The sequence below is a fragment of the Companilactobacillus miaonis genome (genome assembly GCF_036913615.1).
Classification (GTDB): Bacteria; Bacillota; Bacilli; order Lactobacillales; family Lactobacillaceae; genus Companilactobacillus.
In genome coordinates, this window is record NZ_JAYKTX010000006.1 from 1 (window position 1) to 57671 (window position 57671).

At 36.9% G+C, this 57671-nt stretch carries 62 protein-coding genes and 2 tRNA genes; 2 read left to right on the forward strand and 62 right to left on the reverse strand.

Going from position 1 to position 57671, the window contains the following annotated elements:
- Nucleotides 1-477: 477 nt before the first annotated feature.
- The 6 genes from U8521_RS05950 to U8521_RS05975 form a co-directional block, all read right to left on the reverse strand.
- Entirely contained in the window at nucleotides 478-2544 is a 2067-nt protein-coding gene (locus tag U8521_RS05950) for an LTA synthase family protein (protein WP_334333692.1), read from the reverse strand.
- Nucleotides 2544-3587: a lysylphosphatidylglycerol synthase transmembrane domain-containing protein gene (locus U8521_RS05955; RefSeq protein ID WP_334352166.1), complete on the reverse strand. Its 1044-nt coding sequence runs from the start codon at nucleotides 3585-3587 to the stop codon at nucleotides 2544-2546. The genes U8521_RS05950 and U8521_RS05955 overlap by 1 nt, the downstream gene beginning before the upstream one ends.
- Nucleotides 3587-4618: a glycosyltransferase family 4 protein gene (locus tag U8521_RS05960; protein ID WP_334333694.1), complete on the reverse strand. Its 1032-nt coding sequence runs from the start codon at nucleotides 4616-4618 to the stop codon at nucleotides 3587-3589. Before U8521_RS05960 ends, U8521_RS05955 begins: the two co-directional genes overlap by 1 nt.
- On the reverse strand, nucleotides 4611-5810 hold the full coding sequence (locus tag U8521_RS05965; RefSeq protein ID WP_334333695.1) for a glycosyltransferase family 4 protein: 1200 nt from the start codon (nucleotides 5808-5810) through the stop codon (nucleotides 4611-4613). The genes U8521_RS05960 and U8521_RS05965 overlap by 8 nt, the downstream gene beginning before the upstream one ends.
- Before the next feature lie 77 nt (nucleotides 5811-5887).
- The gene (locus U8521_RS05970) at nucleotides 5888-6382 is read right to left on the reverse strand and encodes a QueT transporter family protein (RefSeq protein WP_334352167.1); all 495 of its coding nucleotides are present in this window, start codon (nucleotides 6380-6382) and stop codon (nucleotides 5888-5890) included.
- Between the two features lie 131 nt (nucleotides 6383-6513).
- On the reverse strand, nucleotides 6514-7158 hold the full coding sequence (locus U8521_RS05975; protein ID WP_334333712.1) for a deoxynucleoside kinase: 645 nt from the start codon (nucleotides 7156-7158) through the stop codon (nucleotides 6514-6516).
- A gap of 256 nt (nucleotides 7159-7414) precedes the next feature.
- On the opposite strand from U8521_RS05975, the gene U8521_RS05980 reads away from it, so the two are divergent.
- Nucleotides 7415-9712, forward strand: coding sequence for a SpaA isopeptide-forming pilin-related protein (locus tag U8521_RS05980; protein ID WP_334352169.1), 2298 nt, complete (start codon nucleotides 7415-7417; stop codon nucleotides 9710-9712).
- Between the two features lie 96 nt (nucleotides 9713-9808).
- On the opposite strand, the gene U8521_RS05985 is transcribed toward U8521_RS05980, so the two are convergent.
- From U8521_RS05985 to U8521_RS06040, 12 genes are all read right to left on the reverse strand, one after another.
- Nucleotides 9809-11599, reverse strand: a complete 1791-nt coding sequence (locus U8521_RS05985) for a DUF2207 domain-containing protein (protein ID WP_334352170.1) — start codon at nucleotides 11597-11599, stop codon at nucleotides 9809-9811.
- Between the two features lie 268 nt (nucleotides 11600-11867).
- Nucleotides 11868-12338, reverse strand: coding sequence for an SsrA-binding protein SmpB (gene smpB / locus U8521_RS05990; protein WP_057736937.1), 471 nt, complete (start codon nucleotides 12336-12338; stop codon nucleotides 11868-11870).
- Nucleotides 12339-12344: 6 nt separating this feature from the next.
- A complete protein-coding gene (gene rnr, locus U8521_RS05995; protein WP_334333699.1) occupies nucleotides 12345-14687 on the reverse strand; it encodes a ribonuclease R in 2343 nt (780 codons plus the stop codon).
- An 8-nt stretch (nucleotides 14688-14695) separates the two neighbouring features.
- Nucleotides 14696-15433, reverse strand: coding sequence for an alpha/beta hydrolase (locus U8521_RS06000; protein WP_334333700.1), 738 nt, complete (start codon nucleotides 15431-15433; stop codon nucleotides 14696-14698).
- A 58-nt stretch (nucleotides 15434-15491) separates the two neighbouring features.
- A complete protein-coding gene (gene secG, locus U8521_RS06005) occupies nucleotides 15492-15728 on the reverse strand; it encodes a preprotein translocase subunit SecG (protein ID WP_025085070.1) in 237 nt (78 codons plus the stop codon).
- Nucleotides 15729-15801: 73 nt separating this feature from the next.
- A complete protein-coding gene (locus tag U8521_RS06010; RefSeq protein WP_334352171.1) occupies nucleotides 15802-17343 on the reverse strand; it encodes a ClC family H(+)/Cl(-) exchange transporter in 1542 nt (513 codons plus the stop codon).
- A gap of 14 nt (nucleotides 17344-17357) precedes the next feature.
- On the reverse strand, nucleotides 17358-18416 hold the full coding sequence (locus U8521_RS06015) for an oxidoreductase (protein ID WP_334352172.1): 1059 nt from the start codon (nucleotides 18414-18416) through the stop codon (nucleotides 17358-17360).
- A gap of 81 nt (nucleotides 18417-18497) precedes the next feature.
- Entirely contained in the window at nucleotides 18498-19799 is a 1302-nt protein-coding gene (gene eno / locus U8521_RS06020) for a phosphopyruvate hydratase (protein ID WP_334333703.1), read from the reverse strand.
- Nucleotides 19800-19883: 84 nt separating this feature from the next.
- Entirely contained in the window at nucleotides 19884-20636 is a 753-nt protein-coding gene (tpiA, locus tag U8521_RS06025) for a triose-phosphate isomerase (protein WP_334333704.1), read from the reverse strand.
- Between the two features lie 26 nt (nucleotides 20637-20662).
- Nucleotides 20663-21877 (reverse strand): phosphoglycerate kinase, encoded by a 1215-nt coding sequence (locus tag U8521_RS06030; RefSeq protein WP_334352173.1) that lies wholly within the window; start codon nucleotides 21875-21877, stop codon nucleotides 20663-20665.
- 107 nt (nucleotides 21878-21984) lie between these two features.
- Nucleotides 21985-23013: a type I glyceraldehyde-3-phosphate dehydrogenase gene (gap, locus tag U8521_RS06035; RefSeq protein WP_334333706.1), complete on the reverse strand. Its 1029-nt coding sequence runs from the start codon at nucleotides 23011-23013 to the stop codon at nucleotides 21985-21987.
- A gap of 34 nt (nucleotides 23014-23047) precedes the next feature.
- Nucleotides 23048-24094, reverse strand: a complete 1047-nt coding sequence (locus U8521_RS06040; RefSeq protein WP_334333707.1) for a sugar-binding transcriptional regulator — start codon at nucleotides 24092-24094, stop codon at nucleotides 23048-23050.
- Nucleotides 24095-24318: 224 nt separating this feature from the next.
- Here U8521_RS06040 and U8521_RS06045 point away from each other — a divergent pair.
- Nucleotides 24319-24390 (forward strand) — tRNA-Arg (locus tag U8521_RS06045).
- A gap of 394 nt (nucleotides 24391-24784) precedes the next feature.
- Here the strand turns inward: U8521_RS06045 and U8521_RS06050 are convergent.
- The 44 genes from U8521_RS06050 to U8521_RS06265 form a co-directional block, all read right to left on the reverse strand.
- Nucleotides 24785-25969, reverse strand: coding sequence for a restriction endonuclease subunit S (locus tag U8521_RS06050; protein ID WP_334352174.1), 1185 nt, complete (start codon nucleotides 25967-25969; stop codon nucleotides 24785-24787).
- A complete protein-coding gene (locus U8521_RS06055; RefSeq protein ID WP_085013068.1) occupies nucleotides 25962-26141 on the reverse strand; it encodes a PDDEXK family nuclease in 180 nt (59 codons plus the stop codon). The genes U8521_RS06050 and U8521_RS06055 overlap by 8 nt, the downstream gene beginning before the upstream one ends.
- 763 nt (nucleotides 26142-26904) lie before the next feature.
- Entirely contained in the window at nucleotides 26905-27087 is a 183-nt protein-coding gene (locus U8521_RS06060) for a hypothetical protein (RefSeq protein WP_334352175.1), read from the reverse strand.
- Between the two features lie 524 nt (nucleotides 27088-27611).
- Nucleotides 27612-28562, reverse strand: coding sequence for an N-acetylmuramoyl-L-alanine amidase (locus U8521_RS06065; RefSeq protein ID WP_334352176.1), 951 nt, complete (start codon nucleotides 28560-28562; stop codon nucleotides 27612-27614).
- On the reverse strand, nucleotides 28563-28856 hold the full coding sequence (locus tag U8521_RS06070) for a holin (RefSeq protein WP_334352177.1): 294 nt from the start codon (nucleotides 28854-28856) through the stop codon (nucleotides 28563-28565). It lies immediately after the preceding gene.
- Nucleotides 28857-29150 carry a hypothetical protein gene (locus U8521_RS06075; protein WP_334352178.1) on the reverse strand — a complete coding sequence of 98 codons (294 nt, stop codon included), beginning with the start codon at nucleotides 29148-29150 and terminating at the stop codon, nucleotides 28857-28859.
- Between the two features lie 33 nt (nucleotides 29151-29183).
- On the reverse strand, nucleotides 29184-29567 hold the full coding sequence (locus U8521_RS06080; RefSeq protein ID WP_334352179.1) for a hypothetical protein: 384 nt from the start codon (nucleotides 29565-29567) through the stop codon (nucleotides 29184-29186).
- 12 nt (nucleotides 29568-29579) lie between these two features.
- Nucleotides 29580-31265: a phage head spike fiber domain-containing protein gene (locus tag U8521_RS06085; RefSeq protein WP_334352180.1), complete on the reverse strand. Its 1686-nt coding sequence runs from the start codon at nucleotides 31263-31265 to the stop codon at nucleotides 29580-29582.
- Nucleotides 31266-31541 carry a hypothetical protein gene (locus U8521_RS06090; RefSeq protein WP_334352181.1) on the reverse strand — a complete coding sequence of 92 codons (276 nt, stop codon included), beginning with the start codon at nucleotides 31539-31541 and terminating at the stop codon, nucleotides 31266-31268.
- The gene (locus U8521_RS06095) at nucleotides 31513-31680 is read right to left on the reverse strand and encodes a hypothetical protein (protein WP_334352182.1); all 168 of its coding nucleotides are present in this window, start codon (nucleotides 31678-31680) and stop codon (nucleotides 31513-31515) included. The genes U8521_RS06090 and U8521_RS06095 overlap by 29 nt, the downstream gene beginning before the upstream one ends.
- Nucleotides 31681-31682: 2 nt before the next feature.
- Entirely contained in the window at nucleotides 31683-33425 is a 1743-nt protein-coding gene (locus U8521_RS06100) for a phage tail spike protein (RefSeq protein WP_334352183.1), read from the reverse strand.
- Nucleotides 33422-34111 carry a distal tail protein Dit gene (locus tag U8521_RS06105; protein WP_334352184.1) on the reverse strand — a complete coding sequence of 230 codons (690 nt, stop codon included), beginning with the start codon at nucleotides 34109-34111 and terminating at the stop codon, nucleotides 33422-33424. Before U8521_RS06105 ends, U8521_RS06100 begins: the two co-directional genes overlap by 4 nt.
- Entirely contained in the window at nucleotides 34112-37435 is a 3324-nt protein-coding gene (locus U8521_RS06110; protein WP_334352185.1) for a phage tail tape measure protein, read from the reverse strand. It lies immediately after the preceding gene.
- 244 nt (nucleotides 37436-37679) lie between these two features.
- The gene (locus U8521_RS06115; protein WP_010019292.1) at nucleotides 37680-38066 is read right to left on the reverse strand and encodes a hypothetical protein; all 387 of its coding nucleotides are present in this window, start codon (nucleotides 38064-38066) and stop codon (nucleotides 37680-37682) included.
- Between the two features lie 15 nt (nucleotides 38067-38081).
- A complete protein-coding gene (locus U8521_RS06120) occupies nucleotides 38082-38681 on the reverse strand; it encodes a hypothetical protein (protein WP_334352186.1) in 600 nt (199 codons plus the stop codon).
- 13 nt (nucleotides 38682-38694) lie between these two features.
- Complete coding sequence (locus U8521_RS06125) at nucleotides 38695-39102, reverse strand: hypothetical protein (RefSeq protein WP_010019290.1); 408 nt, start codon at nucleotides 39100-39102, stop codon at nucleotides 38695-38697.
- Entirely contained in the window at nucleotides 39102-39473 is a 372-nt protein-coding gene (locus U8521_RS06130; protein ID WP_334352187.1) for a hypothetical protein, read from the reverse strand. Before U8521_RS06130 ends, U8521_RS06125 begins: the two co-directional genes overlap by 1 nt.
- Nucleotides 39463-39810: a hypothetical protein gene (locus U8521_RS06135; protein ID WP_334352188.1), complete on the reverse strand. Its 348-nt coding sequence runs from the start codon at nucleotides 39808-39810 to the stop codon at nucleotides 39463-39465. The genes U8521_RS06130 and U8521_RS06135 overlap by 11 nt, the downstream gene beginning before the upstream one ends.
- On the reverse strand, nucleotides 39791-40108 hold the full coding sequence (locus U8521_RS06140) for a hypothetical protein (RefSeq protein ID WP_334352189.1): 318 nt from the start codon (nucleotides 40106-40108) through the stop codon (nucleotides 39791-39793). The genes U8521_RS06135 and U8521_RS06140 overlap by 20 nt, the downstream gene beginning before the upstream one ends.
- Nucleotides 40109-40282: 174 nt before the next feature.
- Entirely contained in the window at nucleotides 40283-41491 is a 1209-nt protein-coding gene (locus tag U8521_RS06145; protein WP_334341181.1) for a phage major capsid protein, read from the reverse strand.
- A 3-nt stretch (nucleotides 41492-41494) separates the two neighbouring features.
- Entirely contained in the window at nucleotides 41495-42238 is a 744-nt protein-coding gene (locus U8521_RS06150; RefSeq protein ID WP_334352190.1) for a head maturation protease, ClpP-related, read from the reverse strand.
- Nucleotides 42213-43541 (reverse strand): phage portal protein, encoded by a 1329-nt coding sequence (locus U8521_RS06155; protein WP_334352191.1) that lies wholly within the window; start codon nucleotides 43539-43541, stop codon nucleotides 42213-42215. Before U8521_RS06155 ends, U8521_RS06150 begins: the two co-directional genes overlap by 26 nt.
- Before the next feature lie 15 nt (nucleotides 43542-43556).
- The gene (locus U8521_RS06160) at nucleotides 43557-45203 is read right to left on the reverse strand and encodes a terminase TerL endonuclease subunit (protein WP_334352192.1); all 1647 of its coding nucleotides are present in this window, start codon (nucleotides 45201-45203) and stop codon (nucleotides 43557-43559) included.
- A complete protein-coding gene (locus U8521_RS06165) occupies nucleotides 45190-45513 on the reverse strand; it encodes a P27 family phage terminase small subunit (protein WP_334352193.1) in 324 nt (107 codons plus the stop codon). Before U8521_RS06165 ends, U8521_RS06160 begins: the two co-directional genes overlap by 14 nt.
- A gap of 113 nt (nucleotides 45514-45626) precedes the next feature.
- Nucleotides 45627-45956, reverse strand: a complete 330-nt coding sequence (locus U8521_RS06170; RefSeq protein ID WP_334352194.1) for an HNH endonuclease — start codon at nucleotides 45954-45956, stop codon at nucleotides 45627-45629.
- A 2-nt stretch (nucleotides 45957-45958) separates the two neighbouring features.
- Nucleotides 45959-46255 carry a hypothetical protein gene (locus U8521_RS06175; RefSeq protein ID WP_334352195.1) on the reverse strand — a complete coding sequence of 99 codons (297 nt, stop codon included), beginning with the start codon at nucleotides 46253-46255 and terminating at the stop codon, nucleotides 45959-45961.
- Nucleotides 46256-46588: 333 nt separating this feature from the next.
- Nucleotides 46589-46942, reverse strand: a complete 354-nt coding sequence (locus tag U8521_RS06180) for a hypothetical protein (RefSeq protein WP_334352196.1) — start codon at nucleotides 46940-46942, stop codon at nucleotides 46589-46591.
- A gap of 228 nt (nucleotides 46943-47170) precedes the next feature.
- Nucleotides 47171-47243 (reverse strand) — tRNA-Phe (locus U8521_RS06185).
- A gap of 342 nt (nucleotides 47244-47585) precedes the next feature.
- On the reverse strand, nucleotides 47586-48020 hold the full coding sequence (locus tag U8521_RS06190; RefSeq protein ID WP_334352197.1) for a DUF722 domain-containing protein: 435 nt from the start codon (nucleotides 48018-48020) through the stop codon (nucleotides 47586-47588).
- A 7-nt stretch (nucleotides 48021-48027) separates the two neighbouring features.
- Nucleotides 48028-48186, reverse strand: coding sequence for a hypothetical protein (locus U8521_RS06195; RefSeq protein ID WP_334352198.1), 159 nt, complete (start codon nucleotides 48184-48186; stop codon nucleotides 48028-48030).
- Nucleotides 48183-48437, reverse strand: a complete 255-nt coding sequence (locus U8521_RS06200; protein ID WP_334352199.1) for a hypothetical protein — start codon at nucleotides 48435-48437, stop codon at nucleotides 48183-48185. Before U8521_RS06200 ends, U8521_RS06195 begins: the two co-directional genes overlap by 4 nt.
- A 259-nt stretch (nucleotides 48438-48696) precedes the next feature.
- On the reverse strand, nucleotides 48697-48927 hold the full coding sequence (locus U8521_RS06205) for a hypothetical protein (RefSeq protein ID WP_334352200.1): 231 nt from the start codon (nucleotides 48925-48927) through the stop codon (nucleotides 48697-48699).
- 16 nt (nucleotides 48928-48943) lie between these two features.
- Nucleotides 48944-49411 carry a hypothetical protein gene (locus U8521_RS06210; protein WP_334352201.1) on the reverse strand — a complete coding sequence of 156 codons (468 nt, stop codon included), beginning with the start codon at nucleotides 49409-49411 and terminating at the stop codon, nucleotides 48944-48946.
- Nucleotides 49411-49848, reverse strand: a complete 438-nt coding sequence (locus U8521_RS06215; protein WP_334352202.1) for a hypothetical protein — start codon at nucleotides 49846-49848, stop codon at nucleotides 49411-49413. Before U8521_RS06215 ends, U8521_RS06210 begins: the two co-directional genes overlap by 1 nt.
- 178 nt (nucleotides 49849-50026) lie before the next feature.
- Nucleotides 50027-50710, reverse strand: a complete 684-nt coding sequence (locus U8521_RS06220; RefSeq protein ID WP_334352203.1) for an N-6 DNA methylase — start codon at nucleotides 50708-50710, stop codon at nucleotides 50027-50029.
- A gap of 113 nt (nucleotides 50711-50823) precedes the next feature.
- The gene (locus U8521_RS06225; RefSeq protein ID WP_334352204.1) at nucleotides 50824-51165 is read right to left on the reverse strand and encodes a VRR-NUC domain-containing protein; all 342 of its coding nucleotides are present in this window, start codon (nucleotides 51163-51165) and stop codon (nucleotides 50824-50826) included.
- A 238-nt stretch (nucleotides 51166-51403) separates the two neighbouring features.
- Nucleotides 51404-52636 (reverse strand): virulence-associated E family protein, encoded by a 1233-nt coding sequence (locus U8521_RS06230; protein ID WP_442886141.1) that lies wholly within the window; start codon nucleotides 52634-52636, stop codon nucleotides 51404-51406.
- Between the two features lies 1 nt (nucleotide 52637).
- Complete coding sequence (locus tag U8521_RS06235; protein WP_334352206.1) at nucleotides 52638-53465, reverse strand: bifunctional DNA primase/polymerase; 828 nt, start codon at nucleotides 53463-53465, stop codon at nucleotides 52638-52640.
- A 72-nt stretch (nucleotides 53466-53537) separates the two neighbouring features.
- Entirely contained in the window at nucleotides 53538-54098 is a 561-nt protein-coding gene (locus tag U8521_RS06240; protein ID WP_334352207.1) for a hypothetical protein, read from the reverse strand.
- On the reverse strand, nucleotides 54098-54832 hold the full coding sequence (locus U8521_RS06245; RefSeq protein WP_334352208.1) for an AAA family ATPase: 735 nt from the start codon (nucleotides 54830-54832) through the stop codon (nucleotides 54098-54100). Before U8521_RS06245 ends, U8521_RS06240 begins: the two co-directional genes overlap by 1 nt.
- Nucleotides 54829-55083 (reverse strand): hypothetical protein, encoded by a 255-nt coding sequence (locus U8521_RS06250; protein WP_334352209.1) that lies wholly within the window; start codon nucleotides 55081-55083, stop codon nucleotides 54829-54831. The genes U8521_RS06245 and U8521_RS06250 overlap by 4 nt, the downstream gene beginning before the upstream one ends.
- Entirely contained in the window at nucleotides 55080-56333 is a 1254-nt protein-coding gene (locus U8521_RS06255; RefSeq protein WP_334352210.1) for a DEAD/DEAH box helicase, read from the reverse strand. The genes U8521_RS06250 and U8521_RS06255 overlap by 4 nt, the downstream gene beginning before the upstream one ends.
- 119 nt (nucleotides 56334-56452) lie before the next feature.
- Nucleotides 56453-56959, reverse strand: a complete 507-nt coding sequence (locus U8521_RS06260; RefSeq protein WP_334352211.1) for an NUMOD4 domain-containing protein — start codon at nucleotides 56957-56959, stop codon at nucleotides 56453-56455.
- Nucleotides 56960-57439, reverse strand: coding sequence for a siphovirus Gp157 family protein (locus U8521_RS06265; protein WP_334352212.1), 480 nt, complete (start codon nucleotides 57437-57439; stop codon nucleotides 56960-56962).
- Between the last annotated feature and the right edge of the window lie 232 nt (nucleotides 57440-57671).

Sequence of the window (57671 nt, forward strand, 5' to 3'; positions counted from 1 at the left end):
CGTTAAAACTTTGTTCAGTTTTCAAAGGTCTACCAGCTGATTAAGCGCTTACGCTCATCAGCGACTTAATTATTTTATCAAGCTGACAATAGTTTGTCAAGAACTTTTTAAAATAATTTTTCTAACGAGATCAACAAGTAAATGACGAAAACGTTAGGAGATGTCTAACAGACAACTTAATTATCATATCGAAGTTACAAGACCAAGTCAAGAACTTTTTTAAAATAATTAGAAGCATCAAGGAGAAGCAATTAAGCTTCAAACCGTTGACGCCGTTGCTCTGTCGCAACAACAAGATATATATTACCAATCGAATAAGTGATGTGCAACCCTTTTTTACAAAAAAGTTGAATTTTTTTCAAAAACAGTTATTTAAGGTAAAATTAATCTTCTTTTATTATATTCTAACTAGTCCCACAAGAAACTTCAATAATAAAAAAAGGCCCTAAATAGAGTTTTCTATTTAGAACCTTAAATTTATTTATCGTTACTTAATTCTGGAGCATCGGTTATATAAAGATCAGTTAATGATTTACCATCATTTTCTTCTATTAAGCTAGTCTTTTTCTTCTTTTCAGAGCTCTTCAATCTCTTCAAGGCCGTACTCTTCTTATAGGAGTAGTCTTTCTTATTTACGGTCGTAAAGCCTGGTAACTTGTGGAACCTCAAGAGATCGCCATTTATGACCCTATCAGACAAGGATAACTCGGTAGTTACCTTGTTGGACAGTTTCTCCTTTTCACTCTTAGAGATCTTCTTATCCACTTTTCCCGTCTTAGTATTGTAATACGTACTACCGACCTTCGTTACCGTTGGTGAGACAAAATCACCGTTTCTAAAGGCTACCACTTGTGAATGCTGACTAGATAACAAGTCACTACCAAACTGAATCATATTCTTATTATCAATTCCTAACAAATTAAGGATAGTTGGTAAGACATCGATTTCACCACCATAAGTATGGTTGATACCACCCTTTAGTCCATCCATATGAATCATGAATGGAACACGTTGGTATTGCGCATTATCAAAGTCGTCAAAACCTTTAATACCTGTTAACTTAGCCATAGCTTTCTTGTGGTTATCAGAAATACCATAGTGATCACCATAGAAGACGATCATACTCTTTTTCTCCAAACCAGTTTCCTTTAGCCAATTCATGAATTCACCAATAGATTCATCCAAATAACGGGCTGTTTGAACATAGCCATCAACTGTCTTATCACCAGTATCTGTCTTTGAGATACTTTGATTCTTTTTATCCAATGTATATGGATAATGGTTCGTAACAGTAATCAATTTTGCATAGAACGGTTGTGGTAATTGTTCGATATATTGGGCCGAATCTTTCAGGAAGATTTTATCTTTCATACCGTACCCAATGTTGTAACTCTTTTTCTCTTTATAGTAGTTAGAACTGAAGAAGTAATCATAGCCCCATGACTTATAAGCATTGTCACGGTTCCAGAAACTTGGAACATCCCCATGGAATGAAGCTGAGGTATATCCGGCTTCTTGATCAAGAATTGCGGGAGCTGCTTGGAAGGTATTACTTGTACCATCGGTAACCATAGCTGACCCTTCTGGTAATCCAAAGAGTGAATTCTCAAGCATCAACTCAGCGTCGGCTGTTTTACCTTGACCAACTTGGTTAAAGAAGTTATCAAAACTCAAAGTATTACTTTCATGATAAATTTTATTCAAGTTAGGAGTTACTTCTTCGCCATCCCACTTATAATCGATCATAAATTGTTGCAAACTCTCCAAGTGAATGATGAAGACGTTCTTACCTTTAGCAACGCCTGTATATTCAACATTAGGTTGAACATAATTATCCTTCATATACTTTTCGATTGAGTTGATATCAGAACTCTTAGCTTGTGACTTAACGGCAGTTGTCTTTGTCGTCTTGATCACATCATAAATGTTAAAGACATTTAGTCCTAAATATTTAACTATATAGTTATTATCAAAAGTTCTTGTTAATAATTGTGAACGGTCGCTCTCAGCTAAGGTTAAGTTTGCACCGAACAATAAGACTGCTAGCGAACTGATCAAAACTGGAATTTTCCAGTTGAGACGTTTGACATCCATACGAATAATGTGGAAAGCCAACAGTAAGATTAAAACTAGGACATCTAGAAAAACTAAAAAGTCGGTTGGTTTCAAGATACCTAAAATACTTTTACCAAGGTTGTTAGTAACTGAACCAGAACCTTTGATAAGCACCATAGTCAAAAAGTCTGAAAATTCTCGATAATACAGAATATTCGAGAATAACCAAACTGAATCCAAGAAATCGACAATCAACAGGAAGATATAGGATTTTCTCCCTTTCATATACAACGCCAGACCAAACAGTAATAACATGATTGGAATTGGATTGATGATCATCAAGAATGTTTGGATTGAACCCTTAACGCCCAAGTTAAACTTAGTCGTGTATGCATAAATTGTTTTAAGGGTATATAAAAACACAGCTAGAAGTACAAACCCTAGCCTAGTGTTTAAAAAATTGGAAAAACCTTTAATAATACGCTTCATTATTTTCGCTCCATAGATTTATTAGCTACTTGTTGTTCAATTTTTGGTTTCTTCGAAACAGCGATAATCCCTAAGAACATCCCCAAATAATACGTAATAAATCTCCATAAAAACATACCTAAAATTAAACCTGATGAAGAAGGTATAAATCCAGCAAACAAAGTCTTGAAACTGAATTCTGCCCCACCTGATCCACCAGGAATTGGAAAGATTGAGACGATCATAACAATCATAATGTGCATAACTAACACATCGACGACATTTACATGGTCACAATTCAATGCCAATAGAACAAAGTAAACTACAAAGTAATATAAAAATAGTTGCACGATAGTTAACAGTGAAGCTTTTATGACTTTTTTCTTTTCATGCTTCAAAACTAAACTTTCATTATAAAAACTATCAATACTGTTTATAGCTGACTGTAAAATTTTATCACGTTTTTCTTCTTTTAGAAAAAATAAAACCGGTTTCAAAATAATTTGTACCATTTTTTTTGTAAAGTCATAATAATACATGATCATTAACAAGAAAGAAATGGTTACCACATGAATCACCATACCAAAAACAATTAAAGTTGCTAAACCTGAAAAATGCTTAGCGACACTACTAAAACTGACCAACATAGCAATGATGAAATTAACCAACACCATTGCCTGATAGATGACAAACTTCATCAACAAAACCGAACTAGCCCGGCCACCGTCGATTTTTGATTGCATCAAACCAAGTAATTGAGCTGGTTGACCACCAGAAGAAAAAGGTGTGATGGCATTAAATAACGCTTGAAGTAGCGGGATTCGATACATTTCCCACCAACCAAATTTACGATCTTCTTTTTTCTTCAATAACGTGTGCAAAACTAAGGCTTCGACCCCATACGATAACAAAATCGACAAGAAAGCGATCGCGAGCCAAAAATAATTTAGATGTTGAAAAGTTGTGACTAAAGAACTGAAGTTGATTTTTCTAGCTTCCCACCAGAAAATTCCTATCCCTAGACCCAACATGACAAAAATTGCTGCTATATGTTTTCTACTCATTATTTATCCTGTGAAATTTTGTATTGTTCCGTATAAAAGTCATGCCAAATCTTACTCAAATTGTCCTCTGAGTATTGATTGGCTGCCTCTTTAGATTTTTGCTTGAATCCATCCAAAATTGACCGATCTTGATTAGCTTTATTGATGAACGCATTCATATCAGAAAAACCTTCTGCTTTTTGGTAAAAGCCGTCAATGATGGCACGATATAAATCCAAATCACGCAATAAGACTGGTGCTCCACAACTAAAAGCCTCTAAAACAGACATTGGAAATAGTTCGTCATATGAAGGCAACAAGAATAAGTCACAGATATTATAGTAATTAACTAAATCATTGCGATCAACAATTCCTGTAAAAGTCATATTCTTTGGTGCATTGTCGATCATATCTTTGTAACGGTCGTACCCATCAGTAATTTTGCCAAACGAAAAACCTCCAGCCCAAATGAACTGGATATCAGGATTTACCTGAGCCAATTTATAAAAATCATCGATTCCCTTACGTTCTTGAACTTGACCATCACCAAAGACAACAAATTTATCTTCCGGAACACCAATTTTCTTACGGAAAGCTGCCTTTTCTTCAGCAGTTTTCTCATAAAAGTTTTCGGTAGAAACAAAGTTAGGAATGTATTTGATTTTTTTACGATCTAAACCATGTTTGACTAATTTATCGATAAACGTTGGATTGACAACCACAATTTGGTCCATTCGTTTATAAAAACTAATAACATATTTATAAAAGATTCCTCGAGCTGGTTGAGGTAAATTAATACTGCCTTCTAAAGTTTCCGGCAAAAAATGCACATAACCTATCTTACGTCCACGATTCTTTGAAAATGTTGACAAATAGAACTGTGGATCGATTGTGTGATAGTGACTCAAATCACTGCGGTGATAATCATTGATTTTGATTTCGAATTCATCACTGAATCGTTCTTTCAATAGATTGATCAATTCAATGTAGGCACTACCAACTCCTTGACCTGCAACTTTATCGGCTGATGAAAACATATTTATCTTAATCATTTGAATACTCCTCTGGATCGATTGATGAATCCGAAAGCTTCTCTCTGACGAAATAATCCTCGGCATGACGATAAAAGTCAAGAATTGAGTTTCCAAATCCATCTGAAGAAATTCCATATAGTACTTTTTGACGAGCTTGACGATCATCGAACGAATTAGGATGATCGAGATAAGTTTTGATCTTAGGTACTAATTGGTCATCTTGATTGAATGTTACACCAACTGAAGGATCAGTCAACAAGGCATCGGTATAAGGAGCACTTCTCACAACAATTTTCAAGCCAGATGCAATCGCTTCAATGTAGGTCAGCCCTTGTGATTCAGTATCACTTGAGGAAACAAAAATATTAGCCATATGATAATAAGGAGAAATTTCATCGTGTGCTACTTCTCCAGTAAAAATTACGTTATCAGTAATCTGCAAATCCTTACTCATTTGGACTAATTCATCCATATCTGGTCCATCCCCAACAATTACCAACATAATATCAGGATTATACTTGAGTAATTCGGGCATTGACTTCAACATGTGATCAATTTTTTTCTCCAAGGCGATCCGACTGAGCATCAAAATGACCGGCGTATCTTTAGCGATACCCAATTTTTCTCTGACAATTGATGCATTGACTGGTTTAGTGTACTCAGACAAATCTACACCTGTTGGAATAATTGAGATTGGAGATTTAACTCCATAGCGATTCAAAGTCTCCAACACTTGTTTACTAGGCGCAACGACTCCGGAAGCATTTTTCAAGAATAATTTGGTCATCTGCTTAACGTGATATGGCTTTAATAGATGTCCATTCAAAACGTAATGCAAATAATCTTCATACATCGTGTGATACGTATGAACAAATGGAATTTTCAATTGCTTAGCAACGAACTTTCCAATCATCCCTAAAGAAAACTCTGTCTGTGTATGAACGATATCGAGTTTCAATTCTTTAGCCAATTCAACGGCATGAAACATGCCACGAATAGCAATCCGACGGTCAGTAAATGAAATGAAAGGTACACTTGTCAAGCGGAAAATATTAGGCTCAATTGTTTCCTTAGAAACATTCGGATCAGTTGTAGTAAAAATGTAAACTGAATGGCCTTTTCTTTCAAGATCATTTTTCAATGTCTGGATTGATGTTGCTACCCCACTAACTTGAGGGAAGTATGTATCGGTAAAAATTCCGATGTTCATAAAATCACATCTCCTCGCGAACTCTATAAAGTAGATTATAACAAAAAAAAGAAGGAATCACTTCCCTCTTCTACGCCTTAACCTATTAATTTTTTGAAATTCTGGTTTTTCATTAAGAAGTAGAAAATCACTGCTCCAATTGCAACCACAACTAGTTCCCCTAAACCAACGGTGACAAAATTCAATGCAAATGGCAATTTCAAGACAAAATGCAATTCTGCTCCAACAATCAATCCATTAACAACTGCACAAATAACTGGAACCGTCCATAAGAATTTCACATCCTTAGGAACTCGAGTGATCAAGTAACATGCAATTGCTGTGGCTAATGTTCCCAATACCAAATCATAAACTCCTAATGAGGCACTGAAAATATTTGAGATGAAGCAACCAACTATCAGCGACCAACTATATTTATGATTAAAAAATGGCAATAACATCAAAATCTCAGAAACCCGAAATTGAATTTGGCCGTATGAAAAAGCTGAAACGACTGGTGCAATCGTCACCGCAACGTATAAGGCTGCAATCAAGGCTAATTGTGTGATATCTCTTGTTTTTAATTTACTCAAAACAAAACCCTCCACTGTTTTATTTTTACGCAGGTTAATCAGTGTAAACTGCTGTTACTAGGGTATCTTATTTTTTAATACCTAGCAAGCAAAAAAACGTATCGAATTGCTTAAGCAATCCAATACGTATTTTATTTAAGAGTGCCACGAGCACGTAATTGTTCGTCAATTAAATCGAGTACTTTTTTACGGTCCTCAGGATTTTCGACGAAATCGTACTTATCACCGTCAATCTTCATTTTAGGACTGTAATCATAATCGTCATACCAACCATCGTAACGGCTGAGTAATTGATGATAGTATTCTGGTAAAGTTGGATCTTGTTCTGGTTGTTCATATGAACGTCCACGTTTTTCAATACGATGAATCATTGTATCGTAAGAGATGTCTAAATGAACTAATAAATCTGGAGCTTTCTTAGCAGCAGCATATGGTAATTCTTGCATCATATTTTCCAAAAGTTCATCGTAAACTTTAACTTCTTGTGGAGTTGCACGACCCATGTCAGCATTCATATGGAAGAAAAGTGAATCTTCGTAAATTGAACGGTCCAATACATTATTGTCTTGAACCATAGCTTTCTTAATAGAATCAAAACGTTTATTTAAAAAGTAAATTTGAAGTAAAAAGGCATATTTCTTAGGGTCTTTATAAAATAATGGCAATACCGGATTATTATCAACTTGTTCATAGAAAGCCTCAGTTCCTAAGTGTTCTGATAATATAGTAGCCAATGAACTTTTTCCGGCTCCAATTGCGCCGCTCAATACGATCATCATTATTCTCCTCCGTCGGTTTTAAGTATGTATTTGATTTGTTTATTTGAAAAAACAACATTCACTATGATACCACTTCAATTCTATATATTGTATAGGTTTTTAAAATTTGGCCATATGTGGTATTTATCACAAGTGCTAAACCTTAGTGAACTGGGCTTTTAAAAGAAAAATAATTATTGTCTTTCTCCCCCTATCGAAATTTCTCTAAACCTCTTATAATTGTATTTGTATTATGAGAAAAGGGGGAAGAAAATTGGGAAGAAAATTACGTAATATTTTAACTCCACTTCTGTGTTTATTAGCTGTAGTGATTTTTTGTTTAGCATTCAATCATGAAAATGTTTCTGCGGCAACTAATTACGGCAATGCTGATATGGTCACTAGTGGAACAATCGATGATCAGAACAAAACCTACTCAACTGGTAGCACTGTTCCATTAACGATTGGCTTTGATTCAAACGGCCACAAACTTCAAAGTGGTGATACCTTAACGATCGACATCCCCGATCCTTTAACGGTAAAACCTGGTAGCGATACTTTTGAAGTTTTAGGCGATGATGGTGAAGTTATTGGAACTGCCAAATTAGGCAATGATAATAAAATCGTCATTACCTTTAGTGATACGGTCAATGATATGGACAGTATCAAGGGGGAACTAAACATCGGTAACGGTGTCACCGTCGATGCTAATAAAGCTGAAATTGGTGACAATGATGTAGCTTTTGAAATTATTGATGGTAAGTTTGATCACAGTAACTTGAAAGTTAAGGAAAAGAACAACGACAAGAACATTTCTAAAAAAGGTGTCTTTGGTACTGATAAAGATGGTAATGCAATTGTTACTTGGACTATCCTAGCTAATCGAAACAATTTGAATTTCGGTGATATGACAGTGACCGATAACATTACCGATACGAACTTAACTTACGTTCCTGGCTCAGTTGTCGTCCAAAACGCTACTTGGGTCGACAAACAAAACGGGAGTTACAAACGTGGTAGTACCGTTTCATCTGACAAATATACGTTAAATGAATCGGACAATGGATTCGAATTAAAAATTCCAGAAGCCAACACACAAATGTATGCGATCATCTTTCAAACAAGAGTGACAGATGAATCAAAAATTTCTGATGGTACAGTTTTTGAAAACTATGCTAGTCTAGAGGGTAAGATCACTGGTAACGGAACAAATCCTTCAATAATTCAAGAGGAAGCTTACGGAAAAGTTGCTGGTAATACCAACGGAAATTCCGGTTCCGGTAGTGGTAGTAAAATAGGCGGCGTAACGCTAACAAAGTACGATGAAAATAATCATCAAACTTTGTTAAATGGTGCTGTCTATGACTTGTATCAAGTTGGTTCCGATTCACCATATAAAACTAATTTGACAACTGATGAAAATGGTCAAATCAAATTAACTAACTTATCTGCTGGCGATTATTACTTTAAAGAAGTTAAAGCACCAGCTGGCTATCAATTGAACCACAATGAGATCTTGTTTACCATCACTGGTCAAACGACAACTCCTGTTGAAGTTTCTGGCTACGACGAACCTGAAAAAGAACAACTTGGTTCAATCGTGATCCAAAAGATCGATGCCGAAACTGGTTACAAATTGGCTGGAGCTGAATTTAATATTGTCGATGAAAAAGGAAATGTCGTTGGCACGATCACAACTGACCGTCTAGGTCTAGGACATTATTACAACCTACCAATCGGCAAATACAAATTAGTTGAAACAAAAGCTCCAGAGGGTTATCTCAAAGGTGATGACATCGATTTTGAAATCACAGCTGACAATTTAACACCTGAACTAATTTCGGTTGAAAATCTCAAGGAACTTACCGGTGAAGGCAGTTATGGTATTGTTCTACACAAATATGATGCTGATAAAATAACAGCCGATAAGGACGATAAAGTTGGTGTTCCCGGAGCTGAATATACTTTATATGATGAAAACGGAACTGTTATCACAACAGCAATCACTAACGAATTAGGTGTCATTAGAGTTGATAACTTACCTGTCGGAAATTATTATTTCAAAGAAACTAAAGCACCTGAAGGTTTTGATATCAACGATGAAGAAATTCATTTCTCAATTACTGCTGATGAGAACGGTACTGATTTAGATGCACTGGAAACATCTGATCCTAAGACTAAGGTAGAGCCAAATCCTGAGCCTAACCCAGAACCAACACCAGAGCCTAAACCAAATCCAGAACCAGAACCTACTCCTGAACCTGGTGACAATAACGGTGGAAATGTTGTAGATCCTGATGAAAATGGTAACGGTACTGATACAGATGGTAATAACACTGATACTGACGATAATGACAACTTACTTGTTGATCCTAATCATCCTGATGCAAATAACAATAACAATGAACAAGGTGGTATCATCACACTACCAAGTACTGATTCAAACAATAATTCAGATAGCAATTCTAACGAGAAACTTCCACAAACTGGTTCAAAATCCGGTTTAGCTGCTAGTTTATTAGGATTAGTTCTTCTATCAGGAATTGTTTACTTCAAACGTCAAAATGCTTAAATTAGAGCAAAAAAATAAGTTGGAATTTATCCAGCTTATTTTTTTTACTTTAAATTTTAAACGAGCTACACAAACCAGGCTTGTTTCACTCTCTATCTAAAAGGCTCCACCACCGGAACCTCCACCAAAGCCTCCAGAAGAACCACCTGAGAATCCTCCAGAGCCTCCGCTGATACTTGATGATCCACCGGCTCCCAAAGCTCCTGTGAAAGCCGATTGGAATCCTTGCGCATGTCGACTAGCAAAACTGTTACTACCAACATAGCACAACATGATACCGGAACTGTTAACTGCTTCAACACCAAAGTTTATTCTCAATGCTTTAATAACTCGTTCGGAAACGCCGAAGACAACTGCATATGGCAAAAATCTTTCCCAAAGTATCAAATCACCGACTTCAGCCAGCTTAATATCATCGATATCCTCCAACATACGCTTGAAAGCTCGAATTTGATTGATCTCAATTTCACCCTGGTCAGTATAAGCTGTTATCTTCTTCTTAACAAAGAAATAAGGAATCCAAGCAATTACACCTAGAACTAGTAAAGTCGTCAGTGAAATAGCTAAATGATTGCTCAACAGTAAAGAAATGACAAACATGATAGCAATTATAATATCAATTCCTATAGTCGCTCCACGGAAATTTTTCACAATCGCTAAATTTTCCAAATCTAGATATTTTTCGCGACCAATTGCTGCATCATCGGCCCATTTGTTAAATTTATCGTCAACCTCGTCATTATTTCTCTTGGCGTAACTTCTGATTTGCTTAAGTCGAAATGATGTCCCATCACCAATTTTTTCAAACAAATATTTATAAAATTCGTTAGTAACTGGTTTCAAAGCGGTTACCTTAAAATCCTTACCAATCTTATCAATTTTCATTCGACCGTAACCTGCTTCATTCAATAAGTCCGCCGTCAAAGACAAGCTATCGGCCTGTTTAGACTTATCCAGCAAGACTTTCGTAAAGCTGGGTGCAAATGGTGGTTCATCGAAGAAATGATGTAGTGGTGTCGGAATCTGGTGCTTATTACCAGGATGTTTCTTGATTTTAATATATTGATACCAATAAATCCCCAAAACCAATACAACTCCAACAGCCATCAACACTCCATAGATTACATTCTTCTGACGACGTTTAGCATTTGCTTCTTGAGCCAATTTCTTTTCATCGCTCATAATACTAGCTTTTTTGTCGGCATCAACAAAATTCTTATTGGCAGAAGTTACCGTTGTTGGAAAGATGATATGACTCTCGACACTCGTATTTTCAGCCAATTCATCAAGTGTGATAACTACGCGGCCCTTTTTTCTATCTACTTTCGTATAACCGTTCAGAGGCCCGTGCGTCCAAGCTCTCAATTGAGAAATATTTTGGTCGGGAAAATTAATATTCAATTTAATATCGTTTAATTCGTTGTCCCAACCATTACCAATTATTTTCCAATTCAGTTCGGCGGTATCACGATAGTTAGTAATCACGCCAAGCAGCTTGTATTTATATGTAAATGTGATCAATGCCGAATCGACTGTATGATAAACTTTCATCCGCATTGCATCTTTTGTTCGTGTCACCTTAAAAGTGTTATTCTTCCCAGAATCACTAGGCGTCAACTTTTTCTCTCCGCCACCGATATCGACGAACACTTCTGGATCACTTGCACCTTTAATTCCCCGCAAATCTTGATTGTAATAAACTCCGTGGAAATCACCTTGAAAATCGTAAGTAATTTTCTGAGTGATTTGTGCATCCCCATCTTTTAAAACGTCAACGTTAACTCGATACTTTTCAATCGAATACTCATCAGCTTTGACAGTTGTCGGCGTCAAAAAAAGAAATACCATTCCAAATAAAGCCATTAAAAGAACGACTAATTTTTTCATAATTTCCCCCGCTATATTATACTGACAATTTTATCATATAAAGGACTATTGAGCAGTAACTGTCAGCCTGACTATTTCTAAACTCCTAAGCACCCCATAACTGTCTCTAATCGGCCAAGCCGTTGGTATACGGTCGCCTTCGTCGACCCCATAACTGTCTCTAATCGGCCAAGCCGTTGGTATACGGTCGCCTTCGTCGACCCCATAACTGTCTCTAATCGGCCAAGCCGATAAGAGACAGTAAAAAAAAGGCGTAATCAACTAAGAGTTAATACGCATTCTTAACAATACGTTGAATTTCTCTTTCTTGATCACGCTTTTTAATTGTTTCACGTTTATCGTATTTTCTTTTACCTTCAGCCACGCCAATTAATACTTTAGCGAAACCATGCTTCAAGTAAACTTTCAAAGGAATAACTGTAATTCCCTTCTCTTGCACGGTCGAGCTTATTTTGCGAATTTCTTTTTTATGTAACAACAACTTACGATTTCTCAAAGGATCATGATTAAACTGATTTCCTTGATCATAAACACTGATGTTAACATTCTCTAACCAAAGTTCCCCATTTCTAGGTTGAACGAATCCATCTTTGATATTGATTTTACTTGCCCGAACGGATTTTATCTCTGTTCCAGTTAAAGAAATTCCGGCTTCATAAGTATCTAAAATATTATAATCATGACGAGCTTTACGATTATTAGCCACTTCGTTAGCAGCTTTTGTGTGATGTTTCTTCATCTATCATCACCGGCTTTCGTATTTACCACGTCTCTTATGGTTATTATGATTACTACTGTGGTTATTATTTTTACCACGTTTATCATTGTGACGACCATGACCACCGCGGCCACGTCCGTGTTGCATTGAACGTTTTTTCTTGAATTCAGCTTCACGTTTATCAGCTTGTTCTTGTTCCTCAGGAGTCAATACTCGTTCAAAGTCAATTTGGCGATGTTCAACATCAGCTCTAATCAACTTAACTTTGATTGGTTGACCAACTTTAAAGGTCTTACCAGTGCCACGGCCATGCATTGACATGCTCTTTTCATCATATTCATAGAAGTCATCCTTCATGTTAGAAATATGAATCAAACCTTCAACGGTATTTTCCAGTTGAACGAACATCCCAAAACTTGTAACTGAACTGACAACAGCATCGAATTCACTACCAACTTGATCGGCCATGTATTCAGTCTTCTTCAAGTCGTCAACTGCACGTTCAGCATTGATGGAAATTCTTTCACGGCCAGATGTATGTTCAGCAACATCAGGCAATTTAGCTTTCCACTTAGCTTGTTCGTCATCAGTAAAGCCATTCTCGGCATAACTGTGAATCATACGGTGAACCATCAAATCAGGATATCTTCTGATTGGTGAAGTAAAGTGAGTATAGTACTTAGCAGCCAAACCGAAGTGTCCCAGTGGATTATCGGAGTATCTAGCTTGTTGCATACTACGTAACAACATAATTGTGACAACTGGTTCTTCCGGTGTATCGATCACTTTAGCTAAAACATTTTGGAACATCTTAGGCGTGATTTCTTTTAAGTTACCTTGAACTTGAACACCCATAGCGGCAACGAATTCAAAGAAGTTCTTAACCTTTTCATCGTCTGGCTTTTCATGGACACGATACAAGAATGGAACGTGTTTCAAATTGTAATTCATGGCAACTGTTTCGTTGGCAGCCAACATGAATGATTCGATCATCTTTTCAGAAGTACCACGTTCTCTTAACTTGATATCGATTGGCTTACCGTTTTCATCAACAATAATTTTTGCTTCAGTTTCTTCAAAGTCAATTGCTCCACGTTCATGACGTTTGTTGAACAAAATTTCATGAAGTGCAGCCATATTTTTCAAAGTTGGAACAAGTGGTGCGTATTCTTGATTAAGTTCTTCGTCACCCTTCAAAATCTCGTTAACATTGTTATAAGTCATACGATATTTTGATTGGATCACACTAGGATAAATGTCATATTTTACGACATTTCCTTGATGATCAATTTCCATATCACAAGTCAAAGCTAATCGATCAACATTAGGATTCAATGAACAAATACCATTTGACAATCTAAATGGCAACATTGGGATAACACGATCAACTAAGTAAGTACTTGTTCCACGAGCATAAGCTTCTTGATCGATTGGTGAACCTTCTTTGACATAGTGTGTAACATCCGCAATGTGAACTTCCAAATGGAAATTACCGTTTGGTAACATGTCAACCCCAACAGCATCGTCAAAGTCTTTAGAGTCATCCCCATCGATCGTGATGACCATATTCTTAGTTAAGTCTTTTCTGCCAACACGTTCACTGTCCAAAACGTGATCTGGAATAGCTTCGGCGGCTTTCAAAACTTCACTTGGAAATTCTGGATTGATATCGTTATCCACAACGATAGACATAATATCAACACCCGGATCATTCTTATTACCAATGATCTCTAAAGCTGTTCCTTCCATACTTTGGGGGTGCTTATCATTTGGATATTCATCAATCGATACTTGAACCATGTCACCCATTTGTGGATGAAGCCCCTTATCAGAAATGAAAATCATATACGAAGCAATTTTCTTTTCGTGACTTTGAACATAACCATAAAAACCAGTTTTTTCAACTTGTGAATCACTATATGGATGAAATTCACCAACCGCTTTTGTTAGTGATCTCTCAATAATCTTAGTAATTTCTCCTTCAGGTCCCTTGTCGATCCAAGGATTTGAAGGTTTAGTGATTTTTACTTCAACCGTATCACCATTAACGGCGTGTAAGGTATTACTTTTAGCAATAAATGCATCTGGTTCAACTTCATCGTAACGAACAAAACCAAAGCCCTTATCATTGCCCTTGAATTCACCTTCCACAACATTTTCTGGAGCAGCCATCTTGAATTCGTCTTTGTTAGTTAAGCTAATTTTGCTTTCCCCTTCTAAGACCGCAAGAGCTTTGACTACTCGTTTAAAAGCTGAAGATCCATGCATACGCAATATATCTTCAATTTGTTCAGATTTATAACGGCGATCAGGATTACTTCTGAAAACCTCTAAAATATCTGCAATTAATTTTTCTTCTTTATCTGGCATTTCTTTCCTCAATTATTTTCTAAAAAGTTTAACACGGCACTCTCCAATTGTTTGTGAGCACTGTTGATGGTTAAAACATGGCCCGCATCATACAAATGCAGCTGTGACGTTTCAACCTTTTGAGCTACAATTTTTGCAGCATCAGGATCTACCAATTTATCATTTATACCTTGACCAATAAAATATGGTCGTTTTATTTCAGCTAAGTTGTCAGCAACACTATCAGTTGTCTTTCTAATACTCGTCAACATCGAATCTATTTTTGAATCGACCACTCTAACCTTGGAGTCTAATTCAAAATCTGACAGTCCCTGTTGTAAAGAATACACCTTTTTGGCATATGTCATAAAGGCCTTTCTAATTTCAGCAAAATTCGTCGAGTAAAGTGGTGAGCCAAATACTCCACCTGCCAAAATATCAGGAATCTCTTCAAGTGCCTTTGTAGCAAAGATTGCTCCCAGTGAGAGTCCAAAGACACATATTTGCGTTTTACCTTGATTCTTTAAAAATTCCACCGCTTCTTTTGTCTGTTGCCACCAATTTTCTGGACCACCTTGGTTTAAAATATCCAGCGGTTCACTCGTTCCGTGACCGGCAAACATCGGGGCATAGACCGAATAATTATTTCTTTGCAAAGTCCTTCCCAATAGTCGCATATCATTACTAGTTCCTGAAAATGAATGCAACAGTAGGACTGCTTGTTGACCCTGATCAAAATAAAATGGTTGTGGTGTTAAAATTTTCAATTAAAAACGCTCCTTATAACAAAAAACCTCCTGAGAAACTTCAGGAGGAATAAATTGCTTAGTGAGATGATAAGTATACTAGTATCAACGAACATACGAAAAATAACACTAGTAAAACGTAAGTAACTTTAACCATAAAGGCTTCGAAACCACGTTTCTTTTGGTTGCTGAATAGGTCGCCACCACCACCAGATAATGCATTCAAAGCATCTTGTTGCTTTGTTGGTTGCATTAAGACGGCAATTATTATCAAAATGGAAACGATTATCAACACTGTTTCAATAACGTTATACACCTGTAAAACCTCCGTTCATGGTGTTGAAAGCTGAAATCACTCCTAAAACAATAACACAAAACTAGTCAAATTTCTAGTTAATTCCGTTAATCAGATCCTTCAACTTTCGAGAAATTTTTGCTCTCTGACCAGCATTAACCATAAAGACAATGCGGTCTCCAGCCTTGATCAATGTGTCGCCTTTCGGGATGATTTGATTCTCACCACGATAAATTCCGACAACTAAAATATCATTAGGAAATGGAATATCACGAATGTATTTTCCATCAATCGAACTACCTTCATAAATTGGCACTTCTAATCGATCAGTAAACTTGCTGACACGATTCAAATATGCTGAGTTCAGATTTAAACGTTCTTTTAATGATTCGTAAATTGGAGCTCCATTCAACAAATCAACTACAATATAAGCCACCAGTGACAAGACAGCTAAAGGCATCAGATGTTTCAAAGAACCAACCATCTCGGTAACTAAAATAATAGCTGTAAAAGGTGCCTTACCGATACAAGCGAAGTAACCCGCCATCGCAAAAATAATCAAATTACTTTCAAAGGCAATCGGCAATAATCCTATCTGATTCATGAACACGGCATAAATAGCACCAATGATTGCTCCTAAGTTCAAAATCGGTAGGAAAATTCCACCAGGTAAACCTGAACCATAGGAAATCATCGAGTAAATAAATCTAAAAGCTAATAAGCCAAGTAAAAATATTAAGCCAGCACCATATTTATTTAAATTAATGATAATACTATTACCACCACCAATAAATTGTGGCAACCACATACCTAATGGCACAATCAAAATTAAAGGTATCAAGCCATGAATATATCTAGGCAAACGCGTTTTACTATACAAGGAAGGCATTGACAACAAAACTATTTGATACAAACGTCCCATTAGCCCCAAAACGATTCCTAAAACAATTAAATGCCAATAATACTTGATTGGCAAACTAAATTGATAAGGAACTTGTAAAACTGGTTTCAACCCAAAAACATAGAGTGCCACTACATTAGCACTAACGGCACTTGCCAGTGAAGTGACCCAGACAAGTGGTGAGAAGTTATGATAGACTTCTTCCAAAACGAACATTGCTCCAGCGATTGGTGCACTAAAAGCGGCCGATAATCCAGCTGCAGCTCCACTAGCAATCAGCACCCGCTGATTAACACCTTTATCATCATGAGTCAAATCACCGACACCTTGACCGATTGCTGAACCTAATTGAATCGAAGGACCTTCACGACCTAAGAATAGTCCTGGCCCGATACTAAGAATCCCACCGACAAATTTCTTCCACAGAATTGACCACCAATTCAAGTGCATTTCGCCACCTAATTGTGCTTCAACTTGCGGAATACCAGAACCAGAAATATTTGGTTCCTTTTTTAATAAATAACCAACAAAAACTGCCACGATAATCATTGCTACAAGAAGTCCCACCAATAAACCGATATTTGTTCTTGCTGCAACATATAACCCTTGAAAAATTGTTAACAAATGGGCAATCGACCATCTAAACAAACTAACGACAATTCCTGAAATAATCCCGACTAGAACACCTTCTAAAGTCAGTCTCAGCTTTTCATTATCAGTAATTGCTACTTTCATAAATATCCCCTACATTAAAGATTTAATTTTGGCACATCATAAATTGAAGGAGATGGCTTGTAAAATCCAGCTTCTAGTAATTCCATATCTGTCAAAATTTGTTCATCGCTAACCAATTTTTCTTGGCCATTCACGAGTGTTTGATAAACTGAATCATAATACAAACCATAATCCCCAAGTGGTGTCTTGATTTGTTTTTCAATCCAGTCCCCATTAGCATTTTGGTATTTGGCAAGTCCGTAATACATTGGACTATCTTCACCAAAACCAGGAGTTCCAGGCATGATTCCAGCTTTTAGATCATTTTCTTGTTGATCAGCTCCATATTTGATGAACGAGCCTTTCATACCATGAATGATAAATCTTGGATACTCTTTGGCAACATCAGTACTTACTTTGACCTTAACTTTCATTTTTGTTCCATAATGAAGGTCAACATCAAAATAATTATCCACAGCATCACTAACTTCAGTATTTCTAATATCATAAGCAACTTTATCAGGACGACCGAACAAAGCAACCATACGATCCATTAGATGGATTCCCAAACCGTAGAACTCACCTTGTTCTTTAGTTCCCTTACCATTAACTGAATTAGGACGGAAATAGTCAATGTGTGATTCGACTTCAACTATATCACCTAAAAATCCTTGCTCAATTACTTGTTTAGCTGCTAAATAATCTCCGTCAAAACGACGATTTTGATAAGGCATCACTAAAACATGATTATCTTTACCTAATTGTATCAATTCTTTGGCATGTTCCAGCGTATCCACGAATGGTTTTTCAACGATAACTGATTTCTTAGCTTCAATTACTTGTTTAGCCAATTCATAGTGAGTCGACGCTGGTGTACAGATAGTTACTAAGTCGATCTCTGAATCATTTAAAACGTCATCCAAATCATTAGTGAATTTGACCCCTTGTTTTTTGTAAGGTGCCGCTAATTTTTCATTAGCTGGATGACGAGTATAAACAGTTTTCAATTCAAAATTATCACGAATATTTAAATAAGGCAGGTGGTAACGATTAGCTGACTTACCAAAACCGATAAATGCTATTTTTAATGTCATAAATCTTCTCCTTCATCATTGATAATTCTATTGTACAAAAAAAACAGCCCGAGGGCTGTCTTTATTGATTACTTAACGTAATTATTTGTTCAAGTTATAGAAACTCTTGATACCTTTGAATTCAGCTTGGTCACCAAGTTGATCTTCAATTCTCATCAATTGGTTATATTTAGCAATACGGTCTGTACGGCTCATTGAACCAGTCTTGATTTGACCTGCGTTTGTAGCAACAACAAGGTCAGCAATTGTTGTATCTTCTGTTTCACCTGAACGGTGAGAAACAACGGCTGTGAAGCCTGCTTCCTTAGCCATTTCGATAGCTTCGAATGTTTCTGTAAGTGTACCGATTTGGTTAAGCTTGATAAGGATTGAGTTTGAAACTCCCATTTCAATACCCTTCTTCAAGTAGTCTGTGTTTGTAACGAACAAGTCATCACCAACAAGTTGTACTTTCTTACCAAGTTTAGCAGTAACTTTTTGCCAGTCTTCCCATTCATTTTCATCGATAGGATCTTCGATTGTAATAACTGGGTACTTTTCAACGATTCCATCAAGAAGATCGATGAATTCGTCAGTTGTTAGGCTAGCACCGTTTTCGCCTTCACCCTTAAGGTTGTATTTCTTTGTTTCTGGGTCGTAGAATTCTGATGATGCACAGTCAAAACCAATAGCAACATCTTCACCAGGCTTGTAACCTGCTTTTTCAATAGCTTCAACCAAAATCTTGAAAGGAGCTTCGTTGTTTTCAAGGTCAGGAGCGAAACCACCTTCGTCACCAACAGCTGTGTTCAAGCCACGGCTTTCAAGAACAGCTTTTAGTGAGTGGAATGTTTCTGAACCCATACGTACGGCTTCACGCATTGATTTTGCACCAACAGGCAAGATCATGAATTCCTGGAAGTCAACGTTGTTATCAGCATGCTTACCACCATTGATAACGTTCATCATAGGTGTTGGAAGCAAGTGAGCATTAGGACCACCAAGGTATTCGTACAATGGAAGACCTAATTCGTCAGCAGCAGCACGAGCAGCAGCAAGTGAAACACCCAAGATAGCGTTAGCACCAAGGTTACCCTTGTTTGGTGTACCATCTAAGTTGATCATTGCTTGGTCAATGGCACGTTGGTCAGTAACGTCCATACCAATAACCTTTTTAGCAATCTTGTCGTTTACGTTAGCAACGGCTTTAAGAACACCCTTGCCACCAAAACGTGATTTGTCGCCATCACGTAATTCAACAGCTTCGTGTTCACCAGTTGAAGCACCTGATGGAACAAGTGCGCGGCCAAAGCCACCTAGTTCAGTATATAGTTCAACTTCAACAGTTGGGTTACCACGTGAATCAAGAACTTCACGGCCTAAAATATCAGTAATTACAGACATATTTTAAAAATCTCCTTTATGATTTTAATACAACCTAATTTTAACCTTTTTACGGCTTAAAATAAATAACTTAATAGAAGTAAATTATTTATTGAAGTTAGCCAAAGCGATGTATGATTCTGGATCCATTGATGCTCCACCAACTAATCCACCATCAATATCTTCTTTAGCCATTAATTCTTTAACGTTAGCAGGTTTTACAGAACCACCGTAAAGAATACGTACTTTGTCAGCTGTGTCGTTATCATACAAGCTAGCAATCTTTTCACGGATTACGTGAACCATTTCTTGTGCTTGATCAGCAGTAGCAGTCTTACCAGTACCGATAGCCCAGATTGGTTCATAAGCGATAACTGATTTAGCTAAATCAGCAGCTGAGATACCTTTAACAGCGTTTTCGATTTGACCAGTTACCCAGTCTTCAGCCTTGCCAGCTTCACGTTGTTCAAGAGTTTCACCACAGCAAATGATTGGCAACATGTTGTTCTTCAAGATAGCGTGAGCTTTCTTGTTGATGTCTTCATCAGTTTCCTTGAAGTATTGTCTTCTTTCTGAGTGACCGATGATTACATAATCAACGCCCATTTCGTCAAGAGCCTTAGGTGATGTTTCACCAGTAAAGGCACCGGCATCTTCAAAGTATGAGTTTTCAGCAGCAGTCTTTAGTGGTGTGCCTTTTGCACCAGCAATAAGTGTTGTTAGGTCAATAGCAGGAGCACCAATGATTGTTTCTACGCCAGATTCTGGCAACTTACCTTTGATACCGTCTAAAAATTCTTGGGTTTCCTTAGGATTTTTGTTCATCTTCCAGTTACCCGCAATAATAGGTGTACGCATAAATTAATTCTCCTCGTGAAAAATAATTATTTATCTGAAATTGAGTCAATACCTGGTAATACTTTACCTTCAAGGTATTCTAGTGATGCACCACCACCAGTTGAGATGTGTGTAAGCTTGTCAGCAATACCAAGACTCTTAGCAGCAGCAGTTGAATCACCACCACCAACGATAGTAATAGCATCTGTCAAGTTACCCATAGCACGTCCAACTTCAAGAGTACCTTCAGCAAACTTGCTCATTTCAAATGCACCCATTGGTCCATTCCATACAACAGTCTTTGCACCCTTTAGAGTATCTTGGAACAATTTAACTGTCTTAGGTCCGATATCAAGAGCCATTTCGTCATCAGGAATATCAACACCATCAGTTGTTGTAGCTTCAGCATCATTTGAGAATTCTTTAGCTACGATGTGGTCTACAGGAAGCACGATCTTGTCGCCAGCTTTTTGAAGGAGGTCTTTAGCTAGTTCAACTTTGTCAGCTTCGAATAGTGACTTACCAATCTTGTGGCCTTGAGCAGCTAAGAATGTATAAGCCATACCACCACCGATTAAGATGTGGTCTGATTTTGGAATTAAGTTTTCAATAACACCGATCTTATCTGAAACCTTAGCACCACCAAGGATTGTTACGAATGGGTGTACAGGATTGTCAACGGCATTACCTAAGAACTTGATTTCCTTTTCCATTAAGAAACCAGCAGCAACGGGTTTGCCAACAGCTTTCATAGCTGTTGAAATACCAACGTTTGAAGCATGTTTTCTGTGGGCTGTACCGAAAGCATCGTTGATAAATACGTCACCAAGTGATGCCCAGTATTCGCCAAGTTTAGGATCGTTCTTGCTTTCACGTTTACCGAAATCGTTATCGATATCTTGGAAACGTGTATTTTCCATAAGTAGAATGTCGCCATCGTTTAATTCGTTGATAGCATCTTCAAGTTCTTTACCTTCGTTAACTGGCACGAACTTAACTGGCAAACCACTTAGTTCTTGAAGTTTAGCAGCAACTGGCTTCAATGATAAAGCTTTCTTATCTTCGTCACTCTTGATACGACCCAAGTGAGATAGTAAGATAACCTTTCCACCATGTTCTGAAACATATTTGATTGTTGGGATAGCACCAACGATACGGTTTGTATCGCCGACAACACCATCTTTGATAGGAACGTTGAAATCAACACGCATTAAGACTTTTTTGTCTTTTACATCAACGTCAGAAACAATAAGTTTTGCCATTATAAATCCTCCAATATTTTCTTAAAAAAAAGCGGAAGGAGTTATCCTCCCTCCGCCAATTTAAAACACTAAATTAGGTTTTTGTGATTACTATTTAGATTAATGAATTAGTCTAATGTAGCAAACTTTTCAAGTGTACGAACCATTTGTGCAGTGAATCCTGATTCGTTATCATACCATGCAACAGTCTTTACAACTTGGCTATCACCTGAACCAACAATTTGTGTTTGTGTTGGGTCAAAGATTGAACCAAATGATGTACCGATAACATCTGATGATACGATTTGGTCATCATTGTAACCGAATGAAGGGTTGTTGTCAGTATACTTCTTGATTGCGTCGTTTACTTCGTCAACTGTAACTTCTTTGTCAAGAGTTGCAACTAATTCTGTAACTGAACCTGTGATTACAGGTACACGTTGTGCATGTCCATCAAGCTTACCTTTCAAGTCAGGAACAACTAGACCTAGGGCCTTAGCAGCACCAGTTGAGTGAGGGATGATGTTTGCAGCAGCAGCACGTGCAGCACGAACATTACCTTTACGTTCTGGACCATCTTGAAGTTTTTGTGTAGCTGTGTAAGCATGGATTGTTGTCATTGTACCAGCTTTGATACCGAATTCTTTGTTTACGGCATTTGCTAGAGGTGCAAGACAGTTTGTTGTACATGAACCAGCTGAAGCAATCTTAACGTCGTTTGTTAGGATGTCATCGTTAACACCATAAACAACTGTAGGCATGTCACCTGATGGAGCTGAGATCAATACACGTTTTGCACCGGCATCCAAGTGAGCTTGTGCCTTGTCTGCTGATGTGTAGAAACCAGTACATTCAAGAACGATGTCAACACCGTCGTTTGCAACCCATTTAAGGTCTGCAGCGTTCATTTCAGCATATACAGGAATTGTCTTACCGTCAACAACGATAGCATTGTCAGCAGCTGAAATCTTGTCGATTTCGAAGTTACCATGAGCTGTATCATACTTCAATAGGTGAGCAAGCATAGCAGGTGAAGTTAAATCGTTAATTGCAACAACTTCCAAATCTGTCTTGCCAGCTGCTTGAAGTGCAGCGATACGGCGGAATGCCAAACGACCGATACGGCCAAATCCATTAATACCAACTTTTGTAGTCATACAAAAATTCCTCCTTCAGGAAATCAAAAAAATATTATTTTAAAGGGTTATCCCTTAAAATCAGTTTTGAGGCAGCCTCATCTGTAATTAAGATTGTATGATGAGGTGCGTTGTTCATATATGATTGAATAGCATTAGCTTTGCTTTCTCCACCAGCAATCGCAATCACATATTCTATTTTATCAAGGTCCCGGACATGAAGTCCAATCCTAGGTACCTTATATACAAGATTACCACTTTTATCAAAGAAATCTCCAAAAGCTTCTGAAACTGCTCGACCACTGTCGATCAATTCTTGCTCTTTTTGCGAAAGATTTCTTCTTTCAGCCATAACACTTGCGGTGCCAATGCTGTGAATAACAACATTACTCCTATATATTAAATCAAGAACCGACTTAATTGAAGTCTCTTTTTGCAAAGATTCAAAACTTTTTTCAGAAATGTCTTCTGGAAGGTACATTGCCCGGTACTGGCTCTGCGTTCTTAAAGCCATCTCTGCACAAACACTGTTTGCTTGAATCGTCACCGACTCACCTACACCACCACGTGCCGGCAAGAAAACTAATTGACGATTTTTCGACAAATCAGGTGAAAGATTTCGAGCAACTTGAGCTAAAGTACTTCCTCCAGTTACAGAAATCATCGATTGTCCTGTCGGCAACAGCGTTCCTAAAAGTTGATTAAGTCTTCTGCCAAACGAATCAATCACCCGATATTGCTTATCAGCGTTACCAGGCAACACGATACACCGACTAATTCCAAGACGCTTGCTCAATTGTTTTTCCAATAAAGCAGTTCCTTGGTAATCGGCTAAGACGTCTGTCAATCTGACCACTACATCGCTACCTGTTTTTGTCAAAGACATCCCAGATTTCGAAGAGATAATCAAACCTTGCTTTCTCAACAAGTCAGTTTCAGTTCTTAATCCACGTTCAGTAATATTAAGATCATCAGCTAACACTCTGCGCCCAACAGGCTCCATTAATGAGATACTCTGAAGTATTTTAAATCGCTTTTCCAGAGTCTTAATGAAGTCTGGGGCAACTAAATCTAGCAATTCTAAATCTTCATTATTAGTCATTTGATATACTCCGTAGGACAAATATCGTCCCTGTATGTCTGTTTACGACCCATGTACTCAAAAAATAAAAGCCTGTGATGATTTAACTCATCTCCTAAGCACAAATACTAGTATAAACTCTCTTGTGAATATTTCAAGTAATATGCAACAAATAATGAAACTTATATTATTTTTTTTACTGATTTACTTTTTATATCAAAGTGCGATAGAATTATATTGTGCTTGCGCTGCTAGTGTAATGGATAGCACACAGGATTCCGGTTCCTGGGATGTGGGTTCGACTCCCACGTGGCGCATAATTTAGCATCGATATATTTCACATAGTCCCGAATTTACTATTATATATAGCTTTTTAACAGACAAAACTTTGATGACTTTCGATAAGCTTTTAAAAAAGTGAGTCACGGATGAGTCACGAAAAAAAATACAGTGGGAGCAAAATTGATTATCGCCAGTCAAATGACTAGCGATTTTTTTGTATAAAAATAATTGAATTAAATTTGCAATCTACCATGCAATGATTTTTTTATTTATTTTTAGACAAAATAAAAAAAGCCCTCACTCAATATGAGTGTGGACTAATTGCTCTGATAATAAATAAAATAGGATTGTGCCTTTCCTCAGCACTTTTATAGATATTAGGGGTTATTCTTTCAATGTTTTCGAGGGGCGATTTGATATTTATAGTCCCTATACAAACATATTTTGTAAAAAGCCTTTTTTTTGTTCTTTCAACAAATCTAACTTACGTTGATGAAGAGCGATAGTATTATCCAGTTGTTCGAAGAATGAACCTATTTTTTTTTGTTCTGAAAGTTCAGGTACCATAATCGACATTTTCGACATTTGCTTACCTGAAACCTCAACAAAAGTAGATCCTGCACCGGTGACTTCACCATATCGCTTAAGTTCATTAGTTCTTGAATAAATAAAATAACTATCAAGTTTATTTGGATTAGGAACAATTGATTGAAACCCTTGGTTAGTTGTAGCTTCTTTGCCTAATATAGCAGTGTTTCCGATACCAGCACGAGAAGTAAATAAGACAGTTCCTACTGGTAAAATTCTAGCTGAGCTCTTCTTTAGACCTAGTTCAGTAATAGTCTTTTTACTTTTACTAACATACCTTTGTTCTCCAATTTCAGCTGGAGCATACCAGTCAATATCACCGTCCCAGTATTCAGAGTTCGATGTACTTGGTGTTCCACCACCCACAATATTAGATAATTCTCCCAACTTACGCTCTTCCCAATCGTCAGCAAACCCCGCGAATCGCAATTCAGGAACTTTTGCCCCATCTTTAGGGAATAGTTTCTGTAATAATCCTTTTTTTAACTTAGTATAAAGGTCCAACTGCCGTTGTTGTAGAGTAATAAGGTTATCTACTAAAGATAATATTTTACCAATTTTAACTTGTTCGTTAATATTTGGAATGAAAAAAACAGCTTTTGAAACACGTTTCCAATCTGATCTAGGCATTTTTGTTCCAGAAGTATCATTAGCAATTTTTTGAAAGCTTGGAGATTGTATTAAGTAATATATGAAAAAAGGGGGGTCTTTTTTTGAACGCAGAACCCAAAAGTCTCCAAGAGCAATACCTTTAAAATTTGAAAAAAACCAGTTTTTTAAATAAGGACGCAATTTGCCAAACAAAATATCATTTTTTTCAAATACAATACCTTTCCTATTATCAAACTTTTCACTTATATCTTTATTTAATGTACCATATCCAGAATTAATATCTTCATATTCTAATTTAGGTAGATTTTTTGAATTAGACGATTTACTAATTCTCGCAACAATTTCAAAAAAGGATTGCTGTACCCAAGCATCACTATAACCATTAAAGCGAATTTGAGGCACTTTATTACTCATGATTGCCCCCCAACGGAGTATCTTCTAGTCGTTTACGATTGTTGGCATTCAGAATATCTCGCCAGTGATCATATAACCGATCAACTGTTACACCAGAATAATCTGTTAGATATTCCCAACCTTCACTCTTTAGCTTGTCAATTACAGCTTGTTCAAATTTATCTTCCGCCATTTAACTAGTCTTCTTTTCTTTTTTAGTTGTAACTATTTACCAAAACGCCACCAACTCTTGTTGGATTTATTTTATTGACAGCAAACAGTTAGTTTTTCTGACATTGTTATGATTTTCTTTTATTTCTTTATTTATTTACAAGTTCTATTATATATTATTTTTTTAATTATTTTTAGACAAATAAAAAAGTCCTCACAAATGAATGTGAAGGCTCCTTTCATATCTATATTCTTTAATTACTATATTTAAAATACTTTTTATTTTATTATCTGTATAATTGTAAAAAAAAAAGTCCCTTTCCCAGCCAACGGCAAAAACTAGGAGAGAAAAGGACAGACGATACGAGCAACCTATCTGTAACCAACAGATAGAGACAACACTATTGATTAACCAAATCAATAGAGGATATAACACTAATGTTCATATATAATATAATACACATTATACAAATTGTAAACCGATAGATTTAATGGTTAAATATTAGTTGGAGGTTATGATCTAACCAATCCTCCAACCTCCAAATCAATGATTTAGGAGGTAAAGCACTAATGTTCGAAGTAATTATAGCTGTTTGTTATTTAACCATTGGAACTGTTGAATTATTGCATTTCTTTGGTCTAATGTAAACAGAAAAACCTTCTAGGAGAGTTGTGATGTCAGCAAGCTGACCAATCATTACTCTCCTTTTGCATTATAGCACGAAAAATAGATCCCATTCAAATTGCAAGAGTTATTCTTATTTTACAAAATAACAATAAAAAGCTTACAATTCTTCTAATCTTTTTTTTATTACTTCTTTTAGCATATCAATATCTTCTTTTGTAGCCTTGTTTTTAATGAAACTTTTGGCACTAGATCGTGAGCGTAAATAGCTCGTACGTTCTCGATTTTTTTCGTCCCATTTTTTATTTGCCTTAATACGAGCTTCTGATAATTTTTCTACCATTTCGCATCTCCCTTACTTAACTATTAACCACACGATAAAAGATATAACTATTAACCAAACTATAATAACTTTTAAAGTAGGCTTCGTTTTTATTACCTTTATGTTTACATGTTTTGTTTTTAATAATGTTTTTGTCATATTGGATTTAATTGAGCAAATATAGTATATTTTAAGTGCACCAAAGAGGGAGGCTTCCCTCCTTGGTTTTCCATTACCATTCAATGGTAATTTCTAAAGTCAAAATGATTAGGTTAATTTTGAAGGTTATGCTAATCGTTTTTGGCTTTTTTATTTTGCTCAATTTCTTTTTCCACCTCCTCTTTACTACACTTATTATAATACACTACACGTAGTGTAATGTCAACTATTATTTATTTAATTTAGAATAAACACAACCCTTGATACGACTAGCTTTCTATAATATTTAGGTTAATTGAGAAAATAAAAAAAGCCCCCACTCAAAATGAGTGAGAGCTAATTCTATCTGCATTATCAATTTTTATTAAAATAAGTGTTCAACGAAATTATCCTTTAAATCCTGAACCTTGCGCATATTTAATAGGAACATATTCGTCTGTAGCCACTTTGTAACAGTAACCAATTCCAGGGATGTTAACTAACTTATCAGTCGTCTTCCATTCACTACCGGCTTTGAATTTCTTGTTACTGCCAGAAATGGCAGCGCCCTTACCATCGACAGATTCAGCTTGATCTCCATTAATAACTAATTTGTCTTTAAAGGTCGTGGATGACTGTGGTAGATAGATGTTACTTCCAATCACAAAATAAGGTTTGCTGTCAATAACTTGGATTGAATTAGATACCCATTTTGAACTTGGTGTAATCCATGAACCTTCATTAGCTTGTCCATTCTTATTATATGTAGTGAACGTCTTAAACGCTTTACTATCTAGTACTTGAACCACATTATTAACTGTGGATTTTGGCTTTTCTACGGTATTAATACCGTTCTTAACATCAGCTTTAAATTGTGCTCTACTGATTCCCCATTTAGCCAAATATGGATAAGGGTCAACATGATCACTTTGATTATTTGGCTGGTTGTTTGTGCAGTATTGATGTGTAACGATACCATATTTGGAAGTGTCTAACGTTAATGGAATTCCAGCTTCAACAGCTAGTTCACGCAATAAATTGACATATAATTTATAATCAGTCATAAATTCAGCTTTGGTCTTGTGTGATTCGATTAGTTCGACACTAGCATATCCCCACGAATTCCAACCACCGCCAACGTCCCAGGCACCTCGGTTAGTAGCAGCGGTTTGATAGATTTTCCCATTTCCAACCACGTGAGTGAAGTAACCAGATTGCAAGTCTTTCCACGACATATATCCAGCATCTTCTTTAGCCATGGATTTATTGTTTCCAGTTGAATGTGCATGGACTTGCCCAAATGGTGGAACTCCCACCAATGGTGTATCTTGTCTTAAATAACTCTTATCAATGTTCATTTATTTATCCTCCTTCGTAGTATATCCGCCTAATACTCCTTTAATTCCTGTGAATAGTCCTGCTGTATATCCACCAGCTAGAAAGCCTGTTAGTCCTGCTTTTCCTAACTCCGTATCATGAAATACTAATGCAATTAGTAAGCCAACTAGCAAGCCGACTAGCATGCTGATAAATGGCATGTATTTGTTATCTAATTTTGATTTCTTAGCTGCTGCGGTTAATAGATAGCATACTAAAATAATGATTGTTAATTCTGTGACATTCATAAGTTGCAAACCTTGTAAAATATCCATTTAGTTATCTCCTTTATTTTTAATGTCTTCTACATCATGCTCAATGTCACGAAGCCGTAGTCCATGATCGTGTAGCATGTTGTCATGTATTTTAAGTTTTCTAAACATTATATCGTGGTCGCGTGAACTGCTTTTAGTCAATTCCTGAACTGAAATTGTTAATTCATTCACAGTTTGAGTGAATTTTGTAATTGTAATAACTAATTTAACAATTTGCCACAATGCTACCGAAATAGCTGTAATAGCAGCAATCCACGCCACCCAATTATTTATAAATACTGGGACTGGTGGCATCTATCACTCCTCCTCTCCCTAATTTTTCGTATTTTAAGCAGCCATAATTACAAGTGGAAGTCCTGAATAGATTCCCGAAATATTTAGCCTATACTCTCCATCAACAATTGATCTCGATATAGTTAGCGTGCCGTAGAAGGTATATTTTTTCTCTATATCTAAGTTTTTAAAATCATCACTAGGAATATGGAGGGTCTTTTCTTCATTGTAAATGTCTTCAAAATGAGCAGCAATATTAATACTATTAATGTTTGACCAATTCTTTGTAGTGCTTAACAAATGCGCGTTTTTCAAACTAGTTACGCCTTTCTGAGAAACAAGCAAAATCGTACCCGGTTCCAATTTAGTTGCGCCACCAAACTCTTGACCACCATACATAATTTTACCCACGTTACTACCTCCAATTTTTAAACTCATTTAGATACCTCCTTAAGCGTCAGGAATTACATACAAAATTTTTGGATTAACGGTACCGGCACTAACTAACTTATCGTAATCAGCTTGACTGATTGAAGTAATCATAGTTTGAACAGTGTTTTGAAGTGCTGTAACTTCCGTCTTGTCGGCCTTTTTGGTTATTCCGTCATTGATAGCTTGAACACCGTCTTTGTTTTCAGTCACGGCGTCGGCTAATTCCGCAATAGTGTCCAATGTAGCGGGAGCAGCACCGATAATGCCCTTAATAGTTTGTTCAGCGTATGTTTTTGCTTGTCCAACACCAGTGGCAATTTTGCTGTCAACCTCTGTGTTTGTGGAATAGTCGGCTTTGTCTAAGGCGTTTTTGATAGCAGTTTGAACACTCCCATCAGTCGCAATTTCTGTTGGATTAGGGCACCAATCAGTTGCTGTGGTTCCTTTTTCAAGTTTAGGACCAGCAATGAGCAAGGTATTTTTATTGTTGGTGGTTCGTGAAATATTTGGGGATATTTTACCATCAGCAGTTATGTTCACAGTTCCTGTGACCCTTTGCCAATTTTCATTTAAAGAAACAGACGTATTCTCAATATCGGTATTATCATTGCCGGTGCCTCTATAATATATAGCCGAATTACCAGTGCCACTTTGGTATCTGGCATACACTGAAAAGGTATAAGTCTCACCTTTTTTACCTTGTATAGTTTGTGCCAAGCCCCCCCAATCTTGGTCAGTTGCCATGACTGTTAGCCCATTAAATTTTTCTCCAGTTTTATGCCAATTCGACCAGCTCCAGCCCCATACACTAGGATTATCAAAGTCACGAGTATCGGTATATAGGTTAGTCCTGACACCACTAATATTTTGAGCAGCTAAATCTAGTTGAGTTTTCAAAGCATCATATTTATTTTTAACGTCTGTTGCTTGGCTATCTAAACTATCTAAAGATGTATTGAAATCTTTAACATCTTTATTGATTAAATTCTTGAAGTCGTCATAGTCGCCTTGCAAAGTCTTTAGTAGTGCTTTAAATCTATTTTCAAAGTCTGTTTTTTGGCTATTAAAATCAGTTTCAAAGCCGCTTTTTTGGCTGTTAAAATCACTTGCTCGTTTGTCTTGAGCGGTTGTGAATGCTGTTTCTGAATTGCTTTGGAATGTACTCCACGCCGATTTAGCAGCATCTAAATCTTTTTGAGCCTGATCCACAAAACTCTGCATCTTGCCAGTTAATTCTGCGACCTTATCATCAATCTTCGCATTTCCAGTATCGGCAAAGTCTTTTAAGGCTAAAACATAAGATTCGGCTTCCTTGACCAGCGTTTCAAAGTCATCAATGTAGCTTCCTGCTTCTTTTATTGATCCGATCCCTTGTAGCACGACTAACTTCACGCTTGATGTAGAATCGTCTCCGACTTTGAAATACATGTTTCTGAATACACCAACATTTGTGTACATTTCATCTGGAAACTTAACTTTGAACGTGTTTCCCGACTTATCAGTCACAGCTTGCTTAATCAGCCGTTGGTCGGGCGTTTTGGCGATAAGTTCAACGTCAACTTTGGATAAATCGGTGTACTTTTCGAATGATTTCCCAAGTGTTACTTGTAGCTCGTCACCTGTGTCGCCTTGACGAATCTTCAAAGGTAACTCGTAAATTGGGGTTGTCTTGTCTGTATCTAAAACAATTGGTTGTAAACTCATTTAATCACCTCCATTCAATATATTTTCAATTATTTTTCTATCAAAATTATAAGGTCTGTGAAGTTGACCATCAAAATATGTATAGTAATCATGAAGTTTCTCAAACAATGGATATTCTGAATCAATCAAATGGACATAAATATAACCATCATTAATTAACGATTCATCTGGCTTAAAATCATTAAACAGTTTGAAACTATATTCTGAACCATCATTAGACTTTAAGTAATCTGTGACCGCTCCCAAATTATTTGTTTTTATGTAAATCATTGCCATTCAACTTCACCTTCAATTCTTTATTTTCTTCTTTGAGATGTTTATTTTCGATAAAAAGAATAGAATTCTCAACCTGTGTATTAGCTAATTTACCAGATAAATCTTTAATTACTTCGTTCGCATTTCCTTTATTTTCCATAATTATTTCAAGTCACTTTCATTTAAAATTCTTAGTCCACCCATGTACAGTTTTCCAGAGCCATCACCGGTTAATTTAGCCCCATTAATCATTAGATATCCCGACTCTATGTTCATTGCTCTAATTCCATCAATTTGATGAACCGTCATATTATTTGTCGAAATACCGTATCTTGTAATGGATGTTCTATTCGATCCAGAACCCATTGATATATCTGTATCACCACTAATAGTTACACCGCTAATTTCTCCACCACGAATATGAACTCCAGTGATATTTTGACCCACAAAATTATCAGCATAGACGTTACCACGGTTATCAATAGCCACAGTTCCTTTTCCATCATAATAGATGCCTTTAGAGTTCCAACGCATTCCGTAGTTACCGCCGTTTTCACTAGCAACGATATCTGTTGGATTTTCTCTATCGGGAAGGAATCTTATTACATCACGACCGCTGCCATTGATATATCCAAGCATGTCATCCCTAGTATCGTTAACATTCTTCTTCAATTCGTCCATCAATTGTTGTGTATCTTCATTGCTGGCTTTCAAATCAGAAACATCTTTATTTGTCTCGGTTAAATTGACGTTCGTTTCATTCAGGTTTGTGTTGGTTTCATCGACTTTGGTTTCAACGTTAGTTACTTTGTTTTCGGTACTGACGGTCTTGTCTGAGATACCAGTTCTAGCAATCGTGCCTAATTCTACTTCTGTGTATTCTCTGGCTAAGGCATCGTATTTGTAACTAATAATGCTGTCTTTAATATCAAAATCACTCACTTGAATATGGACAATATCAAGCGGTTTAACATCAACCAGTTTCTTGAACTGGCTGTATTCCTTGGTATCTCCCAAGTTCTTAAATTGAACTTTAATATTGATACTAGGCTTATCAGCTTCGTTCTTGCTGTATTCTTCTTTGGCCAAACTTCTTAGTTTCTCATAAGCTTGATCGACAGGGATGGCACCCTCTTGATTAAATTGAGAGTTAGAATTTTCAGCCTTGACGTCCTGATAGTTAACTGTTTTGATTTTGATATTTTTGTACTTATCAATTAGTGGACTGTCCACATATTTCTCAGGCAACATCAAGCCATCAAATCCAATCGGCATGATTCTAGTTGCCATCGGCTCCCAGTCAATTTGATATGTGTAGCCTGTTAGATTTTTGCCGTGAGTAATTTTGAATCCTCTATCCTCACCCATTGATTTGAGCATCTTCACGTCATAGCCATCGCGTGAGATAACACCACCCCAACGATTTAGGAATGTATTATCTTTAGATGTATCGAGCAATGCTTGGACTGGATTCATTCTGACCATTCGGCAATTTGCAACCTTATCAATGTCGGATGTAAACCTAAATTTCGTTGGATATTGAAAAGCCGCATTAAATCTGTCCATTAATGCGGTTCCAGTTGAATTAACGAAGTTAGAATCTTCAATCAAATTAGATGCTAGATCATAAAATAAGTGATAACACTCGACTTTTAAGAACCCGATTTGTTCGGTAACTTTATGGATTCGAAAAGGTTGCTCACCTAATGGCGTAGGAGCGACCACGATCATATCGCCTTTGATTATTCCGCTGTATTTCTCTTCGCTAAAATAATCAAAGTCAAAACTGTACATGCCGTTTTTAGTCCACTCTACAGAATTGTCTTTAATGCCACTATCTAAGACAGCAATACCATTAGTCTTGAACTGCTCTTCTGTGGCATCTTCGGGAAATAGTCTGATCATAGATATCTCTCCCTTACGTTAAATTTCACAGTGTCGAAGTCGCCACTAATTTTTATGTCATTTTGACCAGGCATTAATCGAGGAAAATCGCCAACCATCGACAAGCCTAAGTTCGTATTATCCTTATAAATTTCTTGAATTTCAGAGTCTATATAGGCGTTTTCTACGGTCAAGTTCAGTTCAATAGCTTGGTCATTAATCGTAACGACTCCCTCACCGCTGCCCATAATTTCGAGTTTCGGGAGGGAGTAGATAGTTCCACGATTGAAAATGATTCCATCTTTGACAATGGTTACCTCATCATTACCCACGTGATACTCGAATGGGTCACATACGAACGACACTTCGAACGATCCATACTCAGCGATTTCATTATCGATATCTCCAATCTCGACATACTTAACTTTGCGATAAACGATATCGTCATCGAATCTTATTTTTTTGCAGTTAAAAAGCCACGACTTTATATGTCGTAGCTTTTCTTTTACGTTGAAATCTTCCAACATATTGAATTTTACTTTTTGAGTTACATCCTTGATATATTTCAATCGGCTCAAACTTCCGTTTCTACCGTCTACATAATCGGATTCAAACTCATAATTTGGATTTGATAGAGCTGGTCGGTCTTCAACAGCTAGCAGCATGTCCGAATCGTAAACTCCATCAATTACCATGTGTAGTGTCATTTAATACCCCCTAACTCCAAAGCTTGATTTAGTACCTCGTTGACCAATCCAGTCGTCAGCACGTTCGAAAATTTTATCAATGTCGCTATCATTTCTAACGGTATTGTTGAAAGTCATTTGAATGTTCTGAACTACTGATTGCTTGGCTTTCTCATCGGTTGCTTGCGCAATCTGATTACCAATCACTGACAAGTTCTTGAAATTCAATGGCAAAATAGCCTCTGGACCAGCTTCGCCACCGCCTTGCAAGTTACCACCATTCATCCCAAAAATGGTTGGTGCCTTCATGATTCCACCAATAGCATTCCATTTTACAGATAGATGCGGTACTGACGGTGGTTTAAAACTGAATTTACCTTTTAAATAAAAGTGTGGTAATGGTGGCATACTAATTTTAGGAATCCTTAAATGCATTCCGGAAAAGAAGCCCTTGATGGCATTAACAATTCCCGAAATTTTGGACTTAGCCGATTGAATCGGATTTATCATTGCGTTCTTAACACCATTCCAAATCGAAGTTGTCACCGACTTCACATTGTTCCATGCGTTCGAAACTACCGATTTAACAGCATTTACAACATTTGAAACTGTTGATTTAATTCCATTCCATATGCTTGATGTTACTGACTTGATGGCATTAAATACGCTCGATGTTACTGACTTCACAGCGTTCCAACCGGCGGTAACAGCGGATTTAATTGCATTCAAAACTGAAGTTACGACTGACTTAATTCCGTTCCAAACATTTGTGATAACTGATTTAATAGCATTCCAAACCGAACTTGTAACCGATTTAATGGCATTCCAAGTCGAAGTAAAGAAGTTAGATAAAGCCGTGAATACGGATTTGGCAACTGAAACTATTGAGTTCCACAAACCCGATAGGAACGAGCTTATAGATTGCCATACCGATTGAGCTACTGTGGAAATTGTTTGCCACAAGTTACTAAAGAATGTGGCTATTGGTTGCCAGATTGGAGCTGTTAGCGCAACAATCGCCTGCCAGGTCCATTGGAGCCAAGAGCTTATAAACGTCCACACACCTTGGATAACAGACTGGATAGTCATAAAAATCACAGTAAATACGTTGGATAAAGTTCCCCAAATCGTTGATGCCACAGTGACTACATTCGTCCACAATGTTGTTAAGAATGTGACTATTCCCGTCCACACGCTTGAAACGGTGGTAGAAATACTTTGCCAAATCGAACTAAAGAATGCACCTAAACTAGAAAATATAGCAGATGCACCTTGAACTATCGAATTCCATACATTCGTTAATGTGGTAACTATCGAATTCCAGACCTCTTCAGTTTTCGCTTTTATTTGATCCCAATGAGTAACTATATATAGTACAAGAACAGCTATGATTGCGATTATCGCACCTATGCCTCCAGTCATTAAAGCTGTTGCTAATTTTACGCCTTTTAACGCATTTGTTATTGCACCTATAGCACTAACAACCGAACCAATTGTTACCAAAAGTGGACCTATTGCTGCTGCAATTGCAGTAAGTGCCACTACAAATTTCTGTGTTTCAGGACTTGCATTACTGAATGCTTTCGCCACGTTTTCAAGAACCTTAAATACGGGTTGTAAAGTATCAAGCACATTGCTTAGTGCGTCCATCAGTGGACCACCAAACTCGATACCTAAATCAGTAACTTTATTCTTAACAATCTTTAGTTTTGAGCTGAAAGTTGAGTATCTCTTTTCGGCTTCCTGTGTTAAAGCTGAGTTCTCTTTCCAGCCATCACCAGATATCTTAAGTGCTTTTGATAATGTATCTCCGGCACCTGAAAGACGTAGCATAGTATCAATTTCTTGCGTGGAATTGATACCCATATCCTTAAGCATGGAAGTTACATCTTTACCACTTGCTTTTGCTTTTCCAAGTCCTTTAACAAATTCGACAATGGCACCCGAGGCATCATCTTTCCAGTGCTTCTTGAATTCGGATGAGGACATGCCAGAAACTTTGGCGAACTTGTCTAGTGAATCGCCACCACTAGCAACAGATGTATTAATCTTTTGCATAACACGTGACATGGCACCACCACCAGCCTCTGCTTGAATACCTACAGATGACATAGCAGCTGCTAAACCTGTGATTTGTGATTCAGTCAAACCAACCTGATGACCAGTACCAGCTAAACGAAGTGACATGTCCACGATATCCGATTCTGTGGTAGCCATGTTATTACCTAAGTTAACAATCGATGAGCCTAAACGATCAAAGTTCTTTTGTGGCATACCCGTGATATTAGCCAACTTAGCTAATGCAGTAGCGGCATCTTCTGATGACATGTTAGTTGCTTGTCCCATGTCAATCATAGTTTTGGTAAAGCTTAAGACGTTAGGTGTCTTAATTCCTAATTGCCCAGCAGCTTCCGCTACGTGTGAAATCTCGGTAGTGGTAGCCGGAATAGTCTTAGCCATGCTACGAATGCCGTTCTCTAAGTCCTTGTATGAAACTTTGACTTTGCCGTTTGAATCCTTGACCTCATCAACTGTCTTCTTAACGCCAGTGAATGCACTATCGAAGTCACTAGCTGCTTTAACTGATGCAGCAACACCGGCTACAATTGGAGCAGTGACACCGACAGTCATACCACGACCGACAGATTTCAACTTGTCGCCTGCACTAGTCATGGCATTACCGAAGTTCTTCATTTTGTTAGTTGAGTCGGCATAGGAATTAGCAAACTCCTGGTTAGCTTTCTTAGCATCAAGCAACTTCCCGTTTAACTCTTGAACTTCTTGAGAATTCTCGCCGTATTCCTTCTTAGCGAGAGAGAGTTGTTTCTCTAAGTTCTTGACCTGCTCAGCAGTTGCCTTTTCTTGTTTGGCATAATATTGCTTGGCCAGCCTTGCTTTATCACTAGCTTTGGCGTTATTGCCAAGCTGAGCAACTTCTAACTGGTATTCCTTAGTTAAATTCCTGGATGAGGACTCAAGCGTTTTCTGTTCTGATGCCAGTGACTTTAAAGCGGCTTGTCTTTTTTGAGATGCTTGAGCCGCTTCGCTTTCCGCTGTTTTAGCTTCTTTCAACTTGGCATTAGTTGATTGAATACGATTTTTTAGCGATTCTTCTTGTTTCTCAGCAGTTAAAAGCTTGTTAGTCCAAATACGAGTTTCTTCTGAATTCTCGCCAGTCACGCGCTTTACATTTTCTAATGCTTCGGCTGTAATCTGTGTCTTATTCTTTGCAAGCTCGTACTGACTATTTAGCTTTGTCAAACTGGCATTTAACTTCTCGGATTCGGATGAGGTGTTTCTCATCTGTTCTTTTTGCAATGCGAATTCTTTGTTTAAAGAAGTCATAGCGTTGCTATTTTCTTTAATAGCTGATTTGAACTGCTGATTAATTACTTTATATTCAAGTTGAATCTCTTTACTTGCCCTTAGATGACCTCCTTTTTATTTTATGAATTCAAATAATTTTCAATTGCGATCTTATTAATTGTTAGTTTTGTCAAACTATCGATATTCCAGTATTCCGCAACGACAGGATCTAACCCTATAAAAAAAACGTAGAAGCTATATAGGTCTTCTACGTTTTCTATTACTAGTTTTGGTGTCTTTTTCTCTTGTCCTTGCGACTTCCTTTTTTTGTTGAACGTTTAAAACTGCTTGCCAGTTTATTATCGCTTTCGGCTACATCACCAATCATGTCCACAAGAATCTTGCCAAACAATTCAAAGTTAAGGTCTAGCTTATCTTCAAATTGTTCTTGTGTCATTGTTGTCCCAGGGTTGCCATTCACATAAGCAAGCCAAGCAGCATTGATAAGATAAGGTTCCATCTTGTCCGGTTCCTTATCAGCACCAACAAATGCTTGCAGTAATGATTTAGGAAGCAAACCTTTTGATTGGAATTCTCTCAATGCGTGGACTGAGATTTTTGGTTTAACTTTGACAGTTTCGCCATCGTTCAAAGTAATTTGTGTAATCATCTTAAGACTCCTCTACTATTCAACTGTACCTTCATCTGTGGAAGTTTCTTGGACTAATTCTGGTGTGAAATCTGTTAACCACTTATCAGCAACATCAGGTTCAACTTCGCTCTTAAGTGCTTCATAGAAGAACTTGCTATTGACATCTTTCATGGCAATGAATTCTTGTTCGACTTCAGCGATTTCTTCACCACCGTTTTCAAGCTCCCATTTCATACCACCAGAGAATTGCATATTTGGAAATGCTCTAAGCATTGTCATTTCCTCATCAAGGTCTAATACATCAAATGACATAATTCCACGACCTTGACGTGAATCAGTACCATAAGCGAATACACCTTTCTTCAAGCCTTTTGTATTAAGTCCCCAAGCTTTTCTAAGGTTTTCAACTGGCATATGTCCAGTTAATTTACATTTTAGTTGTGTAGGAATATCCACAGAACGAACTGTATCGCCTTCACATTTCTTAATTACTGTCTTTAATGTAGTTTCAATTTCAAGCTTTCCTGTACACCCTAACTTCACTGAGGGAGTGACATAAGCACCATTTTCAAACCATTTAATACCGGCATCTGTAACTTTGTATTCGTCAAACGTTGTAAATTCTTCAGCCATATATATTTCTCCTTTATAATTTCATTGCGTCTTCTAACGCTTCCATAACTTTTCTAAAAATTGGATTTGAAGCAGCTTCCCCACCTTGTTCAAAGAACCTTTGATCAATAAGGTTATGTGGTCCAATACCATCATTAGGGAATACAAGGTAACCAAAACTACCTTTGTTCTTCGCCGCTCCACCACGTGCATAGACTCTAAATCCTAAATTCATCATGTCTGATTTAAGTGGATTAGAGTTCTTAGCATGTTTTTTGTTTCGATTAGACATAGGCATAAACTTAACGATTTGTTGAATCGCTTGTTTAGCACCGTATGTATGTAGAACTTTATTAACGGCATCTTCGGCACGATCTGGAACCTTAGCCATTTCGTTTTGAATGGCTTTCGAGCTGTCATAGTTTAAAAAGAATTCAGCCATTACCAGTCACCTGCTTTAATCACATGAACGAAGTTCAAAGTAATCATCTTGGCATCTTCGTTTGTATCAGTGAATTTACCGTCATCAATCTCTGAGCCTGTGAATCTAAGGCGTGCCTTAGTCAGCTTGTCTGCAAGCTGTAAAACATCGACTTGAGAGTTGTTGCGAGTAATAAAAGACAGAACGAACTTTTGTAAAAATTGATTATGATTCTCCTGGGCTGGTGTAATCTCACCGTCTTTTGAATAAATAAAAAACGATTTGTTAGCCGTAATTTCATCCTTTTCAATTGACGTATCAAACAGTGGATAATCTTCTCCGTTCATGATTTCGATGAACTTATCGAGCTTTAAAGAATCTTTAAACTTCATTCAATACACCTTCTTTAGTGAGATACCAAAACATATGTTTCCTATCGGTTGATAAGTCGATATATTCAATCTCGTAGTAATTGCCGTTAATAACAGCTTTGTGAATCTGCTTATCGATGCCTGGAACATAATAAGTTTCAACTTTTAAATTGGATGACTGATCTTTACCACTGCTAAAAATATCCTCATCCTGTTGTCGAATTTGTTTGTAATTAAAAAAGAGAAAGCCTGATTCATTTAATTCAAACCCGATTTTCTCTTTAAATTCATTACGTTTAGTTTTAATAGTTCCATATCTTAAAACTCCGTCAGTATAGTTAGTCAGTCGTCTTTTCATCAATAGACCTCCTAGCTACCCCGTTAACGATTTGTAAATGTAGGATGTCACTTTGATAGTCCACAGGAAACATCTGTCTGTAGCCTTCCCAGTAGTAGCGACAGTAGTTCATTAGTAAATCATTAGCGACTATCGATGCTTCTGATTCGCCAGCAAAGTCGATTGGTCCTGCTCTACTGGTGATGAATGCCATGCCACGTTTGATAGCTTTTTTCAAACTGTTGTCACGTTCGTTAAAAGAAATTTGAAGCTCACTTTTAACTTGTGTTAGCAGCTCATCACTAACTTCATATTTCATTTATTAACCTCTATTCTGTAGGTACTAATGCTAATAGGTCGTCTTTAGTAGTCTTGCCGGTGTAATCAATTTTTTGATTATCTAACCAAGCTTTAATTTCGGCTACTGTTTGTTTAGCTGTTGGCTTAACAGTTCCAGCCGTATCAAAGGCGCCATCATTCTCAGACGGCGTTTCTATTTTGACTCTTCACTGTCAGCGGCTTCACTTACATCGTCAATCTTGCCGGCTCTCTTAACGTCAGGAGCGCCTTCAAGTTCAGGAATAGTTGCACCTTCCATACCAGAGATGTCAGCCACGAAGAATGCGTTTTGATTCTTAGCAACACCCATACCGAAGAATTTAGCAATGTATAAGTCCATGTCTTCGATTGCTAGTGTTTGATCATATTCCTTAAGTTCCACGGCACCAGATACGCCCAGAATGTAGTTCTTAGTGAAACCGAACACGATTTTATCTTCTGGAACGGCATAAGATTGGATGATAGTATCGCCAGTTGGCAATGCAATTAAGTGCCAGTTGTTGTCAGCGTCGTTAACAGCTAGTTGTGGGAACAACTTAGCCCAGTAGGACATAGGGTTAACGATGGCACTGATTGGACCATTAGCAGTCTTAGCTTTAGTCAAAGCTGCGTGGATTCCAGCTAATGACAATGGTTTCAAATCATTCAATTTAATAGCTGGTTTGTCAGGATATACACCATCAGTAGAACCAGAAAGCTTCTTAGTCATACCGATTGGTTGCAAGTTACCATCACCAGAAACAACAGCAGTTTCAAGTGTTGCACTCATAGTTTCTTCTAAGAATGTGATTACATATTGTGCCAAATATGATGGGCCTAATTTAAAGAAACCTTTTGGAACTGCCATGAATCCAGATAGCTTGCTTGATTCTAATGACAATGGCTTGAAACCATCTTCGACGATTTGTTTGATATCGTCTGGAACCTTACCCCAGAAGGCAGTCTTCTTAGTTGGATCAGCGTAGATAAGTTTCATCAAAGCTGTAACCGGTTGAGTATCAATAGCGGCAAGCAGTGGGTGTTCTTCTGTAATACGTGATAGAACATCTTCAATGACTGTTTCGGGTAGGACTTCATCTAAGTTTTCGAATGATTGTTTCTTAGCTGCGTCAGCAAAGAACTTTCTTTCGGATGACGTCATCGGTCTACGAATTCCACGAGCTTCAAGTACCTTTTCATCATTCATTTCAGTATTCATTTCTTTAACTTGCTTGAATGCGTCAGCACTGATTGTGTCTTGGAGTGATTGAGCAAAGTTACCAAATGCCTCTTCTTGAGCCTTTTCGTCTCCATCACGCAAGGCATTAAACATAGCCACTCGTGAGTCTTTTAGTTTTTCATTATCTAAATCTAAATTTTTCATTTATTAATTTCCTTCTTTCGCAATTAAATTAGCTAATCTATCAGCTAAGTTTGTTGATTTATTGATTGGTTCTTTAACCGGTTCGGGATTGTTAGCATTAGCAACAATCTTGTTATCTCCGTATTTAGCGAATAATGAGGATTTGATATTATCTTGTTCCTTGTCCTCGTCTTTATCGTCAGAGTAATCAAGAATCTTGTCCGCAAACCCGAATGCTACTGCCTCGTCAGCATTTAAGAATGTTTCAGCATCTAGCAAGTCAGTAAGCTCTTGGCTAGTTCCTTTAAATCGGCTTTCATAAGATGCAATCAAAGAATTATCCATCTTATTAAGCATTTTGATGACTTGTTCAAAGTCTTGAACGTTTCCGTACTCAAATGTTGCAGCATGATGGACCATCATTTGTGCATTTTTTGGCATAAAAATAGTGTCGCCTGCCATAGCTATGACGGATGCGGCACTAGCTGCTAACGCATCAATATAAACATTGATTGTTTTATCCGATTGTTTTAAAGCGTTGTAAATTCCAATACCTTCAAAGGCATCTCCACCGGTTGAATTGATGTGGACATCTAACGTGTCGCCTTCAATTTCGTCTAGCGATTTGGTAACACTTTTAGTAGTAATATCCTGAGCATCGCTGTCCCAGAATGATGCTGATGAACCAATAAATCCATACAAGTTCATTCTCGCTGGCTTGTCGTCAGTAGCATCAACTACATTAAATACTGTTTTTATTTTCTTCATGTTCTCCATCTCCATTGTCATTCTCACCACCCTTCAAATTGTCATTGTCCTGATCTTCCACAAGGCTGTAATTTTTGCTAATCACGTGTTTGTCCGCCCAGTCCTCATCGATTGGTTCATAATCCATGAAATCCAAAATATCATTGATTGACCAGACACCAATACGACTGATTAACTCAGCTGAATTAGCAATCTTAGTTAGATCGTAGTTTCGAATCTTATCAGTTCTGATTTTGCAGTACGTGTGTTTGATAACGTTATTTTTGCCAAACATCTTGCGATTAATTTCATCTTCAATTTGTTCAGCTATCGGATTAATACAAAACGAAATAAAGTTATCGGTCATACCGTCAATGTCGGCTGTATCGCCCTTCAATAAGCCTCGTGGAATCATAAAGGCATCTGCTGACATATCCACGATATCGCTGACCATTGCTGAAATATCTCTAGTAGTCTTATTAGCAGCACTCCCGGATGACTTACTATTACCGGTAGCGTTCAAATCATTCAAAGTTAATCCAGATTCGAGTGGAGTAACTGAATCCTTATCACTAAACACGCCCCTCAATCTTTCTCCGAATAAGTCATCAATGACTGTATCGTATTCAGTTAATGGGATACCGCTCTCATCAGTCACTTGATTACCATTTTCGTCAACAACTGGACGTGACTTTAATTGGTCAAATGTTGAATCAATATTCAATGCGTACTTAATAGCGTTGCTACGGTTATAGTTTTTAATTGCACCGTTCAACAGTGATCCATACTGTTCGAATATTCCGTCAAATAAAGATTTAACTTTAGAATTATTGAGTTTTAAATGGAGCACTTCACTTTCAATAAAACTAGTGTTCATTGAATAATTGCTAATCATGATGTTTGAATACACATTCGGTTTAAAAGCAAATTCGTGAATAATAAAGTCATCAGCAACTAGCAATTCGCCTGTAACTCTTGATTGAATAATTAAAGCTCCATCTTCATTCATAACCATTTGATAGATAACCTTGTTCCAAAAATCAGCAGCGTTCTGATTTTGATTAGGTTCAACGTTCAATTGGTACCATGTATCTCCCTGGAATTTCTCGCCTTTTTTCAATGTTTGAAAGTCACATTTAGTTAAGGCGTTAGATATCCGATTGATACATAGCTGAATCGCATATAACTTAAAAGCAGTATTAGTAGTTGAGGACTGAATATAATTCTCAAACAACTGATACTGCTTTTTTCTTAGCTCTTTAGCTTGTTCTGATTCTGTGACTCTTACCGGTTCGTTACTTTTAAAAATATTAAGAAATCCCAACCGCTCACCTCCTTTCTAGTAAGTGTGTGTTCTCAAAGTTCTGTGATATGTCGCAACTGGAATATCTAGCAATTCTCTAAATTGGAAAGCATTCAGGAAAGCAAAAAAGCCATCAGTCTTTCGCAACTTAGGCTCAATTTTTTTGTATTCAATATTCCCACGCTCATCACGATCTTTATAAACGTTATTTGTATACCAACGCATCATGAAATCATCGTCTGTATATACGAGCTTGTGATAGGCGAATAAATCATCGATGGTATTCTCTAGTTCTGTATGTGTCTTGATACCCGTTCTAGCTTGTAGCAAGTCATCAAAACCGTTATTTTTGAATTCCTGTTCCAGGTAATTACGTCTAAAAGTATCGGCTGCAACGCCTTTAATGTCGTATTTCTTGGCTTGTTCTAAAATCCAATCAACAACATATTTAGGTTGGTTGGTTTCATCGTCGATAATTTTAATTAATCCGCGTTCTTTCGCGACATCTAAAGGAACTTTGTACTTTCTATGTTGCAACGCTTTGTAATTGATGAGCGAATGATGTTTCCAGTAATACTTATCATCGATTTTGAATAGTAATCCAATTCCGCAAAAGTCCATTGTGTCCGAGAAATCAATTCCGACCACGCAGCTTCTACCAAGCAGCGAGGGAGTGGGTTGGTTAGTAGCCTTGATATCTTCCCACTTAGCAACTGGGGATTGTGCTTTAGTTGCTGGAATATTCATCCGCTTAGTCATAAATTCGATACGAGCTTGGTCACGATCATGAGCTTTCTCGAATTCTGATTCCATTTCATGTTTTAGATTTGGAAAGTAAATCAATGATGGATTAGCCTTCTCCCACATTTGCTCGTCTTCCCACTCATTGGGACTATCTAGCTTACAAATAAACGGAAACATTCGACGTTTAGGTCTCTCACCAGCTAAGACCATCTTGCTTTCTTCCTTTAGATTATCCAAGAAACCCTCGCGGTTATATCCGTCTGTGGTCATATAGAAACGCCGTGGGAGTGGTTTCTTACCTAATCCAGATGTGAATACGTTAATAGTTTCTTCGTTCTTGTAAGCGTGAATTTCATCGAAAAATACTGCACCAGGTCTGCCACCATCTTTTGTGTTGGCATTGCTTGTGCGGTATCTAATTTTAGAATTAGTTTTCTTGTATCGAATCAATTTCTTAGTCCATTGAAAGTATTTCTTATAATATTTCTCTTTACTATCAAGTAAATCGTGAATTTCGTTGAATGAAGTAGTGGCTTGCTCTTCTGATGTGGCTACAATATCAATATCATAATCTCTGATTCCTTGTTTACTAGCTAGTAGCCACTCTTCAGCTGACATGAAACCAGTCTTACCACCTCCACGACCTAAGAGAACTAAGAACTCGTCAAACATCAAACTGCCATCGTCGTAGAAGGCTCCATGGACAAAAGCCAGGATGAATTTCTCCCAGGGTAGCAACTTCCACACGAAGTGCTTTTGGATATTTTCCAAAGCCTTATCTATTAAGTCGGTTCTTAATACGGCGTGCGGATCGTTTAACTTATCGATTAGAAAGTGCATCAATTGAACTTGTTCTTTACAAGCGATGATTTTCCCAGATAAAACACCATTCATATACTCATCAATTGCTGGATGATATTTAACTTTAGAAATCGTCATCGTCTTCAACTTCGCCTTCAATCGTTTCAATATGCAACTGTTGTAGAATCTTAAGCATTTGAGCGTTAACTTTAACTAATTCAGCGATAGAATCATTCTTCTTGTATCCGTGAGACTTCTCGCCATTTCGCCACTCGATACTTACACCACGAGCAGAAATATCAAGAATTAACTTGTTCTTGATTTCGTAAAAACTCACATAATCGTTAACTAAATCTTCAAATTGCGGTGTATCGGCGCCCATGGTCTTCAATTGCTTTAATAGTGATTCCTTTAGGTTCTTGGCTGTTATCGTCTTCTTTCTTGCCATATTTTTGTAAAACCCCCTCTCATGTAAGAATTGATATTTTTGTTGAGTCTTCATCCTTCCCCGTTGTTCGGTTCCCTAAGGGATTGTCCATTTGGTTTGACCGGGGGGATTACTCACCAGCGTTCTTTGTTTTCGAATTTATCTTTATGAAATTGTTCCAGCTTTTCTGGATGTTCCGTATTATGGTGTACCCTGCATATAGTCTCAGTATTATTTAAATTTAATGCTTGCGTTGGATAGTCTCTAACATGTTTGATGTGGTGCACAGTAGTAGCATGAGTATGCTTGCCTTGTGACTTGCATACCTGACACTCGTAGTGGTCTAGCTTGAGTCGCTTGGCTCTGACCTTGCGCCATTCATTCGTGTGATAGAACTTAATCACATCATCATTAGCTATCCAATCTCTTAGCTTATGTAGCATGCTATCAGTCATTAGATTCATAGCTACTTACCACCACGTTCAGGCATGTCCTTAACGTATTGTTTGGCCCATACATTAATTAGCTCCGTTACTGAGTCAATGCTTAACTTAGTTGGATCAATACCTAAGTCCTTTAATTGTTGTGCATTGTGTGGCATCTGCATCATGTTACGCATAAGTGATACGAACAATGCGGCAGCCTCTTCATTAGATACCTGATTCATTGTGAATGAATCTAAGAAAGCCTGTTGTATCTCATCAAGGCTCATCTTATTCTCATCGAGATATTCCTTGATATGTTTCTTTTGAAATCTATTCATATGACACACCTCCAATTTATTTCGGTTGCTGGAATCGAACCAGCTTTCTTAGCTAAGGGAACTAATGAGATACCAACCTTCCAACCGATGAATCTATAAGCTAATGATTACTAATACTGCCAGCCACCACGAGGATGAGAGTGAGAATGGATAGAAACCCTAAGTCTGTTTTAGTTGTATTGCTATCATTGTTATTCATTATTTATCCTCCAAAATAAAAAGACCACATCGTTTGATGTGATCTCTAATTATTTATCTTTAAAGTATTTAGTAATTAATATCGATATTATTATATGTTGTAATAAAAACAGCTAGCAAATAGGCAAATATTTATTATGCAGGAACATCAAATGTTGATTTACAACTAGAACATTTATAATAATGTCTTGAAGTTCCATCTGGGGTTAATCTAACAAGATTGTTTTTGCTTCCATAACAACCGGGACAATATGGTCCGTCATCATTGACATATACATATCCATTTTTACCAAATGTTACTTGTTTTGCAATATCTTTTTCTTTCTTTAATGTAGCAACATCATGAACTAATTCGATGTTTTCATTATATAAATCCATTACTTGTCCTTGAAGTTCAATAATTGAAGAATTCAATTCTGAATCATTGATTTTCTTTGCAATTTTTGAAATGTCTTTAAGCATATTAGATATCTCCGAGTATACTACCATTAATTTCCTCCTGAAAAGTTTCTCAAGAAGATTATATAAAAACACCATCGATTAAGATAGTGTTTTCTAGTAAACATAGGCTTTCTCCACCTATATATTATTTTGGAACCATAGCCAGACATGGAATCGAACCATGCACCCCGTTTTTACAGCGTTACCCTTTGCGCCACCGACTACCGTTGTTGTTTTCAGATAAACAAGTTGTTTTGATTGTTTTCCGACAATCAATGTTTCGAATAGGAGTCGAACCTATAACCTGTGGTACTTCACACCACCACTCTACCAGTTGAGCTATCGAAACATGTGGCTGGCTTTATCATCACCAGCCATTTATGAGGATTTTTGTATCGAAATTTAACAATATTTTGCGTGTTTCCACACAATATAGATGCCAGGAGTCGAACCTAGACTGATAAGAGCACGACGTTATTAGTATTGTCGTTTTACATTGTTTAACCTCTGTCAGTGTCACCGTGACCATCTATACTTAGCGTTAGGTTTCCGTAGCCTAATACTAAATGTCGTTTAAAAAGTTTGATTAAAGGGACATTATTTATTATTTGAATGACTGGTATCTCTATCAATCATCCATGTTACTAATTTAACTCTAAAATAGGGTCTGTGCGTACGCAATTAGTACGGTTTAATAGGGATCATATAGTCCCATTTCTTTTGCAATTCTTCTAATCAATTTAGACTTCTTTTGAAATGCTTGAGTACGTCTGCAATATATTAGCTTGTCTTCAATCAATCCATCCATTTGATACTTTGGATGTTCTTTAAAATAAAGTTCTCTAGCAATGATATTAGTATCCGTGTCACTGTCTAATAGACTAGCTTCTACAGCTTTCTTCTCACGCTCTAACGCTTTAAGTTCCTTGTCTTCATCGATAGTAATAATCATTTGTTCTTGTGGTCGTGAGACTTTAGATGACTTACCACCGCCTACATTCTCATCGTCAGGCTTAATAGGATACATCAGTTCTTGTCTACGATCATTAATGTATTTATCCATTTTGGGATAATCTCGTAAAATTTCTTCAACACGTTTTTTTGTTCCTGGTCTAATAATGCTCACTCCCTTGTCATTCAATAACCTTCACTGGAAAGTCCAGCTTTTCAGCTTGGACATCACTTTCAAATATTTCGTTGTTTTTAACTCGCAAATAATGATTAACTGCCTCATATGAATCAAACTCTTTGATTTCTTCTGAGCCATCTGGTGCTACAATATTAAACTTCATTCAGCGTTAGCCTCCAATTTTCTCCCACATACTGGACAATAATGAATTTCAAAAAAGCCTTCGTCGTCGCCGCCTACCGATAGGTAGTATTTTCCTTCGTATAAAACACCATTTTCTGCATCAACTTCTTCATGCGTTGTTGTACATTTTAGCAAATTGGCTCCACTCCATCGATTATTAAACCCTAATGTTGATTCATAATCATCGTTATAATCCTTTATTTTAAAATCACAATATTTACATTCTTTCATTTAATCTCCTCCCACATTCAGGACATTCATCGCACTTAATAATCGTTCCAATTCTTTCAGAGTAATGAGGCATGATTCCCCACCAATCGAATATCGTTAAAGGCGGCATCAGTCTATCGCCGTTTTTTAAAACTTTGAAAGGGTAATGGCAATACTTACAATCATTTGCAAGCTCTTTCTTGTCTGAATAATTCATTTTTCCACCTCACTAATTTTTGGTTTCTGCATTTTACTGATTTTTTGAGTTGACTTGATTTCATTAGTCTTCCTCCCAAACGACAGGTGTGATAGTTTTATCGAAAGCATCAACGGGGGCTAATATACTTGCACGTTGAATAACTTCATCAACCTGCCAATCATCAATATCAAACTGATCTAAGAGTTCTTCAACATCTTCTTCACTAATACCTATTGTCATCTCGTCGCGGATATTACAACGGCTATTTAGTATTGATTTCATTGGAATTGGTGCTAATTTTTTTGCTTTCATATTTTTATCCTCCAATTTAATCGATTTCTACAAGTCGGTATCTAATTCTGTGGTTTCTCTTCTTATATTCATTAGTTCTAAAGCTTTTAAGACTGCTGACTGAAATTCCTGTCAATGCTGAAATTTCTTTCATCGTTCCACGCATTTGATAATCACCATTTTTATAAAACACATATCTACAAGTTTTGGAGTCAGACTTATTTTTCAACCAATTCGAATCATCGAGCACTCCTTTATAAATCAATTTAGAAATCTTATAAGGCTTAGTGTTGAGAAATTCAGCGATGTCTTGTTTGTAAAGTCCTTTATCAAGCATCTTTTGAGCAGCGTCTACATCAAAATCAACCTCGATATTTTCGAATGGATCAACACCGTGATTTAGAAATTTTCTAGCTTTAACTAGTCGTTTATCATTGATAGGCGTTTGTTTGATACTTCCAAATTCAGCTTCACACTCCGCAACTAGCGGTACTATACTTGTCATTATTCAGTTACCTCTTCTCTCTCGAATTGGTCGGGGTCCATTTCATCGGGTAGATATTTTAGGAACTGCTCTTCGGTAAGTGTTGTTGGTCTTTCTGAAATAATTGAAACATCGCATCCTGAAACACGCTTCAAGCTAAAATATAGTTTGTAAAAATCATCATTTTGAGCACCTTTTAAATAGAAACGGTATTTTTGTTCTTCTAATTCATAATTGTTGTTATAGATATTCACTATAATTTGAATTAATTTATCAAAATCGGACGAATGAGTATCCGCATTAAGTCCAACTGAATTCAGAACTTCCATTTCTTTAGAAGTTAAATCGCCATCAGCATATTCAAAATCAGTAATGATTTCTGCTAAGTATGTGGATGGTCTCCGTTTGTTAATGTATTTAACTAACTTTTTATATTTACTTTCTAATTTACGTTTCATAATTCTCTCCTATATATCATGATGTGTATTTGTGATACTTCGTAAAATTTTGATACTATTCGGTTTTATAAATTGTTAACAATGATGTTCACATTTACACTCTAACTTTTTTATTAAATTCTGTCTGCTAATTTTTCTGATTGATCCATCTTCAGCTCTATAATACATTTCTGCATTATTAGCGAATCTCCTTGATACGCTCAATTGATTTTGTATCAAATACTTCCTCCAATTTGTTTTCGATGTGTTCTGGATAGCGTTCGTCACTCCAGCTTTTAATATTGAATTCTTTTTCGACCTCTTCTGAATAAGGCATTATATTTATATCGCTAAAGCTTAATGCATCATTCTTAACGTTTTGTACGAAAAAGACGCCCTTACATTTTTCTCTTGATAAACTGTCAATTTGAATTACCGTTGCATTCATTCCACGAATTGCTAAATTAAAAAGTAAGAACGGTATCGCTCTATCTGATAGCTCTTCTAAAATATGATAATGTTCACTAGGTCTATAGTCCCAAGGCATTTGCTTTAAACACTTTTGATAATAATGATCAATCACGATTCCACCGGTTCCTGCGGCAGGTTCAAAATAATTATCGTCTTTTGTATTAACTAGTTTATTCATGATTGCTGAAACCGATTGAGGAGTAAAATCCTGTTTTTTCTTCTTTCGATCAGCCGCTTCATCTTGAAAATACATATGAAACCAGTCAAAACTCATATCCGTTTCATTTTTTAAGAACGATTTGAATAATTGAATACGTTTATCCTTATCCAACATCGTTGATAGCAACTTCTCTGGTGCCTTCCATGAATCATTCACACCAATTAATTCATTTATCTTTTCTGTCGTTAGCATCTATTTTTCTGACTTTCATTTTTAATCTCACAATATTAATACCAATTCCATTTAATTATGATTTAGTACACTTTTCAGCAACTTTATTTATTTTCGCTACATCTAATTTATACTTATTTGAAACCATATCCCACCAGCTCCTCATCGATTATTTTTAATGCATCTTCTGGGCTTCGTGCTATACCATGGATGATATGATCAGCCATTAATTGGTTATGAAACTGTATTTGATCTGGTCTAGGTCTTCCAGTTGGTGTCTTAACTTCGATATAAAATATCTTACCGTTAGAGATTTTGTATCCATGTAGATCTGGATAGCCAGGCGGCAATCCAGTTTGAAAGTATCGACCGTTTGGCAATCGAATACTACCAACGTTGGCTCTAAACACCTTGCAATGGTCTAAACTCACAGCAACACGGATATCGTTTTGAATTTCTTGCTCTCGTTTATTCATAATTATTAGGCACTACTAGGCACTAAGCTAGGCGTTAACTTTTCTTACTCTTTCAAGTGGTTAGCTCTCATTTAGGCATTAGGCACTAATTTTTCTTTACCCTATATATACCTAATAATATAAATATATATAACCTATACTACTTATTAGTGCCTTTAGTGCCTTATTATCTATATAAGCCTTGAAGCTCTAAGGGTAGAGACTAGGCACTAAGTTTATTTTTAGTGCCTATTAGTGTCTATTTAGTGTCCTTTCTATATCCTCGCTTTGGATTTTTTACGTATGTCCATCCAAATTTGTTATCCATCACATATTTGATTTTTTTAGCTAGTCTTCTGTTCTTAACTAAATTTGCTTCACCTAAGAACTTTGCTATTTGATTGCTGCTAACAAAATCATCAGGATATTTTTCAAGGAAGTATTCAATCTGCGTTTCTACTTCATCTACATACATGAAGTCTTCACGGTACTTAGCTAACTCTTGTTCTTGCTTGCGGCTTAATCCAAAATCAAAACCTTTTTGATAATAGCTAACGAATTCTCCCCACATTTGATTAATAATTTCATCAGTTAAATCTTCAAACGGTGATAATTGCTGATTATCTAAATCAACTTTGACAGGCAAGAATCTACGTTCACCAGTTCTATCTTTTAAATAAGTCATTTCATTGGTTGTTCTAGCCAAAACAAAATTTTTAGGATAACGGATTGATTTTTTACCATAAGGAGGTCTGAATTCTAACTCCTGGGCCGAAACAAATTTCTTTAAACTTTCAAAACTACTATTATTAGTTGCCGTCATTTCATCATCGTTAGCAATCAATGATCGCAGCATAACTCCGAAATTATCTTTATCTTTAAAATCGGAAAACTGGTCGGTATACCACTCACGTGCCATTTTTTTAAGGAATGTAGTTTTACCAGCTCCTTGCCCTCCTACTAAATCGAGTACGAAGTCGAACTTAGTTTCAGGTTCGTAAGCCTTAGCTACGGCACCAACGAAGAATATCTTAGTAATTAACGTAGTAATGTCTGATTTCTCTACTCCTAAATAGGTTGGTAAGAAATCAGCAACTCTATGTTTTCCATCCCACTGTGTGTATACGAAGTCGAAGTAATCAACTACTGGATTGTATCTACGCTTGCGGGCATCATTGACAACCGCCATTTGAAATAGATTTCGATTAAATAAAAGGTGGTAGTTGTCTTCGATATATCTCAGGATTGATGGATCATAGTCATCAAGCATTTGACCTTTATCAATCCTTAACTCTGGGACATCCTTAACCACTCCAATTTCATGAGTAAAGTCGTTGAATGCAAAGATATTTCTTAACATCTTGTCATGTTCCAGGATTAAACCAACGTTTTTTAAACTGTTAGTTTTAATGCTGCCTTTGTCATTCAATTCGAAATCTAAAGGCATTTGAACAACCTTGTTATTGTGTTGCATGTTTGAAAGTTTTCTCATGCTATTTTTCAATTTTGTTTCCAATATTTTTGATTGCCTCCCTTCTCCTAATTTCTTTTTGGACCATTGATTCAAACGTTCTGTTGAATTCTTTATCAGATAGTGATTTAGGTGTATTGCTATTAGCCTGTCTAGCAAGCTCGTATGCCGTTTCTACTTCTACATTGCGGAATAGTAAGCCACCTACAAAACTTGCTAAGGCGTTGTTTCTGCCACCTGTTTCGCCTAATCCGTTAACGATTGATTCAAATAATTCGGATGTAGCCGTTTTCTCCTCACTAAATTCATATTTGCCAGGATTATAGTTACTTTTTGAAACTGGCTTTTTATTAATCATTTCAATTAATTCAGGCTTAGGTGTCATAATTGGATTGTGATTCAACCACTTGTACTCTTTACCTTTACGTTCACTAGGTGCGATCATAAAATAATTATTAACGTGTGCTTTAACGTCAACGCCTGGTAGCCATTGAATGTGCTGAGTCATATCCATATCAGGGCGTTTAAAGTAAATTAATTGACGTCCACCGCTTGATGTTTCTTGCTCTAGGGTCGGAATGATTAGCCCTGGGTGATCCTGGTTAAATTTATCTAATGATGCGAATCCATCACTTCCATGAGCCGCTTTAGTATCAATGTCGATTACGAATATATCGATAGTCCTGATTGCTATTTGTGCATATGGGAATTGTTTCCAATAATGTTTAACCTCATCCACTGTTAAGGGTGGTTTATCTGCAAAGGTGATCAATGGTTTCTTATCTAACATAGGGAGGACACTTAAGCCTTTTTCGGCATAAGCAATCGCATAATTAACTAAATTTTTCATGTCCTTCCCTCCTCATAAATTGGGCATCCCACCCGTTCGGCATATTTGTGATACTGCACTTAATTCATTTTTTTAGAATGGACGTTCTCCATTGCTATCTAGTGGTGCTTGTGGTTGGTCGCCGAATGGCAAATCACTATCTTTAACTTCTGGTGCTTGAGCTGGATCAAATGGGTCTTCTTTAATTTCTTCAAATTCATATTCCTTGTATGGATATTGTGGGTTCTTCTTATTTTCACGAAGTGTTAAAGTCATTTTGAATTGTTTACCGACTGCTTTATTAAATTCGTGTACCATGATCTGCATATTGTCCCAAGCATCGTCAGAAATAGCTACACCCAAAACTGCTGCTAAACGCGCTATGGTTTTGATGTTTCTATCAATTACAAAATCGGGTAAAGGTTTACCTGTTGAAGTGACTTCATCTAAACTAATGTTGATGAATTCGATACGTCCTGTGTTGTCACCTTCAATAACTTGGGTTTTCATGCTTAGTTGTCCGTAATCGGTTTCTTGCACATTTTCAACTGCCATATGATAATCTCCGGCTGGTAGTCCTTCATACCCGTTGATATCATCCTTTGTTGCATCAAAATTACTCATTACGTTTTTAGCTCTATCTCTTAAACTCATTACTTATTACCATCCTTATTAGTTGTTGTATTAGCTGGCACATCTTTAACTAATGCACCAGGTATTGCCATTAGAATTCTTAAAATTTGTGGATCATCAATTTCAGACTGTTTATACTTTCGTCTAATGTCTGTGACTGTTCGGATATAGCTCTTTCCTAAATGTTGAGTTCTAATAACTAAGTCACAGTTACCATTTACGACGTTATAGTATTTCTGTTTAAGTGCTGGTACTGGAATTAGATTTTGATTCTCATCTGTCTTCATATCTTCACGACTGATATAGATGATGTTCATTGGCAAAGCCTTTAGATTCATAACCATTTCTGAAAGCATGGAGTTGAAAATTGCATAACCTTTTCCATAGCCAATATCAGAAAGTGATTTAACATTGTTTTCCATACAGATTGCTTGTTCTAACAGAACCGTGATATCTTCAATTACATCGATTACAACTGTCTTAAAAGTGTTCTGTTCAGTTCTTAAAGCCAAAATGTATTTATCCAAAATGTCTATAACTGATGTGGTTAATTTCCCTTTTGTATCAACATAATTCTTTAATGCGATCGTAGGACGTGTACCAGAATTCTTTTCATTTCCATCGGTACTGAATACGATTGAATCAGGAAACGCTGATGCCAGATAACTTTTACCGCTCATTGTTGCTCCCCAGATAAAGAAGTTTCTCGGGGTGTTGTGCGGTTGATGCGGTTTGTTTTCGGGTAGAATACTCATTCTAAAAGCCCCCTAGTTGCATAATCAGTTAGTACCTTTAATAATTCTGCTTGATTCTTTCCAACACCATTGAACATCGTGTTAACACGGCATTGGAGAATCAATGATACTTTAGCGATAGGGTTTGGATAACCACCTGGTTTGTAAATCCACAGCTGTTGATTTGGCTTTTCAGGGTTACTTGACCCAAATGCGGTATCATAACCAAGGTTTTCAATATCCCTGATTAAAATCTCTGTACTTCTCATCATTTTATGAAACCTCTCTTTTTCGAATAGAAGTAAACCCATCCAGGTTTATATTGTTTAAACTTGGCATATGCTTTTACCTCTTCATAATTTTGTAATTCACTGATTTTCTTATCAGCTACTTTGGCAGCTAGACCACCGTTCATAATCATGTGTGCTTTTCGAAGTCGTTCTTCTTTAACTTTTTCAAGCTTGGCGTCCTCAACTACTTCTAATTCTTTTTCTTCTACTAAATCAGCACCACAGAACGGACAATTGTCGCCCTTGCGGTAGAAGGCTGCAAAACATTCAGGACATGTCGTTACCGGCTTAATTTCATCCCTGGAGTGATTAGACTTTTCTTTTTTATTTCCTTCCAATTTCCAGTTATGTGGTTCAGTCGGTAGTCCAAATCGATTAACATTTCCAACATGGTCAATAATAATTGCTGTTTTACCTTTTCTTGGATTCATACACCGCATCGCGAATTGAAGAAACAGCGATAACGACTGTGTAGGGCGCAGCATAATTACCACATCCACATTCGGTAGATCTAAGCCTTCTGTGAAAAGTTCAGCGTTGGTTACTACTTGAATTTTTCCATTTCGGTAATCATTAATAATTGAATCCCGTTCATCTTTAGGTGTCTTACCACTTACTGCTCTTGCTACTACTCCATTGGTGTTTAATTCACTTGCTAATCGTTCAGCACTAGCCACGTTGTATGTATAAGCGATGGCCTGTTTGTTTCCACCTAACTTCTTAAACGTATTGACGGCATTGCCATAAACCTTAGGTTTGAATGCTTCCTCAATAGATTTTTCATCAAACTCACCATTTCTCTTGGTTTTAAGCTGTGAAACGTCTAATTGAACTGGGGCGTAGTAATCTACTGGTGCTAGGAAGCCATCCTTGATCAATTGTTTTATTGAGTTCCCTAGTATTAAATCATCTGCTACTTCTTCAAACCCTTCGCCGTTTAAGCGATATGGTGTTGCTGTGAACAATAATTTAAGCGCGTTAGGAAAGTTATCAAGTATTCGTCTATAGCTCTTAGCGAGCGCATGGTGTGCTTCATCGATAAAGATTATTGATGGTGATTTTAATGCGTCAACGTGCCTTGTTATGGTTTGAACCATTCCTATTTTCGCAAGCGACATGTCAACGCCCTGTTGTTTAAAAGTTCTAACAACCTGGTCAACAATTTCTTTACGATGAACAACGAACAATATTCGATTACCCTTGTCTGTTGCTCGTCTGGCAATCTCAGCCATTAAAACCGTTTTTCCTGTTCTAGGGAGGGGATTGTACAATTATTGAACGATGCCCATGATCAAATGAGTTATAGATTTTTTGTAATTCATCTAATTGGTAATCTCTCAATTTATACAATCTAAACTTCACCTACTTTTTTCCACAAATAACCGCCAGCAGTTTTTCTATGGCCATTGATGACAGCTGATATTTTGTATCTATTAGCTCCTGTCATTTGAGAAGCTATATTTTCCGTATCAAACTGACTAATCATTTTTCCATTGATATCTAGTTGGATTACCTTTTGGCCTTGTGCTTTGTTGGTTCTCTCCCTAGCAGTTCCGTAACTCATGTTTTCTTTGGCTGTCATCCATTCCAAATTTTCAACGTGATTATTACTTTTAATTTCATCAATATGATTCACTTGTGGTTTGTTTAACGGATTAGGAATAAAGGCAATTGCAACAAGTCTGTGTATTAATCCCAAATACTTCTTTTTATTTTTGTAAAGACTTACGGCTTGATAACCACTCTTTAAACAATTAGGTTTAAGAATTTTTTTATATCTGAATAGACTTCTCACTCTGCCCAAATTAGAAACCTCGTAAAGATTTTCAAATCCATCAATTGTTTTCCAAATTTCCATCTATCTAATCCGTACCGATGACCCAGTTATTAACTCTGCACCTGGAACATCTTTTCCTTCCTTTAGCATTTGTTTGATTCTTGACTTATCTGGCACTGTAGTAGTCTTTCCCAAATAAGCCGGAATCTCACCCTCATCAAAGATTCTTAATGCTGGTGTATTATTTTGGATGTAAATAGTGAACTCAGGAGTTTTAATTTTTGATTGTCCGGTTGATTCCATTGCTTCTTGCAGATTGCCTTTTAAATTCTTTCTGTTTCTAGCAATCGACGCAGCTCTATCAGTTAGGCGTTTAGCCTCTTCTTTAAGAGCCTTTTCGTCCTTTGCTAACTCTTTATCGACTTTTGCATAACCAACGGCCTTATCCTCGATAGCGTCTGTAATAGAATCCATTGTGTCATTGAAAAGCGTTGGGTCTGTTTCTTCTGCAAGCTCAGCTAACTGTAGATACTTGCCTGTTAGATCATATAAAGTTGCCATTAAACTCATTCCCCTCTCGTGGTATAATTAAATTGAAGTCATTTTATGTACGCGCCTCTGCTAATTGCCGTTAGTAAGGCGTTTTTCTTTTGCTCTAAATCTTGAGCAGCCGATATGTACTTGTGCCTATTGTGTTCAGACATACACCATCTAAATACCAGTTGCCTATTTCGGTAGTGAATTGACGCCATAATCACGCGATTTACGTGCTCACTGATTGTTACCACTCTCT

Excerpts from the sequence above, each read along its gene's own strand:
- U8521_RS05950 (WP_334333692.1), bottom strand. The coding sequence starts at position 2,544 with ATGAAGCGTATTATTAAAGGTTTTTCCAATTTTTTAAACACTAGGCTA.
- U8521_RS05955 (WP_334352166.1), bottom strand. The coding sequence starts at position 3,587 with ATGAGTAGAAAACATATAGCAGCAATTTTTGTCATGTTGGGTCTAGGG.
- U8521_RS05960 (WP_334333694.1), bottom strand. The coding sequence starts at position 4,618 with ATGATTAAGATAAATATGTTTTCATCAGCCGATAAAGTTGCAGGTCAA.
- U8521_RS05965 (WP_334333695.1), bottom strand. The coding sequence starts at position 5,810 with ATGAACATCGGAATTTTTACCGATACATACTTCCCTCAAGTTAGTGGG.
- U8521_RS05975 (WP_334333712.1), bottom strand. The coding sequence starts at position 7,158 with ATGATCGTATTGAGCGGCGCAATTGGAGCCGGAAAAAGTTCATTGGCT.
- U8521_RS05985 (WP_334352170.1), bottom strand. The coding sequence starts at position 11,599 with ATGAAAAAATTAGTCGTTCTTTTAATGGCTTTATTTGGAATGGTATTT.
- smpB (WP_057736937.1), bottom strand. The coding sequence starts at position 12,338 with ATGAAGAAACATCACACAAAAGCTGCTAACGAAGTGGCTAATAATCGT.
- rnr (WP_334333699.1), bottom strand. The coding sequence starts at position 14,687 with ATGCCAGATAAAGAAGAAAAATTAATTGCAGATATTTTAGAGGTTTTC.
- U8521_RS06010 (WP_334352171.1), bottom strand. The coding sequence starts at position 17,343 with ATGAAAGTAGCAATTACTGATAATGAAAAGCTGAGACTGACTTTAGAA.
- U8521_RS06015 (WP_334352172.1), bottom strand. The coding sequence starts at position 18,416 with ATGACATTAAAAATAGCATTTATCGGTTTTGGTAAGTCAGCTAATCGT.
- eno (WP_334333703.1), bottom strand. The coding sequence starts at position 19,799 with ATGTCTGTAATTACTGATATTTTAGGCCGTGAAGTTCTTGATTCACGT.
- tpiA (WP_334333704.1), bottom strand. The coding sequence starts at position 20,636 with ATGCGTACACCTATTATTGCGGGTAACTGGAAGATGAACAAAAATCCT.
- U8521_RS06030 (WP_334352173.1), bottom strand. The coding sequence starts at position 21,877 with ATGGCAAAACTTATTGTTTCTGACGTTGATGTAAAAGACAAAAAAGTC.
- gap (WP_334333706.1), bottom strand. The coding sequence starts at position 23,013 with ATGACTACAAAAGTTGGTATTAATGGATTTGGCCGTATCGGTCGTTTG.
- U8521_RS06040 (WP_334333707.1), bottom strand. The coding sequence starts at position 24,094 with ATGACTAATAATGAAGATTTAGAATTGCTAGATTTAGTTGCCCCAGAC.
- U8521_RS06050 (WP_334352174.1), bottom strand. The coding sequence starts at position 25,969 with ATGAGTAATAAAGTGCCTCAAATTCGCTTTAATGGTTATAGTGATGCT.
- U8521_RS06055 (WP_085013068.1), bottom strand. The coding sequence starts at position 26,141 with ATGGCGGAAGATAAATTTGAACAAGCTGTAATTGACAAGCTAAAGAGT.
- U8521_RS06060 (WP_334352175.1), bottom strand. The coding sequence starts at position 27,087 with ATGGTAGAAAAATTATCAGAAGCTCGTATTAAGGCAAATAAAAAATGG.
- U8521_RS06065 (WP_334352176.1), bottom strand. The coding sequence starts at position 28,562 with ATGAACATTGATAAGAGTTATTTAAGACAAGATACACCATTGGTGGGA.
- U8521_RS06070 (WP_334352177.1), bottom strand. The coding sequence starts at position 28,856 with ATGGATATTTTACAAGGTTTGCAACTTATGAATGTCACAGAATTAACA.
- U8521_RS06075 (WP_334352178.1), bottom strand. The coding sequence starts at position 29,150 with ATGCCACCAGTCCCAGTATTTATAAATAATTGGGTGGCGTGGATTGCT.
- U8521_RS06080 (WP_334352179.1), bottom strand. The coding sequence starts at position 29,567 with ATGAGTTTAAAAATTGGAGGTAGTAACGTGGGTAAAATTATGTATGGT.
- U8521_RS06085 (WP_334352180.1), bottom strand. The coding sequence starts at position 31,265 with ATGAGTTTACAACCAATTGTTTTAGATACAGACAAGACAACCCCAATT.
- U8521_RS06090 (WP_334352181.1), bottom strand. The coding sequence starts at position 31,541 with ATGGCAATGATTTACATAAAAACAAATAATTTGGGAGCGGTCACAGAT.
- U8521_RS06095 (WP_334352182.1), bottom strand. The coding sequence starts at position 31,680 with ATGGAAAATAAAGGAAATGCGAACGAAGTAATTAAAGATTTATCTGGT.
- U8521_RS06100 (WP_334352183.1), bottom strand. The coding sequence starts at position 33,425 with ATGATCAGACTATTTCCCGAAGATGCCACAGAAGAGCAGTTCAAGACT.
- U8521_RS06105 (WP_334352184.1), bottom strand. The coding sequence starts at position 34,111 with ATGACACTACACATGGTAATTGATGGAGTTTACGATTCGGACATGCTG.
- U8521_RS06110 (WP_334352185.1), bottom strand. The coding sequence starts at position 37,435 with ATGACTTCTTTAAACAAAGAATTCGCATTGCAAAAAGAACAGATGAGA.
- U8521_RS06115 (WP_010019292.1), bottom strand. The coding sequence starts at position 38,066 with ATGATTACACAAATTACTTTGAACGATGGCGAAACTGTCAAAGTTAAA.
- U8521_RS06120 (WP_334352186.1), bottom strand. The coding sequence starts at position 38,681 with ATGGCTGAAGAATTTACAACGTTTGACGAATACAAAGTTACAGATGCC.
- U8521_RS06125 (WP_010019290.1), bottom strand. The coding sequence starts at position 39,102 with ATGGCTGAATTCTTTTTAAACTATGACAGCTCGAAAGCCATTCAAAAC.
- U8521_RS06130 (WP_334352187.1), bottom strand. The coding sequence starts at position 39,473 with ATGAAGTTTAAAGATTCTTTAAAGCTCGATAAGTTCATCGAAATCATG.
- U8521_RS06135 (WP_334352188.1), bottom strand. The coding sequence starts at position 39,810 with ATGAAAAGACGACTGACTAACTATACTGACGGAGTTTTAAGATATGGA.
- U8521_RS06140 (WP_334352189.1), bottom strand. The coding sequence starts at position 40,108 with ATGAAATATGAAGTTAGTGATGAGCTGCTAACACAAGTTAAAAGTGAG.
- U8521_RS06145 (WP_334341181.1), bottom strand. The coding sequence starts at position 41,491 with ATGAAAAATTTAGATTTAGATAATGAAAAACTAAAAGACTCACGAGTG.
- U8521_RS06150 (WP_334352190.1), bottom strand. The coding sequence starts at position 42,238 with ATGAAGAAAATAAAAACAGTATTTAATGTAGTTGATGCTACTGACGAC.
- U8521_RS06160 (WP_334352192.1), bottom strand. The coding sequence starts at position 45,203 with ATGACGATTTCTAAAGTTAAATATCATCCAGCAATTGATGAGTATATG.
- U8521_RS06165 (WP_334352193.1), bottom strand. The coding sequence starts at position 45,513 with ATGGCAAGAAAGAAGACGATAACAGCCAAGAACCTAAAGGAATCACTA.
- U8521_RS06170 (WP_334352194.1), bottom strand. The coding sequence starts at position 45,956 with ATGAATCTAATGACTGATAGCATGCTACATAAGCTAAGAGATTGGATA.
- U8521_RS06175 (WP_334352195.1), bottom strand. The coding sequence starts at position 46,255 with ATGAATAGATTTCAAAAGAAACATATCAAGGAATATCTCGATGAGAAT.
- U8521_RS06180 (WP_334352196.1), bottom strand. The coding sequence starts at position 46,942 with ATGGTAGTATACTCGGAGATATCTAATATGCTTAAAGACATTTCAAAA.
- U8521_RS06195 (WP_334352198.1), bottom strand. The coding sequence starts at position 48,186 with ATGAAGTTTAATATTGTAGCACCAGATGGCTCAGAAGAAATCAAAGAG.
- U8521_RS06200 (WP_334352199.1), bottom strand. The coding sequence starts at position 48,437 with ATGAAAGAATGTAAATATTGTGATTTTAAAATAAAGGATTATAACGAT.
- U8521_RS06205 (WP_334352200.1), bottom strand. The coding sequence starts at position 48,927 with ATGAAAGCAAAAAAATTAGCACCAATTCCAATGAAATCAATACTAAAT.
- U8521_RS06210 (WP_334352201.1), bottom strand. The coding sequence starts at position 49,411 with ATGACAAGTATAGTACCGCTAGTTGCGGAGTGTGAAGCTGAATTTGGA.
- U8521_RS06215 (WP_334352202.1), bottom strand. The coding sequence starts at position 49,848 with ATGAAACGTAAATTAGAAAGTAAATATAAAAAGTTAGTTAAATACATT.
- U8521_RS06220 (WP_334352203.1), bottom strand. The coding sequence starts at position 50,710 with ATGCTAACGACAGAAAAGATAAATGAATTAATTGGTGTGAATGATTCA.
- U8521_RS06225 (WP_334352204.1), bottom strand. The coding sequence starts at position 51,165 with ATGAATAAACGAGAGCAAGAAATTCAAAACGATATCCGTGTTGCTGTG.
- U8521_RS06230 (WP_442886141.1), bottom strand. The coding sequence starts at position 52,636 with ATGAGAAAACTTTCAAACATGCAACACAATAACAAGGTTGTTCAAATG.
- U8521_RS06235 (WP_334352206.1), bottom strand. The coding sequence starts at position 53,465 with ATGAAAAATTTAGTTAATTATGCGATTGCTTATGCCGAAAAAGGCTTA.
- U8521_RS06240 (WP_334352207.1), bottom strand. The coding sequence starts at position 54,098 with ATGAGTTTAAGAGATAGAGCTAAAAACGTAATGAGTAATTTTGATGCA.
- U8521_RS06245 (WP_334352208.1), bottom strand. The coding sequence starts at position 54,832 with ATGAGTATTCTACCCGAAAACAAACCGCATCAACCGCACAACACCCCG.
- U8521_RS06250 (WP_334352209.1), bottom strand. The coding sequence starts at position 55,083 with ATGATGAGAAGTACAGAGATTTTAATCAGGGATATTGAAAACCTTGGT.
- U8521_RS06255 (WP_334352210.1), bottom strand. The coding sequence starts at position 56,333 with ATGGCTGAGATTGCCAGACGAGCAACAGACAAGGGTAATCGAATATTG.
- U8521_RS06260 (WP_334352211.1), bottom strand. The coding sequence starts at position 56,959 with ATGGAAATTTGGAAAACAATTGATGGATTTGAAAATCTTTACGAGGTT.
- U8521_RS06265 (WP_334352212.1), bottom strand. The coding sequence starts at position 57,439 with ATGGCAACTTTATATGATCTAACAGGCAAGTATCTACAGTTAGCTGAG.